Consider the following 57671-nt stretch of genomic DNA (forward strand, 5'->3'; position numbering starts at 1 on the left):
GCTTTTTATTGCGCTCTACCTTCCGCGCGTCCGGGCACCTGCTGGCGGCAGCCCGCAGCTTCCAACGGTAAGATCACGCTACGCCATGCGTATTTTTCTAGTGGTTGTGGCGGTGGATGCCGTATTCTTTTTTGCCCATAACCTCCTTTATACGTATGTCTCTCCGCTCCTGCTTCAGCATGGTCTGTCGGAAAGCATGTTGAGTGTAGCCTTGCTTCTGACAGGCGGGGTAAGTGTTCTGGGCCTATGGGGGGCAGGGCAAGTGGTGGATCGCTGGCCTGCGGCAGGCTTGTTTGGTGGCGGGCTGGCCATGCTTGTTGGCATGGGGCTGGTATATGGGCATCTGCTTTCTGCCTGGGCCGCCGTAGCGGCTGTGGGGATATGGTGTGCGGGGTATGCTGGCGTTATTCCCTTTGTGATGTCTGGGGCCATTCGTGCCCGTGCGACCAGTGCAGATGTGGCGGGTGCTGCCATTAACAGTGCCAGCAATTTTGGCATTTTACTCGGTTCTGCCGTGGGTGGGCATTTGCTGAGCACTTTGGGCTTTGCCGTTTTGTGTCCGGCGGCCGTTATCATCACTCTTGTGGGGATCATGCTGGCGGCGTTTAATCCCGGCGCTTTTCCCCGCACTCTTGATCATGTTGAAACAGAGCAAAGCAGTTAAAGAAAGCAGCCGCCAAGAGGATGGTACCCTCGTGGTATTGTCAGTCAGACTGAATGTCTGGAGAGAAGGGGGCGCACAAGCGTCCCCTTTTTTATTGCAAGCCGCGAAAGTTTAATGCCAACCGCCACCAAGAGCGTAAGACAACGTAACCGTAGCAATCTGCTGTTGGGCTACGGCCTGCGTGAGGGCATTTTCTACGGAGAGTGTATCCAGTTTGGCATCCAGAATATCACGCAAGGTGCGCTGCCCACCTTCGTACAGCCCGCGAGCGGCGGTTTCATTGGAGCGTGATTGGCTGAGGGCGGCTGAAAGGTCCCGAATACGCTGATCCTGGCTGGTTCGTGCCTCATAGGCGTTTTCTACATCTGCGAGAGCGGAAAGCAGGGTTTTGTCGTAAGTGGCAACGGCCTCATCAAGCTGCGCATCGGCAGCCGCAATACGGGCGTGAATACGGCCTGATGTGAAAATGGGTAAATAGCTGGTCAGCGCTACAAGGCCTCCTGTGCCGGAAAGGCCTGGAATGCCATCAAAACGCAGGCGGCCATCTCCTCCAAAAAATTGTAGCCCAAAGCGGGGGAGTAGATCAGTCTTGGTGCTTTTCAGATGATAGAGACGGGCCGAGACAAGGTCTTCCGCAGCAGCAACATCCGGGCGACGGCGCAGGACGGTATCGGGGAGTTCTCCTGCGGGGGCAGGGGGAGTTATAAGGAATGTGGTGGAGACCGGAACGGTCGCGCTTTCGGGCGGTTGCCCGGCCAGAATGGCCATGCGCCGCAAGGATGCATTGAGTGCGGTTTGCAGGAGAGGACGACGGGCCTGAAGCGTGTTGATCTTTTCGTCCACACTTTGAATATCGGATAAAACAGCCTGTCCGGCTGCAAAGCGTGCCTGTGCATACGTTTTCAGACGGTTGAGTGTGGCAAGGCTCTCCTCCAGAAGAGTGAGTTGCTTGCGGAGGGACTGAACCTGTACATAGTGTGTTGCCACATCTGCCGCTATGGCCATCTGGACGCCGTGTAGTTTTTCTTGTTCAGCCAGAACCACGGCATGCGCGGCCTTGGTTTCAGCATGACGCCCGCCAAATAGATCAGGTTCCCAAGTGGCGGCAAGCCCTGCAAGGTGGCCATCTGTTCCGGCATCCCGCGCAGGAATATCGTAGGGATTACGCCAGTCCATCCCGCCACCTGCAATATTGCCCGTAATGCCAAGCGTCGGTCCTAAGGTGGAACGTGCGACTGCTTGAGTAGCCTCTGCCTGCAGAATGCGATCACGGGCGATGCGAAGGTCCGGATTGGCTTTCAGCGCGTTTTCAATAGCCCATGTCAGGGCGGGATCATGCCATGCGCGCCACCATGCTGACAGGTCAGACGGTTCCCCAGCAGGATCCTGTGTGAAATGGGCAGGGACTGCCACACTGGAGGGTGGCGCGTGGGTGGAGAAGGGAGAACATCCAGCAAGCAGCAGAAGAAAGGTCAATAAAGGTTTGGGCCGGAGGAACCTGTGGGGCGTGAAAAGGTGTATTGGCATCAGGATTGGCTCGTCAGCATGGAACGGAAGCGCGCGAGGGCGAGGGCAAGAAAGACGATGCCTGCCGCTGTAATGGCGAGCAGAGGGATCATGATCGCATTGAGCCCGGCACCGCGATAAAGAATGGCCTGAGAAAGTGTGACAAACTGGGTTGTCGGGAAAAACCGGACAATATTCTGAATAAGCGTGGGCATGTTTTCAACCGGCGTTGCTGCCCCGGACAGCAGATATGCCACGGCGTAAACCGGAACCGCCAATAGGCCAAACTGCGGCATGGTGGGGGCAACTGTTGCCAGCATAACCCCCAGCGCCGTGGCGGAGAACAGATAAAGCAGGGTGCAGCAGGCAAACAATGGAATGGAGCCAGCCAGATGCACGCCTAACCAGACATGCACAACCAACCAGAGAGACAGCATGGCCGCGATGAAAATGGCCAGCCCGTTGGTGATGATCTTGGCGAGTGCAATTTCACTGGCGGTAACAGGGAGGACGAGCAAATGTTCGATCGTGCCATGTTCCCGCTCACGGATAATGGCGGCCCCAACGAGAATGATGGAGAGAATGGTGATGTTGGTGACAATCTGCATGACCGACATGAACGGGAAGGATTCACTGTTCAGGTTGTAATAAACCCTGCTTTTGATCTGAAAGGGCATGAAGTCAGTCAAAGCGGGGGCATGTGTTGCGGCCTGCACCTCGTTCATGAAAATCTGTGTCAGGTAGGACGTGCCAAGTCCGGCCTGTGTCATGGCTGTGGCATCTACCCGGATTTGCAGCGCAGGGGAGCGACCAGCCAGAACGTCCCGTTCAAAGGATGGCGGGATATCAACAACAAAAATGAAGTCCCCTTTGTCCATGCCGGTTTCTGCGGCCTCTGGCGTGGTGAGAACAGGCGGCTTGAAGTAGGGCGGTAAAACGGCATCACGCAGTTTAAGGGAAAGCGTGGAATGGTCATGGTCAATGAAGGCCACCGTTGCATTTGACACTTCGACCTTGACCCCATTGGCCACAGCCAGAACACCTGCGGTGAATGCAAACACAATCAGGGCTATCAGCACACGGTCCTGCACCAGGCTGCGTATTTCCTTGCCGCAGAGAAGGCCAATATTGGTAAGCCAGTTTTTCATGCCTCAGCGCTCCTGTTTACGGAGCAGCAGGCGGGCCAGAACCATGTAGCTCGCGGCAAAAGCCGCCAACGCCGCATACATGGGGAGAAACCCGGAAAAGCCCACCCCCTTGGTAAAGCTGCCCAGACTGATAAGCTGAAACCATGAGGCGGGGAACAACTTGCCCACCTGGTAGGAAATACCGGTAAGGGTGGAAACCGGGTAAAGAAGCCCTGAGAAATTGACGGCGGGGATCAGGCAAAGAATGGCTGTGCCAAATATGGCCGCAACCTGAGACTGCACAAAAACCGAGATCAGCAGCCCGAAACCGGTTGAGGCGAAAATATACAGGATGGCCCCGAGAGACAGCGCTAGAAAAGACCCTTTGAGTGGCACACCCATGACAACAACCGAGAGCACAACCAGCGCCAGATAGGAAAGTGTGGCGAGGGCAACGTAAGGGGTCTGTTTGCCAATCAGATATTCTCCAACCGAGGCAGGGGAAGCGTATAGATTGACAATGGAGCCGATTTCCTTCTCCCGCACAACGCCTAGGGCTGTCAGCATGGTGGGGATAAGAATGAGCGCCAGCATGATGGTACCCGGTGTCATGGCGTAAATACTGCGGAATTCCTGATTATAGACAAATCGGGGTTCTATGCTGATGGGGGATGCGGGCAGCATTCCGCGTGGCAGGGATTTTCCGGCAGAAGACGCATATTGAAGCAGGGCACCCGTTGCGTAGGCCCGTATATTGGCCCCCAGAAAAGGCATGGCGCCGCTGATGCCAATACCAACGGAGGGATGGCGCCCGGCATCAAGGTCACGGCCAAAATCAGGCGGGATATCCAGGGTCATCTGCACTGTTCCCTTCTGGAGCCGCTGTGCCATGTCGGCATCGCTGGCAGCGGGGGCGGTTTCAGTAAAATAACTTGAACCCTGGAAAACTTCGATCAATTCCCGACTGTGATGGGTGTGGTCATGATCGCGGACGGTGTAACTGATTTTGTTGACATCGAAGGAAATGCTGTAAGCTGACACTAGCAGCAGAACGACCGGCCCCATAATGGCGAAGGCCAGCCGCAGGCGGTCGCGCAGGAGTTCTATGGTTTCACGGCGCGCAAATGCCCACGTGCGCGCAAGCCATGTCACCAGTTTTGAAGACGATGCAGCATGCTGTGTCACACGTGCTGCCTGAGAAGTGGACGCAGCGGTGGGCGGCTGTGGGTCTGTGCGGGCTTCTTCATCGCGTAGATAGTCAATGAAGGCCGCTTCCAGAGATGTTTCTCCGCGTTTGCGTGTCAGGTCCGCCGGCGTGCCAACGGCCAGAACGCGGCCCCGATGCATAAGGGAAATACGGTCACAACAGGCGGCTTCGTTCATGAAGTGTGTAGAAACGAAGATGGTGACATGCTTGTTGCGGGAGAGGTCAATCAGATGCCGCCAGAACATGTCCCGCGCGGCAGGGTCCACGCCTGAGGTTGGTTCATCCAGAATAAGGATATCAGGCGTGTTGATGCACGCAGCGGCCAGTTGCAGGCGTTGGCGGATGCCAAGCGGGAGATCAGCAGGGCTGGCACTGGCGAAGGGGCGGAGTTCAAAGTCATCCAGCGCCTGTTCGACCCGTGTTTCTGCCTCTGCTGCGGGAACACGGTAGAGTCTGGCTTGTAGAACCAGATTTTGCCGGACAGTCAATTCTTCATAAAGAGAGAATGACTGCGACATATAGCCAATGCGCATGCGGGCATTGATGTCATTGGCGGAGACCGGTTTGCCAAACAGTTTGGCTGTGCCGCTGGTAGCATCCAGCAGGCCGGTCAGCATTTTCATGGTTGTGGATTTGCCACAGCCATTGGAGCCCAGAAAACCGAAAATTTCTCCCCGGCCTATTCTGAAGCTGACATGATCTACCGCGACAAAGGACCCAAACTGCCGTGTGAGTCCTGTAGCCTCAATCGCGGGTTCTCCGCCAGGGTCCTGATACGGGGGAATGGAAAAACCGCTGGCCTGTGAACGTTTTTCTTCTGGCAGAAGGGAGATATAGGCTTTTTCAACCGTAGACTGTCCGGTCTGCTTGAGAATATCGGCTGTAGGGGCGCTGACCAGAACTTTCCCATCGTCCATTGCCACCAGCCAGGAAAAGCGGGCGGCTTCTTCCATGTAAGCGGTGGAAACAAGAACAGTCATGGAAGGACGAGCAGCGCGGAGTGTATCCACCAGTGTCCAGAACTGCTGGCGTGACAGGGGATCAACGCCGGTGGTGGGTTCGTCCAGAATCAGCAGATCAGGGTCATGCACCAGGGCGCAACACAGGCTGACTTTCTGCTTCATGCCGCCAGACAGTTTCCCGGCTGGTCGATCAGGGAAAGGGGCAAGCCCTGTGGCTTCCAGCAGTTGTTTGATCCGCGCTTCGCGGTAGGCTGCGTCGAGCCCGAACAGGCGGGCGAAGAAATCGATATTTTCGCGCACGGAAAGCGTTGGATAAAGATTGTGACCCAACCCCTGCGGCATGAAGGCGACCCGCGGCAGGATGCCCTCACGCTGGCGGGTGTTCCGCATATCTGCCCCAAGGGTTGTCACCATGCCGCTTTGAATGCGGCGGACCCCGGCAATCAGACCCAGAAGGGTTGATTTGCCCACCCCATCAGGGCCGACGAGCCCAATGGTAGTGCCCGCAGGGAGCGACAGGGAAACATCCTGTAATGCTTCTATTTGGCCATAGCGATGCGTGAGGGACTGTATCAGGATGTCTGCGTGATCTGCATTGGCGAGCAGGGGGGCGGACGGAGACATCAGTCCTGTTCCTGTGCGGGGGAGGGCCAGAGGGCAGACGTGCTGGTGCGTACATAGCCTTCTCCTGTCATGCCCGCTTTAAGTGCGCCGGTCAGTTTTTGGGCCGTATCTGGCATGATCCGCAATTTGACACGGTAGACCAGTTTTTCCCGTTCGGTGGCGGTTTCCACATATTTGGGCGTAAACTGTGCTTCCGGAGAAACAAAAGAGATGCGGGCCGGGATCAAGTCCTTGCCGAGAGCGTCTAGCTGAATGCGGGCTTCATCTCCCACATGCAGCTTGCCAGCGGTTTCAGACGGAAAAAAGACGGTCAGATAGGTATCAGAAGGGTCAAGCAGGGACGCAATACGCCCTCCGCCTGCCAGCACGGCCCCCTGTTCAGCAATTTTGTATTCGATCAAGCCACTGACAGGAGCTTTGACCGTCATGTCGTTCAGAATGGTTTCAAGTCGGGCTATCTGCGATGCAGCGGCCTGTGTTGCAGCCTGGGCAGAGGCTGCTGCATGTTCTGCCGCCTGTGCCGAAAGGCTGCGAGTTGTATAAGCGGTCTGGCGTTCCTGCACTTCCATATCTGATACCAGATGTTGCGCCGCCATTTGTCTGGCATGGCGCAATTCCTGACTGGCAAGAATGGCTGCTGCCTGTGCAGCTGCCTGCTCCGCTTTGGCACGACTTACGGTTTCTTGTGCCTGTGCAAAATTTGCATGGGCACCATCAAGTTGTGTTTTGAGTTCAGCATTATCTTCGTAGGCTAGGGGCTGCCCAGCTTGAACGCTGTCTCCTTCATGGAATGTGATTTCCGTGATGCGACCGGGATATTTTACGGCAACATCCAGACGGGTCATTTCCAGCCGACCGTTACTAACGACAATATTCTGCGGCAGATCATTTTTATGCGCAAAGTAATACCATACGCCCGCACCACATAATCCTCCAATCAGAGCGATACAGCCAAAAACCACGCCCACTTGTTTGGGTGTGCGGGGTGCTGCAGGGGAGGGGGCTGGCTGAGAGGGGGTGGTTGGCTGAGGGCTCATGGTCCGCTGCTTTTTGGTCTGGTGCGTTGAGAACAGAAAGGCGTTTATCTCTTTTTCATCGGAATGAACGATCGGTCATTTGTGTCTTTTTTACGCCATAATGCTTATGGCGAAAGCTGGCAATGATATGTGTTGACGCTCCCAATGGAGGGAGGATGAGAAAATACCAGTTAAAGCGCCGCTTGGGGTTTTCCAAAAAACAGATTTTCAGCGGATTTTTATATTAAATATAATATTTTCAAATAGTTATATTGAATGCGTGGCGATGAAAATATTTTTCTCACGATCAGGGAGGCAAAGTTCCAGAAAAAATGGGCTTATGACGTGTAGGGCTTGTTTGTGGTTCTTCCAAGGTCGGGATTGCAATCTAAAACGTGCTGATCGGCTGTTTGTTTTGATCGATAAAAACGATTTATTGGGTGGAGTGAGGAAAGAAAGATGTCACTCCTGCGTGAAAGAGCCATAATTTTATAAAATGCTGTCGCAAGAGTTGCATTATCCCAGTAGCAGAAGCGAACATGCTGCATTCTGGATAAGAAGAAAAGAAGGATTGTTTTCAGTGGATGGTGGCGAGCAGAGTTACTGGGTACATGACGATAACCTTGCTGTCCGCGTTGTGGCGATGCGACGGGATACCAATGCTGCAGGAGATGTCTTTGGTGGATGGGTTGCTGCGCATATGGATCTGGCCGCCAGCACAACGGCTGAAGACAGGGCCGGGCGCAAATGTGCCACGGTTGCGATAGACGGGCTTGTGTTTCATCGCCCCATGGCGGTGGGGGATGAATTGAACGTTTATACCCGTATTCTCAAGGTTGGCCGCACATCCATGACAATTGAGGTTGAGGCAATTCGCAGAATACGGCGCACCGCCATCCGGCAGAAAGTCACGCAGGGAAAATTCATTTTTGTGGCGTTGGATGATGACGGCAAACCGTGCGCTGTTGACAAATAAAGCCCTACGTTTTGGCATTTTTTATAAGTCAGAGCGCTTAGGCAACGCCGGAGAGTATCCGATACCAGGAGCCCTGCGTGCTACGGGCAGGAAAGGCAGTAAGGTCTAGTGATATAAGCGTTTTGGCTTGTAATACAGGCAGGCTGGAGGCAGCATGGGGGCATGAACAAAATCATGCATCTTCTTTCTTCGGCTCTTTTTACCGGCTTTCTATGTGCCGGGAGTGCGTATGCAGAGACGGAGGGGGGAAGTAAAGAGGTCGCTCCTTCCGCTGCGGAAAAGCGCGTTATTCAAAACAGTATTGATGCTGTACGGAACGCTCAGGAGCGCGCGGCCATAGAAAGCCAAAGTGCTGTATGGAAAATGACAACCTTCCTGTGTCAGGATGCGGCGCGGGCTGTATTAAAAAAAAGAGGCTCAGGACGACGGTTTTTCCTACAGGATGACCAACCTGAGAGTCAGGTTTTTGTTGGTCCGGACCTTCTGACCGGACGTGGGCAGTTCAGTCTGAAAAAAGACCCCATGCAGTGGGTTCCATTTACGTGGGCCTGCCATCTTAACCCAAAAACAGCTAAGGTTGTGCGGTTTGATGTGACCCCGGTAAGTAAGGCTGCTGATGTTTCAGCAAGTCAGCCGGTTTGTAAGGCAAAAGAGTTATACCTTACTGTTGATGATCAGAATGGGGCTTTTAATGGAATGTCCCATTCCGGAACGATGGTCACGTTGAAGAATGCGGGGGGCACCCCTTGTTCTGTTCCGGCTTATCCGGTGGTGGAACTTCAGGACAATGCAGGGAACCGTTTGCCGGCTGTCCGTCAGAAAGACGGCGCTACCGCTTCGGATATAAAGAACGGCCAGCCGCAAGGTAAGGCAGCCATGACGCTCCCGGAGGGAGGCGAGGTGCATACTGCCCTGCGGTGGGTCTCCGGCGATGTGTATGATGACAGCCATAATTGTATGACGGCTACGGCTCTTCAGGTGAAATGGGATAATGGACGGCAGATCGCGCGTGTTCCTGTGCAGGCTCATTTGTGCGCCCCCGCCCATAAGAATGCGGAATTCGAACAGGCACCATTGAGCTCCGCGAAGGCTGCGCCGTAGAAGGGGGAGAGGATTCTCTGGTGAGGGTTTAATCGTGTTTCTTCGGCAACTGACCTATCTGCTCGCGCTTGACCGCTTTCATCATTTTTCCCGCGCGGCGGAAGCCTGTGGGGTTTCTCAACCTGCGCTTTCGGCGGGTATTCGGCAGTTGGAAGCAGAGTTGGGTATTACCATCATCCAGAGAAACCGCCGGTTTTTTGGTCTGACAGCGGAAGGGGAGCGGGTGCTGGCGTGGGCACGCCAGACGTTGGCCGCCCTAGACGGTTTACGGCAGGAAGCTGCCCTTGCGCAGGATATGGCTGGTGGATCGCTCGTCATTGGGGTTATTCCGGCAGCGAGTCAGGTTGTGCCGGTATTGCTGGAGCGTTTTCGGGCGGTGGTGCCCGCCCTGCATGTTGAAGTAAAAATCTGTTCCAGCAGAGACATTGTTCATCTGTTGCGTGAGCACACATTGCAGCTTGGGCTGATGTATCTGGATCAGGTTCCAGCAGATAGCCCTTTTGAGACGCATACATTGTATGTGGAAGAGCACGTGCTGGCGGCGGCAAAATCCATGCCTTTACCAGCGGCCAAGACAATAAAATGGAAAGATATTTCTACAGTGCCACTCTGCCTGTTTACCACGGAAATGCGGAGCCGGCAGTTGGTGGATGCTGGATTCAGAGAAGCTGGTGTAACCCCCATCATTCTATTGGAAACCAACGCATTGGAACTGCTCCATGCGGAGTTACTGTCAGGCCGTTTAGCCAGCATTTTGCCGGTTACAGCTTTGCCTGAACGGGTAGGGCCAGAAGGTTTGCAGATACGCCATATTGGCCCTTCTGTTTCTCCAGAGGTCGGGCTGGTGAAACTGGACCATTCAAATGGGAGCGCCGTTCTGGAACGGATATGGGGTGTTGTGCACTCCCTGAAGTTGGATGACGTTTACACATTCTGATCTGGTTAAGGGAGTATTATAACTTCTGCTTATGAACTGATTACAACAAACGCTTGGACGTTTATCCATGCGTTTTGCATGGTCCGCTTTTTTCAAATGAGGAAACGCCATGCGCAGCGCCAAAGAGCAGGGAAGGCTTGGGGGACGATCCTTTTCAGCCTCCGTCCTTGGCGCCAGAACGCTGCGGTTTTCTGCCCGGATGGAGGAGCAATGGCTGCGTAAGTTGCAGTGGTTGCTGGCCCCTTCCATTGGGGATATCACATTTGCCGTTCGGTCCTCACTGGCTGCAGGGCTGTCCCTGCTGATTGCCATGTGGATGGAACTGGATAGTCCGCAATGGGCCCCTCTGACTGTCTGGGTGGTGGCGCAGTCTTCTCGCGGGGAAAGCCTTTCCAAGGCACGCTGGCGTATTGCGGGCACGGTGCTGGGTGGCGTGGTGGCTATTGGGCTGATTGCCGCGTTTCCGCAGGCACCCGGCCTGTTCTTTTGCGTCTTGGCGTTCTGGATTGGTTTTTGCTGTGGTTGGGCAACTTTTCTGGAAAGTTATCGGGCCTATGGCCTTGTCCTAACCGGTTTTACATCTGCCATTGTGGCCACAGGCGCTATTGCCCGACCTGATGATGTATTTAACGTCGCGATTGCGCGTGGAACCTACATTGTTCTTGGGGTGGTGTGTGAGGCCGTGCTGGCCATGCTGTTTTTACCCTATATACAGGAGCAGGCGAGGAAAAATCTGGATACGCGGCTTGAGGGAGCATTAACGGCGGTTACCGGGTTGGTGCAGGACCTGATGGCCGGGAAAGCCGATGCTCAGGCGCATGCGCAGGTCCTGACAACACTGGTTTCTGCAAATAGCCGTATAGAGTTTGATGCGCTGGAAATAGGAGGGCGCACGCATATTGCCGACCATGCGCGGGCGGCGCTTTCATGCATGATGGTCATGTTGGCTCGGGCGCGCAGCCTTTCCCTGCTGGGAAGGATGGAGTGCTGTGAGGCTGATGAACCCGTGCCAGGAGCGCTGATGGCTGATTATGACAGGGCGCGGGCGCATATTCTGGCGGCTGAACATCCCATAAGGGGAGATCATTTCCGCTTTCATATGTCATCACGCAGGCATGCGCTTGAATCCGTGGAAAACGGCATACGGGCCTGCGCAGGTATTCTGGGAAGCTGGTTGGTCTGGGAGGTAACGGCCTGGCCGTCTGGCGCAGGTTTTGTGTCTTTTGTGGCGCTTGTTTACGGTCTTCTGGCAACGCGTGAAAATCCGATTGTGGCGTCTGCCTCTTTCCTCAAGGGGGCGTATTGGTGTGCTGGTGTGGCGGGGGTTTATACATTGCTGGTTCTGCCAAAAGTGACAACACCGGAAATGCTGTTGATGGTACTTATGGTCCCCATGACGGTAGGGGGACTGGCAGCGCGCCATGCCGCTACGGCGGGTTATGCGTTTTCTTTTAATATGTTTTTTCCGGTGCTGCTCGGTCCTCGTAATGATGGCCGTTATGATGAACAAACCTTTTTCAACGGAGCGCTGTGCTTTCTATTAGCTGTTCTGTTTGTTGGCTGGACATATAGGATAGTTTTGCCGTTTCGGGTTGATTCTCATATGCGGCGCACAGAGCAATGGCGGCAAAAGCGCCTGAGGGCGCTGGCGGGGCCGGGAAACAGAATGACCGTTCAGCAATGGCTGGCTGAAAGTTCAGACAGTCTTGTGCGCATTCTTAGAAATGCTCAGGCTGTTCCGGCATCTCTCCGTTTGACTTACATGCAAAATCAGTTGCGCCAGGCTAGTATGGGTATGGGTTTGATCGCCATAAGGAATGCCGCTCAGGATAAGAAACTTCCTCTTGCGGTCAGACGGCCCTTGCACCTGTTCCTGCGGAAATGGGCTCAGGGAGACCCACGAACTGATTTTTGGAACCACCAGATGCAGAACTGGGTGATCCGCCAGCAACGTAATGCTAGCGGGCCATATGTTCAGGATGAGCTGGAAAAGGTGCAGGTCATGTTGAAAATAATTGCTGTTGAAGGTGCTTCACTCTGAACAAAGTTCAGAGGCGTGGGGTGGCTGAAAGCTCAGTAGAAAAGAAGCCATGACCGAATTTGAAAGCCGAAAAAGAGTAACCTTGATAGAGGCTGTCTGAATGAGGAGGAGAACAGGCAGCATTTTCCGGAAGGAAAAGGTTTGATTGCTTTTCCTAATCCTCTTTCCTGGCCGAGTTACGGACGAATGGTGGGGTTATGCTCATCACCCATGCCACAGGCTGTTGGTTCATCAACCGTCAAAAGCAGGCGTAAGCGTTCTGGCATCGGCAGATGAGAGACGGGAGGGGACCGATGAACTACTCCTTGACCGTTGGTGCGCGGCCATCTGTTTCCCTGAAGCAGGGCTATGTGCCCGGTAGGAATGTGGTGGACTTCCGTTGGAGTATTATGGGCCAATTGCGAAAGATCAGTCTGCCTTGCTGCTGTTGGTAGCCATTGTGTTCCTCGTCCGTAATAAGTGCAAAGCAGCCGGAGCGCTACGTGATCGGTATGGAATTTTCGGCAGGAATCTGTGTTGATCTGCTCCAGCCTAAACCGCACAGCATTAAGGCCACTTGCTTTCTGGTAGATGTGGACAAGCTTCAAGGCATCTTCAAGCAAAGGCTGCGCGTTACGGGGAATGTAAGGAGATAGGAGGGAATGCAGGCTTTCTGGCGTGCCTTTGGCCAGTAGAAGCTGTGGTCCTTCCTCAATCATAACGTTAATGGCCCCTTCAAGTGATTCTGGAAGGGTGCGTGCAATAATCGATATGGGTTCATTGCCTGAGTGCGTGTCATCCAGAGCGTTTTGCAGCAGCGACAGTCTGGTTGGGCAAAGGAGAGAAGGCATGGAGAACCCTGAAATGTAATGTTATAAAGTTACATTATTGTGAGGTGAACGCGAGAAATGCAAGAGAGGAAGCTTAAGCCGCGATAGGAAGTGTTTTTGAAGGAGAAGAGAAAAGGGATAGAGTGAAAAAAAGTGAGCCGGAAAGAAGGGAAATTCTGATGCAAAAAGCCATATGGTCGTGGCACGCGGCGGTAGCGGGAAGTGTTCTATCTGTCATGGTTATGGCAATGGACGCCAAAGCGCAGGATCAGGTACCGCCGCCTCAGTCATCCCTCCATATTCCTTTGGCTCCTGCTGTCAGCGTGCAGGAACAGAAGACGTTTTACCGTTGTAAGGGGGCGCGTGACTTACGGCAGAAGCTGCCGAAAGGTGATTTTTTGGTAACATACCTCAATGCAGGTGCAACCAGTCTGGCGGTGCTGCCGGTTGAAGGTCAGACACTCGTTTTCACCAATGTTATTTCGGGCTCTGGAGCCAAATACGTTGCCGATCGGTTTGTGTGGTGGAGCAAAGGCACGGAGGCTTTTTTCTCTGAAGACCGAAAGGACGTAACGGCACAACTTCTCTGTAAAGAAGTGGCACCTCCCCATACTGGAACAGATGAACCTGTTCGATAAGTGGAGACTTCCTGTATAAAAAAGGAGGAAGAGCAGGGATGCTTCTGGAAAAAAGCGGTCGCACATTTTTGCAGGACCGCCAGCTTGGAAGTTCTTTGTCGGCTATTGCCGGGGCCATAAATGCCTTTGGTTTTCTGAGTGCTGGATATTATTGCGCCAATATGACCGGCAACGTGTCTGCTTTGGCGGCTAATTTTGTAAATGGAGACATCAAGGTTGCCTTCGTTTCGGGGGCTTTGGTGGTGTGTTTCCTGTTTGGAGCCATGCTTTCCGCCGTCATGGTAAACGTGGGCCATCGGCGTGGAGCTGCTGGCGTTTATGCTTATAGTATTCTGATAGAGGCGATTATTCTGGCAGCGCTGGCGCTGGCTAAAATGTTTTATGGGGTACCGTCAGGCCAGAGCATTGTATCACCTGCCATCCTGAGTTTCTTGATGGGGATGCAAAATGCGACCGTGACCCGTGTTTCTGGAGCTGTGGTGCGAACTACCCATGTAACAGGTATGCTCACAGACTTGGGGATAGAACTGGCAAACTGGCTGGAAACATTTGCGAAAAGTGAAGAGGCGGAAAAGCATGTCAGAATGCTCCAGCGTCTAAGACTTCACAGCCTGATTATTGCCTGTTTTATTTTTGGAAGTGGTATTGGCGCCTTAGGGTATTTGCACTGGCAGAAAGGCTTTTTGCTCACCATAGCCTGTATACTTGGATGTCTTGCGCTGCCCGGTATTTTTGTGACGTCTACCGCAGAGAAACCGAATGACTCCTAACCTAAACAGGAAGCCATTTTTCCAGATTTTGAAAGCGTATGATTGAGCTGAGATGATTTGAAGCTAATGACGATAAGCCAACATATTTTTATCTGCCTTCATGTGTAGACGTTTGCCTTTACCTCGACTGAGAGTGGGAGGGTGACTATTTTTTGAGAGAGGGCAAAACATCTAACGATGTTGTTTTGCCCTCTCTGTTTTTATTTTACAAAGCCGACTATTTTTTCAGCTTCGGAGACAATAGGTTCCGCAATGGCTTGGGCGCGTGATGCCCCTGAGCGCAGGACAGAGAGCAGATGGTCTTCATTTTGCATCAGGCGTTTGGTTTCCTGTGCGATGGGTGCAATAGCATTCACCACAACGTCTGTTAGAGCCTGCTTGAAGGGGCCAAAACCTTCGCCTGCATGTTTTGCCAGAACGTCCGTAATGCTGATGTCCGAAAGGGCAGCATAGATTGTGACCAGATTTTTGGCTTCCGGCCGGTTTTCAAGCTGTGCGGGATCTTCAGGCAGAACGTCCGCATCGGTTTTTGCGCGGCGGATCTTGAGTGCGATGGCATCTGCGTCATCCGTCATCTCAATCCGACTCTGGGCGGAAGGATCTGATTTGGACATTTTCTTGGTTCCATCCCGCAGGCTCATGACGCGTGCCGCAGCAGGAGGAATAAGGGCTTCTACTTCCGGGAAGAAGGAAACTCCGTAATCATGGTTGAATTTCTGAGCGATATCGTTGGTCAGTTCCAGATGCTGTTTCTGATCTTCACCAACAGGCACGCGGGTTGCCTTGTAAGCCAGAATGTCGGCAGCCATCAGACTGGGATAAACGTATAGACCGGCGGAATGATTTTCCCGGTCCTTGCCTGCTTTATCCTTGAACTGTGTCATGCGGTTGAGCCAGCCCAGGCGGGTGACACAGTTGAAAATCCACGCCAGCCGCGCATGAGCGGGCACAGCGGATTGATTGAACAGGATGTGTTTTTCCGCATCAATGCCGGACGCTAGAAGAATGGCGGCCTGCGTAAGGGTTTGGTGCCGCAGTTTTTCCGGTTCCTGCCACACAGTAATAGCGTGCATATCTACCAGACAGAACACGCACTCATGGTCGGCCTGTAGGTTAACCCAGTTCTGGATAGCGCCCAGATAGTTACCAAGCTGCGGAATGCCGGACGGCTGAATGCCAGAAAAGATGCGTTGCATATGCTTTACCACTGTGATCGTGAGCCAGGAGAAATTAGGGGATAGGAGAGAGCTTGTTCAGATTTTCCCGTTCTTCCGCCACCATTCCCGCAGATTTTCGGACCGCGCGCGCTGCCGCGATATCCTCTTTGGTCATGACGGGGGCAGGCTGCGTTGAGCCGCGGGCAGAAAGCCAGGAGAGGATCTGCGCAACCTCATCATCTTTAAGGTAACGGAAGGGGGGCATTTCTGCTTCATAAGGCATGCCATTGGCCATGATTGGTCCGCTAACACCATTCATGAGCACATCAGCAAGATATTTACGGCCTTCTGCCGTACTGGCAATGCGGTCTAAGCGTCCGACCAGCGGCGGAACGGATCCGGGCATGCCGTCACCGCTATGATGGCAAATACCGCAGTTGCTGCCGTAAAGATTTTTCGGGCTTTTGGGCGAACAGCCGCCAAGAAGAAGGGAAAGAGCACCAATCGCCAGAAAGGCGGACCGCGTGCTATGAAAAGACATCATGGTCTGAAACCTGTCCTACCGGTTCTGCGCACGACAGAACCGGTTCAGGCCGTTTCCGGATTAATGAGCGTGATCAACGCCCAGCAACTGGATACGGAAAATAAGCGGGCTGTCTGCCGGGATAATCCCCATGGCCTTGTGGCCATACCCGAGTTCGGGCGGTACGTAGAGCATCCAGGTGTCCCCCACATGCATCATGGGAAGGGCTTCCATCCAGCCTTTCACCAGCCCCTGCAAGGGCATCTGCATGTAAGCGCCATCGCCATGCTGTTCGGAACTGTCAAAAATGGACCCGTCTGGCAGGCGGCCTTCATAGATCAGCATCATCACGTCTCCCGGGCGCGGCTGTTCGCCGTCCTTGGGGCCGGATTTCAACACCTTGTAGGCCAAGCCGTCCTTCAGCACGGTCACACCGGGCTGAGAGCGGAGTTTGTCCATCTGCTGGGCTGGGGTCAGTTCAGGTTCCGCTTCCTTATGTGAACCGCACGCAGCAAGAGAGACGGCCATGCCGGCCGCAAGCAGGTAAGGAGTAAGTTTGAAACGACTGGTCATGACCCTCTCGACAATCTGAAAAGAATGGCGGTGACGTCGCGCCCTTAAAGCGCGCCGCCCTTACGTCCGATCTGAGCACCCAACCGCAGACGTAGCGCGTTCAGTTTGATGAAGCCCTGTGCGTCTGCCTGGTTGTAGGCACCTTCGTCATCTTCAAACGTGACAACGCGGGTATCATACAGGCTGTTCGGGCTTTCACGCCCTACGCAGATAACATTGCCCTTATACAGTTTCAGGCGGACACGGCCGGATACGGAATGCTGGGAGGCATCAATCAGAGCCTGCAGCATGCGGCGTTCCGGGGAGAACCACAGCCCGTTGTAAAGAATGGCAGCATAACGCGGCATCAGGCTGTCCTTGAGGTGCATGGCCTCGCGGTCCAGAGTGATGGATTCAATGCTGCGGTGGGCCGTCAGCAGGATGGTGCCGCCGGGGGTTTCATAAATCCCGCGGGACTTCATGCCCACAAAGCGGTTTTCCACCAGATCAAGGCGGCCAATGCCATTGGCTTTGCCCAGTTCGTTCAGCTTTGTCAGCAGCGTGGCTGGAGACATGGCTTCACCATTGATGGCAACCGGATCACCGCTGACGAAATCAATTGTGATTTCCGTAGCTTTGTCGGGCGCTGCTTCTGGAGAGATGGTGCGCTGGAACACAATTTCTTCTGGTCCAACTGCCGGATCTTCCAGCAGTTTTCCTTCAGAAGAAGAGTGCAGCAGATTGGCATCCACCGAGAACGGCGCTTCTCCACGCTTGTCCTTAGCTATGGGGATCTGGTTTTCTTCGGCAAAAGACAGCAGCCGGGTGCGGGAGGTCAGATCCCACTCACGCCACGGAGCGATTACCGTGATGTCGGGCTGCAGGGCGTAATAGGCCAGTTCAAAACGAACCTGATCGTTCCCTTTGCCTGTGGCACCGTGGGCGACAGCATCTGCACCGACCTGACGGGCGATTTCAATCTGGCGCTGGGCGATCAGAGGGCGGGCAATGGAGGTGCCCAGCAGATACTGGCCTTCATACAGGGTGTTGGCCCGGAACATCGGGAACACGAAATCCTTTACGAAGGTCTCACGCAGATCTTCGACAAAGATTTCCTTCACACCGAACATTTCGGCTTTTTTGCGAGCCGGTTCCAGTTCTTCTCCCTGACCCAGATCAGCGGTGAAGGTGACAACTTCACAACCATAGGTCTTCTGCAGCCAGCGCAGGATGACAGATGTGTCCAGCCCGCCTGAATAGGCCAGCACAACTTTTTTGACATCTTTTCTGGCGGCAGGTGCGCCCATGGGAGTGATCTCCTGAGTAAGTAAGACAAGAATGTTTCGCCCTGCTTCCTAGCATCAGCAGGGCAGGGGAACCAGAGGCCAAGCTCGTATCTGGGTAAGAAGAAGCAGAAAAATCAGCCCTGCGCTGCGCGCACGCGTTCGCTTTCAGTTTTCAACTGCCCACAGGCCGCCAGAATATCGCGCCCCCGAGGGGTGCGAATAGGAGACGCAAATCCGGCATCCATGATGATATCCGCAAACTTGTTCTGCTGTTCCCGCGTGGAGGGGCGGTAGTCACTGCCTGGCCAGGGATTGAACGGGATCAGGTTCACTTTAGCGGGAATACCTGAAATCAGCCGTACCAGTTCACGTGCATCGGCTTCACTGTCATTCACGCCACGCAGCATGATGTATTCAAATGTGATGCGGCGCGCATTGCTGGCTGCCGGATAGCGGCGGCAGGCGGCGAGAACCTCTTCAATCGGATATTTACGGTTGAGCGGTACAATCTGGTCTCGCAGGTCATTCCTGACGGCATGCAGGGAGACGGCCAGATTGATTCCCAGTTCGTCCCCGCAGCGATCCATCAGGGGCACAACGCCGGATGTGGAAAGGGTAATGCGGCGGCGTGACAGGCCAATGCCCTCTCCATCCATGATGATTTTCATGGCTTTGGCGATGTTCTCGTAATTATAGAGCGGCTCTCCCATGCCCATAAGAACAATGGTGGAAAGCAGGCGCGGCGTCTCGCCTTTGGGGCTGGGCCATTCACTGTAGGAATCCCGCGCAGCCATGAACTGCCCCACAATTTCCGCAGCGCCCAGGTTACGAACCAGTTTCTGGGTGCCAGTATGGCAGAACGTGCAGGAGAGGGTGCACCCTACCTGCGAGGAGATGCAGACAGCACCACGATCTTCCCTACGGTCAGGAATGTAAACAGTTTCCGCTTCCTGCCCATCCCGAAAGCGGAAGAGGAATTTTCGTGTTTCATCGGTGGACGTCTGGACCATGGCCGCGTCTGGCCGACCAATAATGAACTGCTCCGCCAGCTTTTGCTGCAAAGGCTTGGCGATGCTGCTCATCCGGGAAAAATCTGTCACTCCCTGATGATAGATCCAGTGCCAGAGCTGCTTGGTCCGGAACGGTTTTTCCCCGATTTCCAGAAGAATTTCTGTAATTTCGTCGCGGGAGAGGCCAACGAGGTCTCGGCGTCCGTCTGCCAGTCTGGCTTCTGGGGGGCTGAATAACGCAGCCTTGGCCAGAATGCGTGCCCGTTCCTCCGCATTCAGAGAAGCCGCGGCTTCGGCATCATGAGTTTTGGGGTGAGAACCTGAAGAAACGAGAGACATACATAACGCCGTAATGGGAGGGGGATGATGAACTTATAACAGAAAAAGGCCCGGCGGGCACCGGACCTTCTCCATATTATAGACTGTTTTTAACGGAAACAGCAAAGGCTTGCTGCTTTCTTATGGCAAAGGCCGGTCAGTTCTGCCCGCTGTTTGCTGCGTGAGGTTGGTCCTGCAGATCAGCGCGCAGCCAGGAAGCTACATGCGTTTTGGCAGGATCGATTTCATCCATGATCAGGCTGATGGTCTGCGCGGAGTACGCATCCGGCTTGCTATCCGGAGAAATTGGAAAAGTCGGGCGCGGAATATCAAAAGTCAGCGCAGGCTCTGGTGCGTCTCCTTCCGAACTGGCAGGCGCAAGGCTGTCTGACTGAATGTTGGCAACTACGGACAGTCTGTCGGCGTCCGGATGCTGGCCGAAGAAGAGATAAGCGTAGGAGGCCGCTGCCGAAAGCACATCTCGCATAGCGATCCGATACCGGTTGGTGCCATCAGATGGGAGCGCCCGCGCGTGCAGGGTGGCCGGGTCTGCCGTGATAACGAGGGTTTCTGCCTCAGGCTCATCCTGCAAGATTAAACCATCCTGCTCATAATCGCGCAGAAGGGGACTGCTTGTGGCCAGAATGCTGTCATTGTGCGCAACTGCTGCGTGATAGGGAACGGGCGCAGCCTGAACAACATCAGTGATGCCGAACAGGCTGGTTGTGACACCGAGCATCATGATGAATTTACGCATAAATAAAACAGATCCTTTTTTGCTGAGAAAGCTAAGCTCTCATAAAATTGTGGCAAAAAAGGAGAAGAATAGCCATGCAGAAAGAGCATGAGACGATATAAAATCGGTTTTATGTAAAATGAAATTTAAGATTTACGTGCGGCGATCAGAAACTCTTTATTTCCTTCCGGGCCAGTAATCGGACTGGGTTCTATTCCCATTACTGTCCAGCCGGGCAGATTGCTCCACCATTCCTGAATGGTGGCACAGACGCTTTCATGCACAGCAGGGTCGCGCACGACACCTTTTGCACCAATCTGGTCTCGCCCCGCTTCAAACTGCGGTTTGATCAACGCAACGGCCCATGCACCCTCTGCAGCAAGAGATAGCGCGGCGGGAAGCACCGTGCGGAGGCCGATAAAACTGGCATCGCACACAACAACAGATGGCGCGATGGGAATAATGGTGCTGTCCAGATACCGTGCGTTACATTTTTCGAGCACAGTTACGCGCGGATCTGAGCGGAGTTTCCAGGCAATCTGCCCATGTCCCACATCCACAGCGTAAACAGATTTTGCACCGTTCGTCAGCAGAACGTCCGTAAACCCGCCGGTTGACGCGCCAACATCAAGGCAGACGCAATCTTGCGGAGAAAGCCTGAAATGGTCCAAAGCATGCGCCAGCTTGCAGCCCCCGCGTGAGACCCAGGGGTGTTGTTGCCCGCGGACCTCAAGAGGTGCTTCTTCCTGTAGCTGGTCTCCGGCTTTGGCGACCCGCTTCTCACCAGTGAACACAAGCCCGGCCATAATAAGGGCCTGAGCTTTTGTTCTGCTTTCAACCAGCCCTCGGTCAACAAGCATCTGGTCAACGCGACGGCGTGCCATCTGTTTAGGCCGTTTGCTCCGTCAGAGAGACGCCCAATGCGCTGAGAGCGGTTTTTGTGATGTGTGGCGCTGTAAGTCCAGCCTGCTCGTATTGAGCGTCCTGCGAGTTATGGTCGATGAAGATGTCGGGCAGGGTGAGGGGACGGAAGCGGACGTTATCGAGCAGACCGGTGCGGGCCAGATGATGGCCGACCTGCGTGCCGAATCCGCCAATCGAACCTTCTTCCAGCGTGATCAGCACGGCATGGTTGCGGGCCAGGTTTTCCACCAGTTCCACATCAATCGGCTTGGCAAAGCGCGCATCGGCCACCGTGGGCGGCAGGCCATGGGCGGCCAGCATGTCCGCAGCCTTCAGGGCTTCAGCCAGACGCGGGCCCAGCGAGAGAATGGCAATGCCGCCTTTCTCGCCGCCGGCCTGACGGCCCATCTCCCGGATGATGCGGCCCTTGCCGATCTCCAGAACCTGCCCTTCGGCGGGTAGATCAAGGCCCAGACCGCCGCCACGCGGGTAGCGCAGACCAATCGGGCCTTCATCAAACGCGGTGGCGGTGGCCGTCATGTGCAGCAGTTCCACCTCATCCGAGGGGGCCATCAGCGTCATGCCCGGCAGGCAGCCCAGATAGGCGAGGTCAAACGCGCCAGCATGGGTGGCGCCATCCGCCCCCACCAGACCGGCACGGTCAATGGCGAAGCGCACAGGCAGCTTCTGCAGCACCACGTCATGCATCACCTGATCATAGGCGCGCTGCAGGAAGGTGGAGTAGATGGCGCAGAACGGCCGCAGCCCTTCCGTGGCCATGCCGGCGGCAAAGGTCACGGCATGCTGTTCGGCAATGCCTACGTCAAAAAAGCGGTCAGGGTAGGATTTGGCGAATGCATCCAGCCCCGTGCCAGACGGCATGGCGGCGGTGACAGCGGTGATCCGGTCATCCGTGGCGGCGCGGCGCACCAGTTCACGGGCGAAGACGGAGGTGTAGGAGGGCGGGCCGGACGGGCCTTTTTTCTGCTCGCCGGTGACCACGTTGAACTTGGCCACGGCGTGATACTTGTCTCCCGCTTTTTCAGCCGGGCGGTAGCCGTGGCCTTTTTCGGTGATGACATGCAGCAGGATGGGGCCGTTATCCGTATCGCGCAGGTTGCGCAGGATGGCCACCAGTTGCGGCAGATCATGCCCGTCTACGGGGCCGACGTAATAGAAGCCCAGTTCCTCGAACAGGGTGCCGCCGGTGATCATGCCGCGGGCATATTCATCGGCCTTGCGGGCCGTGCGTTCCACCGGGGCGGGCAGCTTCTTCACCACTTTTCCGGCCAGTTCGCGCAGGCCCATGAACTTGCGCGAGGACATCAGGCGGGAGAGGTAGTTGGACATCGCGCCCACAGGCGGGGCGATGGACATCTCGTTATCGTTGAGGATGACGATCAGCCGTTCCGCACCGGGGCCCGCTACGGCGGCGTTGTTCATGGCCTCGTAGGCCATGCCGGCGGAGATGGAACCATCGCCGATCACGGCGATCACGCTGCGTTCACGGTAGGACGGGTCTTCCTCGGCGCGCAGGTGATGGGCCACGGCCATACCCAGCCCGGCGGAGATGGACGTGGAGGAGTGGGCCGCGCCAAACGGGTCGTAGGTGCTTTCAGACCGGCGGGTGAAGCCGGAGAGGCCACCGGGCTGGCGCAGGGTGCGGATGCGGTCACGCCGGCCGGTGAGGATCTTGTGCGGGTAGGCCTGATGGCCCACATCCCAGATCACCTTGTCCTCAGGCGTGTCGAACACGGCATGCAGGGCCACGGTCAGTTCCACAACTCCCAGAGACGCCCCCAGATGCCCGCCGGTGGTGGAGACGGCATCAATCGTCTCGGCCCGCAGTTCATCAGCAACCTGCTTGAGCTGCTCAACCGAGAAGTTCCGCATGTCAGACGGATACGTCACACGGTCCAGCGCAGGAAAACGGCCCAGCGTCGGGATGGTCGCACCGCCAGTGGCAGTGGTGGGGGGTGTCTGATCTGCCATCGGCTTAGTTCCTGCGTTCAATCACGTAATAGGCCAGCGCCTTCAGGCGGTCGGCTTTTGCTCCAAACGGAGCAAGATCTTCAATGGCCAGCTTGGTCAGCCGTTCGGCTTCCGCGCGGGCACCATCAATGCCCAGAAGGGCAACAAATGTGGATTTGCCTGAGGCTTCATCTTTCCCGGCGGTCTTGCCCAGTTCTTCAGCCGTTGCTGTAGCGTCCAGAACATCATCCGCAATCTGGAAGGCAGCACCAATGTTGGTGCCGTAGGACCGCAGGCGACGCTGAAGATCAGCATCAGCCTGACCCAGAATGGCTCCAGATTCAGCGGAATAGCGGATAAGGCAGCCGGTTTTCAGGGCGTGCAGATGGCGTACTTCGTCCAGTGGCAGGGCGCGTCCTTCGCCCTCCATGTCAATCATCTGGCCACCGACCATGCCAGATGCGCCTGATGCAGCCGCGAAGGCAGCAATCAGGGCGATGCGGACGTTGGCACTTTCATGCGTCTGTGCATCGGCCAGAATTTCGAAGGCTTTGGTTTGAAGGGCGTCTCCTGCCAGAATGGCGGTGGCTTCATCAAACTTGCGATGGGTGGAGGGCTGGCCGCGGCGCAGATCATCATCGTCCATAGCGGGCAGGTCATCATGCACCAGGGAATAGGCATGCAGCATTTCGACTGATGCGCCTACGCGGGCAGACTGCGCTTCGGGCACGCCAAACAGGCTGGCGGTTTCAACAGCCAGATAGCCCCGCAGGCGCTTGCCACCGCCAAGGGTTGCATACCGCATGGCTTCAATCAGACGGGCATCGCCCCCGGTGGTGGGGGGGAGAAGCGCATCAATGGCGCTTTCCACCAGCTTGGCACGGGCAGACATGTCCTTGCGCAGCAGATCGGCATTGGCAGAAGGCTGCGTCTGGGAAGGGGAGATGGTTGTCGGGTCAGTCATCGACATCTCAATCCAAAGGTTTCATGTCCAGAGCCCCGTTGGCTTTCTGGACGATCGCCTGAACGCGGGCCTCGGCCTCGCTCAGCTTGGTTTCACAATGCTGGCGTAAAGCTGCCCCGCGCTCATAGGACGCAATGGCCTCTTCCAGCTTCATTTGTCCGCCTTCAAGGCCGCGCACGATCTTCTCCAGTTCGGAGAGCGCTTCCTCAAAGGACAAAGCCTCGATGTTATCCGCCATGGCGCAGGTCTTCCTATCCGTCATGAGGCGCAGGCATTACTCCGATAAGTGGTGGTCTGCCAAGTCTTGCTTGGGCAGATCGCCCCAGAAAACATATCGCCCTTACGCCTGAGGTATGTCTGTCCGACGTCTGATTGTGAAGGAAAGGGTGCCATTTTCATCCGTGAAGGCGACCAAAGCGTGGCCTGTTTCACGGCAAAAGACCTGAAAATCCACAATGGAGGCGCGATCCGTGGTCAAAACGCGCAATTTTTCGCCACTTTCCATGGAACGGAGACGTTTGTTGGCTTTTAGAACCGGAATAGGGCAACTCAGGCCCCGCGCATCGAGAAGAGCCTCATTCATGACACATAGCCTTGTATAGAGAGACAGAGATGTGTGATTGCATATTTTCCTGAATTATCACATGCCGCATGGTGTTTGAGTACTGCCGGAATAAAGACGTTAGGTTCTGTATGTCAGATTATCGCCTTGGAATCGATCTTGGAGGAACCAAGATCGAGATTGCTGCCCTCGACCCCGATGGGAAAATTCTTCTCCGTCGCAGGGAGGCGAACCCCGGTTCTTATGAACAGCTTCTGGCAAAAATTCGGCAGATGGTGGAAGCCGCTAAGGCGGAGACCAGTCCGGCTGCTACGGTGGGGATTGGTATCCCGGGCGCGATTGACGCCAGAACCCGGTGTGTCAAGAACGCCAATGCGACATGGCTGAATGGTCGTCCTTTTGGGGATGATCTGGAACTGGCGCTTGGTTGCCCTGTGCGTGTGGAGAATGATGCCAACTGCTTTGCCCTCTCTGAGGCCATTGATGGGGCGGCAGCAGGGCGCAAGGTGGTGTTCGGCGTTATTCTGGGGTCAGGCGTAGGCGGTGGTATCATTGTTAACGGTCACCCGCTGACAGGCCTGCACCATATTGCGGGCGAATGGGGGCATATTCCGTTGCCGTGGGTGCGGGAAGAAGAGTTTCCGATGCCTTCCTGCTTTTGTGGGAACAGTGGCTGTCTGGAGCGTTTCCTGTGTGGTTCCGCGCTGGCTGAGTCGTGGAAAGGTAAGGGAGAACGCAGTACTCAGGGGATTGAAGAGGCTGCCGCCGCTGGCGATGAGGCTGCCATCCGGGCGCTGGACCTGTATGTGGACCGTCTGGGGCGTGCCTGTGCGCTGGTGATCAACCTGATTGATCCAGATGCGATTGTGCTGGGAGGGGGCGTTTCTAACCTTCAGACGATTTATGAGCGTGTGCCCGACATCATGAAGAAATATGCCATTACGCCTACGTGTGACACCCAGTTGCTGAAAAACCACCATGGGGACAGTTCCGGCGTGCGTGGGGCTGCGTGGCTTTGGGGAGAATAGGGCTTTTCGTTCAGGCCATGAACTATGGTGGGATGGTTGAAGCTTGTCTGATCTGAACTGTCTGAGTACAGTTTTTCACGAGAGCCTGAGATAGAAAAGAGCGCCCTTTTGTTGGAAAGGGCGCTCTTTTTGTATCAGAACGGAGCGTCAATATCGACGACGTCGATCAGTTTGTGGTTAACAAATTCCTTGATGCCCAGACCAATCAGTTCGCGGCCATAACCGGAGCGGGCAACCCCGCCGAACGGCAGATCCGCTTTCACCATGGTTGGGTGGTTCACATACACCATGCCGGTGTAGATCTGTTCTGCCACCTTCACACCGCGTTTTGTGTCCTTTGTGAAGACGGAGCCACCAAGGCCGAACGGAGAATCGTTGGCAATGCGGATGGCGTCAGCTTCGTCCTTGGCGCGATAAAGCTGGGTGACGGGACCAAAGAACTCCCAATGGCGGGCTTCATTGTTCTCGTGCAGGTTGGTCATCAGCAGCGGCTGGAAGAAGGCTCCTTTTTCCGGAACTGGCGCGCCAATCACTTCAACAATGGCACCGTGCTTCTTGGCTTCTTCAACCTGAGCTTTCAGATCGTCAGCAGCTTTCTGTGAAGACAGGGGCGCAAGCGTGGTGGACGGATCCATCGGATCACCCGCCTTCAGTTTTGCGACTTCCGCTTTGTAGATTTCCAGGAACTGGTCATAAACAGCGTCAGCAACAATCAGGCGCTTGGAAGAAACACAGACCTGCCCGGCATTCCAATGACGACCAAAAGCGGCCCATTTGGCTGCCTTTTCAACGTCAGCATCTTCCAGAACAATAAAGGCGTCCGCACCACCAAGTTCCATGGTGGCCTTCTTCAGCGCTTTACCAGCAATGCTGGCAACAATGGCCCCAGCACCCTCAGAGCCGGTAAGGGCGACCCCACAAACGCGCGGGTCTTTCAGAATGACTTCGGTGTGGTGACGTGCTGCGTAGAGATTGCGGAAGGCACCTTTTGGCAGGCCTGCTTCAATCATCAGAGCATCAAAGATGGCAGCGCACTGCGGCACGTTGGAGGCGTGCTTCAGCAGCACCGTGTTCCCGGCGGAAAGCTGCGGCGCGATGATGCGTGCGATCTGGTAGTAGGGGAAGTTCCATGGCTCAATGGCGAAGACGATCCCCTGAGGCTGATGCACCAGAACGGCTTCCCCCTCCTTGGGGTCAGCAACCGGGAGCTTTTCAGGCTTCAGCAGGTTTTCTGCATTTGTAGCATAATATTCGAAAATTTCAGCCGAAAGAATGGTTTCCAGCTTCGCCTCTTCATAAAGCTTACCCATTTCGAGAGTGAGAAGCTTGGCGTATTTATCGATATCACGACGCAGAATGGTTGCGGCTGCTGTCATAACCTTGGCACGGTCGGCAAAGGACACGTTGCGCCAGGACTTGAAGGCCTCATAAGCATCATTCAGAGCGGTCTGAATTTCCTGATCCGTTGCATCCGGAAAAGTCTTGAGTGTTTCACCAGTATAAGGGTTGGTCGTCGCGTAAGCCATAATTCCGTAAATTCCGGGTTAAGGGTTTAACGATAAAGAAGAGGGGGAGGGATAGTATAGTGTCAAGTCCCTTCAGGTCTAGGGCGTGACACACAAAGAGACAAATTGGGGAAGATGTGAAAAACAGCGCCGCTATTGTCCTGCCAGCTATTCAATTGCGCTATAATTTCATACCTTTTTCGTCTGCATTGGGCCTCGGTGTCATTCTAAACATACAACCATGATCATGGTTGCTGGAGAGTAAGACCAATAGTGTAACCCATTGTTGCTGGGTCACAAAATGGAGCCTGATGCGTCAGTCTGAAATGCTTGCTCCATGAGAAGGTCAATATGGGGCGTGGGGCGGTTGGCATGTCGCCAATACGGAATGAAAGATCATTTTGGTCACGTGGAGGTTCTCTCAACGCAACGAGAGTGTGTCAAGAGTGGTTTGTTCGGTAATAAAATTTCGCCCGGCAGTGTGGAGGCCGGGTTAATAAAAATACAGAAACTCTTTTGTGTAGCCTTATACGAAGTCCCATTTTATTTCTGCATACATGCACACAGGAGAAATATTCATCTTGTTGAAGATGGGTGTGGATTTCAACTAAAAAATAAACGCATACAGGCTAAAATATTCATATGATAATTCTGAATTTAGAAATAAAATGGAATATTTACTATGTACCTTCTAAAATTTTTTTATTTTTATTTTGATTATAAATAGAATCTATCGGAAATGTAATAAAGTGAACGGATGCGTGCCTTGCACTCTAAAATTGAGAACGCGAAAGTGCAATTTTTATTGTTGCCGTTTTTCACGTGTTCGAGAGAATACAAGTCTATTGCAAAATCGAACCGAATAAGTCGGATTGGGATTGGAGGCAAACCAGCTCACGGGTTGGGGTGTGCAAGTTAGCAACGGTTATCACGAAAAGTTGTTAATTGTTACCGAGACGCTTTCCTTTCTGCGGCTTTTCCCTCAAGCAGCCACCAAAACGGTTTCTTACCAAGGGCAGCACACTATGGCTTCTATGAAAACACACCACGGTCGGTTCGTCGCTGCCATTCTGAGCAGTACTTTTATGCTCTGTGAGTATGGCTATGCGGCTCCCGCTCTTCATTCGGCGCCAAAGGGGCATACAACGGCTGCGCACCCTAAGGCAGGGCAGGCGCGGGCTGCACATTCTCCCCGCCGGGCATCGGGTCCGATAAAGAGTCAGGTTGGCGAAGAGGTCGATGTGGCTGTCAACCGTGCTGGTGGCGGTGGCATGATGCGGCGTGAAACGGCCCCACGTGCGGTCCAGACCGTGACCAAGCGCTTCATTGCCATGCAAAGCCCGACCAACACGGCGCTGGACCTTGTGAAGAACCTGCCGAGTGTGAGTGTCTCCACAAATGATTCATCCGGCATCTTGGGTGGTGCCATTAATATCCGCAGTCTGACCGATTCAGACATGGGCATTCTTCTGAATGGTGTGCCTGTGGCAACGGCGTATTATCTGAACCAGAATGTGGATTCAGAAAATCTGGACCATGTCAGCATTACTCCCGGATCTGCTGAAATCAATCTGCCCGTGACCTCTGCCGCTGCGGGTGTCATGGACGCCGGAACCATTACGCCGGACCACAAATTTGGCGGCATGATGGATTTCTCCTATGGCACCAATAATATGTCCCGCGAGTTTTTGCGCGTGAACAGTGGTGACATTGGAAAGAGTGGCGTGCGAGGCTATTTCTCTTTCTCGCATGAACATGCGCGGAACTGGATTGGGCCAGGTACGAACCAGAGACGCCATCTGGATTTTGGTGCCCGCAAAGATTTCGATAACGGGTCCTTTATTGATCTGTTCGCCAGTTGGAATCACCAGTTCACATCCATGCCGCTGTATCCGACATCACAGCAGTTCTTTGACAAGAAGAACGGACGTGGGACGTTTTCCTACTCTTCCGAATACAACCCGGCTAATCCGTCCCGCTATGTTGGGCTGGTGGGGAATATGTGGGATCAGTTCTTTATCACGGCTCCCGTGCATGTTGTCTTGCCCAAGAAGTTTACGTTCGATTTCAAGCCCTATTATGTCTATAATGGTGGTTATTCTTACAACGGTTCTCTCTTCAATGCGGAAAGAACGTCTGTAACGGCTGGGCCCGATGGTGCGGCGCTCAGTGGAAGTGTGCCGACAACATCAAACTACAGTGTTTATCGTCCCCATGCCGGTGCCGTGGCCGAGTTGAGCTACAAGATTGACCGACACAACACGTTCTCTCTGGGCTACTGGTTTGATTATCAGGATAATCAGGTCAACAACCTGTATTCAATTGCCACAGAAAACGGGAACAAGAATTTTCCTTATGCTGCAGGTACGGGGCTGTATCAGAACGGTTCCCGCTACATGCCGTATCAGGGAGATTCAGGCTGGTATAACCATTCTCTCTTTGTGCGTGATGTGGCCCGTTATCTGGATAACCGGCTGGAAGTGAACGCCGGGTTCAAGGTTTCCATGATCAACCGGTGGAGCCAGAACCACGCCAGTGCAGCCCCGCGCACAGCAGAAAATACAGTTGTGCCGCTGCCGCAGTTGGGGATTGGCTACAAAATTGATGATCACAACCAGATCTATATCAATGCGGAAGGGGATTACCGCATGCCGGATCCGGGCTCTCTGTCCTCCGTGTTTGATGCGCAGACAGGCAGTTATGTAGGCAACCCCTACAACGCGAAGCCGCAGTATCTGATCAAGGAAGAACTCGGCTGGCGGTTTAACAATAAATACCTGATGGCTGATCTGAGCTTCTTCAACTACTCCATTACAAACCGTCTGGTTGCAACCAGCGTGTATGTGAACAATCAGGCCATCAGCACAACCATCAATGCGGGCAACCAGACGGCGCGCGGGTTTGACGCCATGATTGCGGCGCACCCCATTCATCACTTTAGTCCGTATGCGTCCATTGAGTATCTGAATGCATCAATGGATTCCAACCTGCCCAGCACGGGGCTGTTGAATGGAAGCACTGTTGCAGACTATCTTCCTACAAAAGGGAAAAGAGCGGTTATGGCCCCGCATGTTCTGGCCAATATTGGCCTGACGTATGATGATGGAAAGTTCTTTGGTAACTTTGCGGTCCATTATACGTCCGCCCAGTATACCACCTTCATGAATGATGAGAAAATTCCGGGATATTTCACGGATTCCATTACTGTTGGATATCATTTTCCAAGCTTTGGGTTTGTTAAATCTCCAACGTTCCGGCTGAACTTCAACAATATTACGGGAAGCTTTGTGCGCACAGGTGCATACGGCTTGACCAATAATGCTCATGCGGCAACAGGGATTTACGGTAGTGCGATATCTGCAAGCGGTTCTCCGACATATTACCTGTATCCCCGGTTCAATATGACCGGCACTGTCTCTATGGCCTTCTGATAATCATAAGTACGGTGGTGTTTCCTGAGCGTGTGAAACACCACCGTACTATGAAGGGCAGGATTTATGAAAACCTCTTTCAAAAAAAGAGAAATATGTGGTTTTTCCAGATGTTTTTCTAATCTTATTGTTCCACCTATAAAATGAGTTATTGTTGGAAGCCTGAAAATGCGTGTCGATAGATTTTTAAGAACCCTTGCGGTTTGTAGCGCTCTGACCGCCACATCCATGCTGGCTGCACCACACTCAGCTTCCGCAGCCAAGCTTGAGCCAAAAGTGATTGTGGTGGCGGGTTGGGAAAATGGTGCTGATACCGGCGATATGCCGGGGGAGTACCAGTTCTGGGTGGAGCGGTTACATCTGGACAAGCGTGTGCCAGTGGCTGGCATCCCAACCCAGATCCTGCGTAGCAACAAGGATGGCGTTTATGGGATTGTGCTGAAGGATGGTGTAACAGATCTGGCCGCGTTGGCGCTTGATCCGCATTTTGACCTCCATCACACGTACTGGATTTTTACCGGGATTTCTGGTGTTAATCCAAACGTGGCTTCTGCCGGTAGCGTGGCCTGGGCGCGCTGGGTGGTGGATGGCGATGCTTTGCGTGAAATAGATGATCGCGCAATTCCTAAAGGGTGGCCATATGGCCTTTATGCTATTGGGGCGGATAAGCCCAATACGCTCCCCAATGACCCCAACCATTATGGCTCGGTTACGGATGTGGCGGAGTTGACGAAAGCGTATCCGCTCAACCGTGGGCTGGAGCATTGGGCCTACACCCTCAGCCGGAACGTGCCGTTGCGGGATGATCCTGTGCTGGCTGAGCGTCGGGCTCAGTGGAAAGGCTTTCCCAATGCCCAAAAGCCGCCGACCATTCTGGAGGGGGAGACATTGGGAGCGTTGCGTTACTGGCACGGTGAGCAACGGAACAAATGGGCGGAAGATTGGGTTCAGTTGTGGACCAGAAATCAGGGTCAGTTTGTCATGACCAATGAGGAAAGCCAGACCAATCAGGTAGAAATGCGGCTGTTGGCGCGGTTTGGTTACATCGACCCTGATCGTATCATGGTGTTGCGTTCCGGCAGCAATTTCAGCATGCCGCCGCCTCATACATCCATTACTCAGTCCATGGGGGATGAGGGGCCAGGTCAGACCACTGCTTTTGACAATAATGAACGCGCAGGAGCCCCTGTTATCGCTGAGTTGATAGCGCATTGGGATCAATATCGCGCGTATATTCCTTCTGTTTCGGAGAGCACACCATGAGACATTTACTTCGTTCTTCCGTTGCCCTTCTTGGGTTGGGTCTGCTTGCAGGGTGCGCAAACGTTTCCGGGCCCCAACAGGCATCGGGCAAACCGTGGGACATTCGGGCCGTTGTTCTGACAACATACGAAATTGGTCAGGATAGCGGAGATCGCGCAGGGGAGTTCCAGCCTTGGGTGGAAGGGGAAAAACTGACAGAGAAAGTGGCGTTCCCGGCCGGTGTGCATGATATTTACACAGATCCTGCGCACCACATTCTGTATGTGGTAACGGGTACAACCCTTTCTCCGGCGGCGTCTTCCGTCGCGGCTTTGGGTATGGATCCGCGTTTTGATCTCACGAAAGCCTATTGGATTGTCTCTGCCATCTCCGGCTTTGATCAGCAGGCTGCCTCGGTTGGGTCGGTTTCCTGGGCTGATTACGTTGTCAGTGACATCAGTAAATATATCGACCCGCGGGAGGCCCCGAAAAACTGGCCTTATGGGTACTACATGATCACGGCTGAAAAGCCGAACCAGTATGTCACGTCAGGAGGGGATGGCCCGGATGGCAGTATCGATCATGCCATGAGTTACAAGCTCAATCCGGCTTTGGTGAAATGGGCTTATGATCTCACAAAAAATCTGCCGCTTGAAGATTCTCCGGCGTTGGCCGCAGAGCGGAAGCGGCGCACGACAAAGGCCGCCAAGCAGTTGCCTCGTGTGGTTATTGGCGGTGATTTTGCATCAGATGCGTTCTGGCACGGCAGGATCATGACACAGTTTGCGCGGGACTGGGTGAAAATGGTGTCTCAGAACCAGAGCCAGTTTGTGGAAAGCAACATGGAAGATGCGGGTGTCATGGAGGCCATGAAGCGCCTGACACGCGCAGGCCGAGCAGACATCAACCGGGTTCTGATTTCGCGGAGTGCGTCCAATTATACGGAGCAGGCTCCTGGCCAGACGGCTGTTCAGTCAGCGAATGATTCATTCTCTGGCGAAGCACAGGCGCTGGAAAATGGGTATCGCGTTGCGGCGAAAGCCCTGCATGAGATTGTTGATAACTGGCCCCGTTTTGAAAACGGCGTTCACTAAATAGCAGCCCAAGCTGTTGCGCCTCCAGAGTTGTTAATGTCTGGAGGCAGAAAAGGAATGCCTCAGCATTTGTCTTGATTAAGGGGAAGGACAATACGCGCCTGTAGGCCCGTGGGCTGGATATTGCTTAATGATAAATGTCCATGATGGCGTGCGATAATGGCCTCTGCAATGGAGAGGCCAAGACCCAGTCCACCATCTGACGCACGGGCAGGGTCCAGCCTGTAAAAGGGCAGGAGGGCGGAGGGTTGCAACGTGTCGGGAATGCCTGGGCCGTTGTCTCGCACATCAATGAAGGCATGATTTTTTTCTTTATGCAGTAGCACGTCAACCTGCGTGCCGTATTTCAAGCCGTTTTCAATAAGATTACTTACAGCGCGTTCCAGCGCCGTTGTCTGGCAGAGGCAGCTCAGATGAGAAGGGCCAGTGTAAGTCACATGATGACCGACTGCACTGAATTCCAGGCAGAGGCTTTCCACCAGAGAGCTTAGATCTGCATTTTCCGCACGTTCAGATTCCGTCTGTTCTTTCAGAAAATATAATGCTCCATTCAGCATTTTTTTCATGAGTGTCAGGTCATGGTGCATGGCCTCCGCGGAGGCTTCTTCCCCTCCCAGTTCCAGGCGCATGAAAAGACGAGTGAGCGGAGTGCGCAGATCATGCCCTATGGCCATGAGCATGCGGGTCCGTTCTTCTACAGAAGCAGCAATACGCGCTTGCATCCGGTTAAAGGCATGCGTCAGGCGGCGGACTTCGGTTGGGCCTTGAACCGGGATGGGAGCGGGGGCGATATCGTACCCAAACGCGTTTGCGCTGGCGGCAATATTCCGCAGGGGACGGCTAATATGCCAGATGCTCCAGAAGGTAAGGGGCAGAATGATAGCGAGCAGCAGGAGTAAGGAAATGGCAAGCGGCATGGTCAGCCGCATGATGTGATGAAAATGAAGGGGCGGATGATCATAAGCCCGAATGCTGATGTTGTCTTGAGGAAGGAAAATATAAGTAAAAGGACTCTGCTTATTACCGGGAGCGCAGCTTTTGGTCTCAACATCACTTTTATACAGATTGAGGCGCAGGATGAGGATCCGTTCCAGCGCATCTGTCATCGGGTTGGGATGAAAATCTTGGCAGGAGAAGGGTTGGCCAATAACGAACGTGACATCCGTGTTCGATATACTTTCCGCTATCTTGGCTCTGGCCTCAGGCGGGGCAGCTTTTAAGGCTTGAATCCCCGTTTCTATGGCCAGAGCGTTTGCCCATGGATTGTGCGGGAGGGGCGGGAGTTTTGGCCGGAACTGGAAGAGCAGAAACGAGGTTATGCTCAGCGTGACAACCATGCTGAGGGACACCAGCATGACCATCTGGCCATAAATGGTACGCGGATAAAGCGTCAGCCGTCCTTTCATGATCTGAGGGTGTCGGGATCAAAAATATATCCATCGCCGCGGATTGTGCGAATGAGTTCAAGTTGGCGCCCTTGACGGGACAATTTGCGGCGAAGTCGGCTTATCAGAAGGTCTATGGCGCGGGAGTCCACGTTTTTTTCCTCTCCATGCATGCGAGCGAGGAGTTCTTCCCGAGGGAAGACGCGCTGTGCGTTCTGGCAGAAGATAAGCAGAAGATCGGTTTCTGAGCCGGTCAGGGCAATGCGAATTCCTGTTTGGCCGTAGAGGGCCCGTTTAGTGGGCTCAAACAGCCAGTTATCAAAGCGATACTGGAGTGTCTGATCTGCCAGAGGGAGCGGTAGGGGGGATGTCGTGCGCCGCAGAACTGCGCGTATGCGCGCCGCAAGTTCTTCCAGATCAAAGGGTTTGGAAATGTAATCATCAGCACCCAGATCAAGGCCGGAAATACGGTCTCGTAAATCATTGAGGGCGCTGAGCATGATGATGCGGGTATCTGAGAACTGCCGGAGGTGCCGGCAGATGGTCTGTCCATCTTCCTGAGGCAACATGAGATCCAGAAGCGTGAGATCCACGGGTGTTGTCTGTTGGGCAGCCATAACTTCCGGTAACGTGACGGCTGTAGAAACCTGATAGCCCAACCGCTTGAGGTAACGCTGCAGGAGGCCGCAGATTTCTGGATCATCCTCCACGATAAGGATGTGCGCAATATGTGATTCGGGCGAAGCGGGAGGCTCAACAGGCGGGACGGACGGTTGTGGTGGAGATGTGTGTAAAGACAAGGTGCTCTCCCTATCATCTGGCGCTGATGACTGGGGCTCAGGAATGGTCTGATGAAAACGCGCAGAAGACATCATTCCAAGGGGCTTCCGTGGGCTGACTGCCTCATTATGGTGCGTGAGGCGTTCAAGACACCAGATGTATTACAAGAGCCTGTCTGATAGCCGCAACTATGAGAGAGAAATGTCCCAGTGAGAAGGGGAAGGGGACTTTTGTGTCAGAGCTGAAAAAAACAGAAATACCAAAGAGAGGCAATGATGGAGGCTACGCCCTGAGTCGTAACGATGTTATTCTGCAACGTTAAGACTGTTTTGATATGCCAGAGGCCATAGTTGTAGCTATAACATAATATTTATTGTTTTATGGAGCGATTGGCTGGGAGACCTGGATTCGAACCAGGGCTGACCGGGTCAGAGCCGGTAGTTCTACCGCTAAACTATCTCCCAGCAAGGAGATTTCTGGAAACCGTTAGCGTCGGCTTCCGCGTCGGTGAGGCTCTCCTACCACTCGCAAATGGGCAGTGCAAGGGGGGATGCAAAAAGAATTCTGATTTTGATGCATATTTGTCTTGCTCCTTGGGCGTCGCTCCCCAAAAATAGAACTTAACAGAGTAACAACCTTTTAACTGATAGGACCGGACAGATGGATCACATCCCCCCCTGGGCCGGCCGCCCGGGCAGACCTGTCTTTGCTTCTTCTTATCCTCGGCATCATGAGGATGAACTTTTTGCGGCTCTTGATCTGGGAACCAACAATTGTCGCCTGATGGTGGCAGCCCAGACATCGGGTGGTTTCCGTGTGGTGGACAGCTACAGCCGTATGGTGAAGCTGGGTGAAGGATTGCATCACACAGGGCGGCTGGCCGACACTGCCATGGAACGAACGCTGGACGCGCTGCGCACGTGCGCGGACCGTGTCGGGCGGCGGCAACTCAAGGATATTCGGGCGGTTGCAACCGAAGCCTGCCGTCGGGCGGAGAACGGCTCGACTTTTCTGGATCGGGTGAAGGCTGAAACGGGGTTTGACATCCGCATCATTTCCGGGCGGGAAGAAGCCTGCCTTGCGGTGGAGAGCTGTGCCAATCTTATCCACAATCCGCGATTTGGCCCTCCCCGTAATCGTGCGCTCCTGTTTGATATTGGCGGCGGTTCAACTGAAATTGCATGGGTGAGGGTTGACCCTTTCCGGCAGGTGCAGGAACTGATTGGTTACCTGAGTCTGCCCATAGGCGTTATTACCCTCTCTGAGCAGTTTGGACCGGGTAGCAGCCATGATCCCGGCTGTTACAAGGAGATGGTGGCCTATATTCGGCAGTCCTTGCAGCATTTTGAGAGTGTGCACCGTATTGGGCCGGAAATCCGGCGGCGGCAGACGCGCTTTATCGGCACAAGCGGGACAGTAACCACACTGGCCAGCCTTGTGCTCAATCTGCCACGTTATGCGCGTGCTGCGGTTGATGGCTCTCTTCTGCCGTCTGCCAGTGCTCGTCGGGCTGTGCGTATGCTGCAAAGAATGGGCGTGCACGGCATTGAAAAACATCCGTGTATCGGGCCTGATCGGGCATCCTTCGTGCTGCCGGGGTGTGCCATTTTTGAGGCTATTCACGATACATGGCCCATTGAAGATATCATTGTGGCCGATCGTGGGTTAAGGGATGGCATGGTTCTGCGTATGATCCGGAAGGCTGGGCTGCCACCACGGCGTTACCAGCGTTCTCCCATGCTTGGCCCCATACCCTTTCAGCACTCTATCCAAGCGACAGGATCATGAGCGAGCATAAAACCGGTGCTGGCCGGAAGAACCAGCCTTTGCGCGTGCCTGGCCGTGCGCGCAAAAGCAGCACTACGCCAGGCGTTGGCATAAGTCAGGACGATTCAGATGCACCGCGTACCCTGCGCACAAAGGCTGTTTCTCTTCGTACAGCCCGTGGGCGGACAACAGCGCAACAGCGTTGGCTGGCGCGGCAATTGAATGATCCTTATGTGCAGGCGGCACATAAGCAGGGATGGCGTTCACGCGCAGCATTTAAACTGATTGAACTGGATGACCGCTTCCATCTGATCAAACCCGGCATGAGGGTTGTTGATCTGGGCGCGGCACCCGGTGGATGGACACAGGTGATTGTCAAACGCGGAGCGGAGCGGGTGGTTGGGGTGGATCTTCTGCCAGTTGATCCTGTGGCTGGGGCTGAGATCATTGAAGGGGATTTTACAGACCCTACCATGGCAGACCGCCTGACAACTCTTCTGGATGGTAAGGCCGATCTGGTGTTGTCTGATATGGCTCCCAACACCACGGGCCACGGGCCGACTGATCATATGCGGATTATCGGGCTTGCGCAGGAAGCCTTGTATTTCGCTTTTGAAATTCTGGCAGAAGGCGGCGGTTTTGTTGCCAAGGTTTTTCAGGGCGGTTCAGAGAAAGACATGCTTGATATACTCAAGCAGGCTTTTACTCAGGTGCGCCATGCTAAGCCGCCTGCCAGCCGTAAAGATTCAAGCGAACTGTATGTCGTTGCAACGGGCTTTAGACCGGAACGTCTGAAGGCTGCGCTGGAAAGATAGTTTATCAAAGTCAAAAGCTGATCTGCTTGGTCTTCGTTTTATGTGAGGATAAGCAGATCAACAGTATTAAGATTTATGCTAGAGAATTTTTGAATACATTTTAATATAAAGAACCGTATTGAAAAAGACGTTCGAATATAATTTTCCGTTGGAATTAATTTCTCTTTTTCGTTGCTAATAAATTCCCAGAGTATTCTGCGTTTTAATGCTGGGAAAGACATTTTATGGTGAACTGCTATGACCAAAACTTGAGCGTGCTCAAAAATAAATATATCTAACCAGATAGTGCGATTGGCGTTTGTTTTGAGATGTCAGGTTTGTCTAACCCTGTTCGCCGCATCTAAAATACGTGTGCCATTTTGCGTTTTCTGATGTGAGCATCATTTAAGTTTTAAGCAGAGGGTGAGGAGCCCGGAACGTCTTCAAAAAACAATAACTTCTGCAAAGGAAGAAAGAATTATGAAGCCTCATGAAAAACGTGCCTTTGGCCGTAGTGGTCTGGATGTGACGACCTTTGCTTTTGGGACGGCTCCTCTTGGCAATTTTGCCAGGGAAGTGGAGGAGGAAAATGCCCAGGCAATGATAGAGCGGGCATGGGATGCAGGAATAAGGTTTTATGATACGTCCCCCATGTATGGGCACGGGCTTGCGGAACTAAGGCTGGGGCAGGCGTTACGTTGGAAAAAACGGGATGATTTTGTGCTCTCTTCCAAAGTTGGGCGGCGTCTTTCAGCGGCAAAACGCTCGGAAATAGATTTTGCCCCTTGGAAGAACGCCGCCCCCAACAAGATGACGTTTGATTATAGCTACGATGGCGCCATGCGTTCTATTGAGGACTCTTTGCAGCGTCTGGCGCTGGAACGAATTGAGGTTGTTTTTATTCACGATATTGATCGTTTTACTCAGGGGGAGGCCCAGCCGGAAGTTTTTAAAACCGCAATGGAGGGAAGCTGGAAGGCTCTGGAGCGCTTACGCTCGGAAGGAGTGATCAAGGCAATTGGGGTTGGGGTGAATGAATGGGAAGTCTGTAACGAGGCCCTGAAACAAAGGGACTTTGACTGTTTTCTTCTGGCGGGACGCTACACATTGCTGGAGCAGGAGGCGCTGGAGGAATTTCTCCCCCGGTGTGAAGAACAGGGTGTTGCAGTGCTGGTAGGAGGAGGCTTCAATTCCGGTATTTTGGCAAAAGGTGCTGTAGCAGGCGCTAAATATAATTATGCGCCTGCTCCTAAACATATTCTGGAGCAGGTTATGAAAATTCAGGCTGTTTGCCAGAATCATGATGTTCCGCTTCCGGCGGCTGCTCTGCAATTTGTTGTCGCGCACCCGGCTATTCCGGCGTTCTGTGCCGGTACTAGCACCTTGGAGCAACTGGAACAAAATCTTGAATGGTTCAGCGTTCCTATTCCACCCGCTTTCTGGGCGGATTTGAAACAACAAGGGCTTCTGCGTGAAGATGCGCCCGTTCCTGTATAAGATATGCCGTCAGACAGCCATAAATCTGTTCTGCCATGTCATGCAGTTTCTCCCGTAGCTTTATGATATGGCAAGACGGTTGGTATCCTGAGGTACCAAACAGAACACGTTAAGGGGCAGACTGTGGACGCACTTTTCTGGCAGAAAAAATGGGAGCAGAACCAGATAGGGTTTCATGAGCCAAAACCTCATTCTTTTCTGGTTCGGCATTTTGCCTCTCTCGGGTTGACGGAGGGGGCGTGCGTTTTTGTCCCTTTATGTGGGAAAAGCCTGGATATTCATTGGTTGCTTGAGCAGGGCTTTGCCGTGGTGGGCGTTGAGTTGAGCCGCATTGCTGTGGAAAGCCTGTTTCAGGACTTAGGCTATGCTCCCTGTATGACAGAACAGAACGAAGCCCTGTTGTTTGAGGCGGGCAACCTCAAAGTATATGTTGGAAATATTTTTGGCCTCACAGAAAAGGCGCTGGGGAACATCAGTGCTGTGTATGATCGGGCTGCGTTGATCGCTTTGCCTGAGGCAATGCGGCATGCTTATGCAGACCATGTTATTTCTATCACGCAAAATGCACCGCAACTGCTGATTACTCTGGAGTATGAGCAGGCGTTGCGGAAAGGGCCTCCTTTCTCCGTGGATGCGGAGGAAGTGAGGCAGCTTTACGGCGCATTTTATACGTTTGAGATTTTGGACCGGGAAGTAATTGAAGGGGGCCTGAAGGGTGTTTGCCCTGCTGAGGAGCTTGTCTGGCATCTCACACCCCTTTCAAAATAACCTAGAAAGGGGCGAAGAAAAGCGGAGGATGAAGCCATTCCGCTTTCTCAAGAGGCACGTGGCTTTAAGGAAGGCGGGAGAGACTTTCCAGTATCAAGGTCCATAAGCCGTTATCATCCACCGAGCGGAGGAAGGTCGCGTTAGGAGGGCGGCCAGTAACCTGCCACCAGTCCACAACGGTTGCGCCAAGGGTAAGTGGGCTTGAGACTTCCACCTCAACATTGATTGTTTTGCCTGCAAAAAGGTGGGGGCAGAGGACATACCCGATGGTGCAGGGGTCATGCAGCGGGGCACCGGGCCAGCCATATTTGTTCAGATCAAACCGGGCGGAGAAAGTCAGCATGGCATGAGCCGCTTTGGCACAGTGGCCAGGGAGTTTCGCTAATGCTTCCAGCCGATCTGGGGTGATCAGAAAACGATGGGTGATGTCTAGCGGCACAAGGGTGACGGGCAGGCCGCTATTTAGAACAATGGCCATGGCATCCGGGTCTGCAAAGGCATTGAACTCAGCCGCCGGCGTGATGTTTCCGGTCTCTGACCATGCGCCGCCCATGGCTACAACCTGCTTTAGGCGCGCCACTGTTTCAGGTGCCTGCACAAGGGCTGCGGCCAGATTGGTCATGGGGCCAATGGTAACCAGTGTAATGGTGTGGGCCGGATGCGCGGCGAGTGTTTCCAGAAGGAATGTCACCCCGTGCTGTTGTTCGGGTGTATGGAGTGGAGTGGGAAGGTCGGGGCCATCCATGCCGGTCTGGCCGTGCACGTGTTGGGCGGTAATCGGGGGGCGACGGATAGGGCGCGGGCACCCTTTGTAAACCTTGATATCCTGCCGTTTTGCAAGTTCCAGAATTTTGCAGGCGTTCTCGGCTGTCTGCTCTACAGACACGTTTCCAGCGGCTGCAATAATGCCTAGCAGGTCAATGTGAGGGGATGCCAGCGCCAGCATGATGGCAATGGCGTCATCCTGTCCGGGGTCTGTATCAATAATAAGTTTCTGCCGGTCCAAAACTGTCTCCGTATCTGGTGCTGATATGTAGGGTTTTACAGGAGAATAACGCCCGCAATAGCGGCGCTCATGAAATTGGACAACATGCCAGCCAGTACGGCGCGGGCACTGATACGCGCCAGTTCCGCACGCCTTTCCGGACACTGGCTGCCAAAAGCAGCCACAAGAATGCCTATGGAACTGAGATTGGCAAAGCCGCAAAGGGCAAAGGCCGCAATGGCCCCGCTACGTGCGGAAAGAGCGCCATTCTGGAGAGACGGGCCGAGGTGCAGATAGGCCACGAATTCATTGATAACCAGCTTGAGGCCGAGCACGGAGCCGACAATGCTGCACTCGCCTGCCGGAACACCCAGCAGCCAGGCAATGGGAGAAAACAGCAGTCCGAACAGATATTCCAGAGAAAGAAAAGGCATGTGAACAAGCTGCCCTAATGCCTGAAAACCACTGTTGATCAGGGCAATCAGCCCGATGAAGGCAACCAATGTAGCCGCTACGGCCACGGCTGTTTTGGTCCCTTTTAGCGCTCCTTCAGTAATGGTTTCAAAGATGGCCTGATTGTAGGAGGAGCGCCCGGCGGCAAGAGTATCAACAGGGCTGCCAGCAGGGCGGGGGGCCAAAATTTTTGCGAACATCATGCCGCCGGGAATGGCCATGAAGGAGGCGGCAACCAGATAATGTGCGGGCACGCCGAGCCCTATATACCCCACCAACGTAGCCCCGGAAACGGAGGCGGCTCCGCTGCACAGTACACTGAAGAGTTCGGTTGGGGCCATGGTACGCAGATAAGGACCCAGAGCTACAGGCAGTTCACTTTGGCCAATAAAGATTGTGATAACAGCTCCGAAAGATTCCACGGGCGAGGTGCCAAGGGCCTTTTGCAGCATTTTCCCTGTTGTACGTGCAAAGAACTGCATGGCCCCCACATGAAACAGGATGGCAATAAGGGCGCTGACATACACAAGCGAGGGCAGAACCCTGAAGGCGAACACAAAGCCGTCATTCGGGAACACTGTGCCCATTTTGTCACTGGCGAGGGCGCCAAAGAGAAAACGTGCCCCTTCATCCCCACAGGAAAGGATGCTGGTGACAACGCGGGAGAGAGACCACAAGATCTGCTGCCCCACAGGCACCCGTAAGACCAGCAGGCCAATGGCCACCTGTGCTACAAGGCAGCTCAGAACCGTGCGGAGACTGATATTTTTACGCTCTGTTGAAAAAAAGACGGCAATGCCAAGAAGCAGAAGAATACCAAGACATCCACGACTATGCATTGAATGGTCCTTATATCAACAAATGTGGTCACACACATCCTGACCAGATGGCTACAGACAGAGTAGACTGTTTTGAGTGAAGGCTATCGCTGGTTACAGAGTGGCTCTGTCAGCGGTTCCATTGAGGGACGAGGAAAGAGGCTGGGCAGTTGTCCTGCACTTGGGGGCTGCTCATGAACGCATCTGCTTTAGGGAAGCGGGAAAGAGCGTCGGGTTTAAGTGTGAACCAGATCTGGGCTAGAACGGATTGCCCTTGGGGGGGGGTGTTGCATTGAAACTGCACGCCCCGATCCGGCAGTGGTCCTGTGTCAGCTTCAATTTCTCTGGTCAGATCAGCTTTTGCAATAACTGTTCCGGGTTCGGATGTCAGATGCTGAGCGGAGGGAAGGGCCGCAAATCGATCCCGGAGTTGGGTGGCCACCGAGAAAAACTGTTCTTCCTGCATACCGAAGCAATGTACATGTTTGGCGTATTCGTGTGCAACAAGATCAGAGTGTGTATGGGCAACCACGTCTGACAAGCGATGAGAGAGCGTTGGAGAGAAGCGGGGTACTGGTGACGATGCATCGCCTTCATACAGGCTGCATCCTTTTCGCCACCATGTGGTTACTGGAACCTGTGCCTTTATCAGGTCAGAAGGGCGAGAGGCCCAAAGCCCATGAAGGCCGATAAGGGGGGTCTTGGGTTGATCTGCCTGACAGGAGTTTCCTTCTGGTCCGGTGCAGAAGCCGGGTTGCCATGTAAGGGCAAGGGTATAGTGCCCAAAATCCCCATGGAGAGGTGCCGTAAGGGAGATGCTGGCCGGTACAGGGGGAGCAGAAGCATGATGGGCGCAACCAGACAACAGGACCGAGGCGGCCATCATGCCTGAAAAAAGAAACTGAATTGCCCGCATGCCCTGTTTGTTCCTCGCTCTGACGGCTTAAAGAAAAGGTTCCACCCTACTGCAGGGCAAGATATCGTTCTTGCTTACATCTTGTGTGGTGTCTATGGGGTTCTATAACGAATTCGTATTGTTCATAACAGAGTTCACCACACGATACGGCGTCTGGAATGAGTAGACTACGCCGTATGAAACATGGAAGACCTTATGACCGAGAGTGCGGCTTACCCCAAGGTTTACCTTGGTGGAGACCTTGTTTTCAGAAAAGACGCCCAGCAGCTTTTCCGGGCCTTTAAGGAAGCCTGTCTGGCAGTACGCCTGCACGGGGTATCGCCTTTTGATGGGCAGGATGAGGTAGAAGCTCTGCCGCCGGGAAAGGAAACGAGCCTGCTGATTGCGCGGCTGGATCGTGGCCTGATGGATGAATGTGCCGCAGCATTGTTCTGCATTGATCCTTTTCGGCGGGCTGCGGATATGGACCCCGGTACGGCAGTGGAAATTGGCTATATGGCCGCCCAGAACAAGCCGATGGCAGGCTACACGGTGGATGGTCGTACTTACCATGAGAAGGTGCAGAGTTATTTTGAACAGGCATGGCATACGCCTCTGACGGAAGAGAAACCCCCAAATGGTAGCCGGGTCCGCTGGCTGGATGCAGACGCCATGATCGTGCATTCAGAAGGATTGTTGCAGAATGCCATGGTGGAGGGGTTTATCCGGCAGGCTGGCGGAGATATTGCCGTTGCGGATGATATCCTGAGTGCGTTTCGTGCTGCGGCCAAGGATCTGGCTGGCCTGATTTATGGGAAAACTGCTGTGGAAGGTTCCTCCCATGGATGAAAGCATGACGGCTACATTGACGCAGCGCGCCCTTGCTGCACGTAGCAATGCCTATGCGCCATACTCTCGTTTTCATGTAGGCGCCGCTTTGATTACGGAAGATGGACAGGTGTTTTCCGGCTGCAATGTGGAGAATGCCGCGTATCCGGAAGGAGTGTGTGCGGAAGCTGGTGCTATTTCTGCTATGGTCGCTGCGGGCGGGGATCGCAAGATTGCAACCATCATGGTGGCAGGCAAAGGACCAGCGCCTTGCCTGCCCTGTGGAGGGTGCCGCCAGAAAATTCGGGAGTTTGCAACACCCCGGACATGTGTTCTGGTAGTGGATGAAGACGGCGCGCTATTATTCAAGGATAATCTGCACGCGCTTTTGCCATCGTCTTTTGGCCCGGAAAATCTTGAAACTGCCCCAGAAGGAAAGCAGGCGTGATAAAAAAGAGTGGTTTTGCCCGTTTTGCGCGGCGCTGCGTTCTGGCCGTAGGGCTATTGGGCGCATCTGTTCCGGTAGTGGCGCATGCCGAAGCAGGCCGGATGGTCATTTTTGACGATGACGGATTTGCACTGGCCCAGTGGATGGTGCTGAAGGCCCCGCATGTAAAAGTTCTGGGTTTTGGTACTGTCAGCGGAGATTTCTGGCAGAAAGAGGCGACAGCTTACGCATTGCGGGGGCTGGAAATTGCGGGCCGTACAGATGTGCCGGTTGTGCAGGGTGCCACCTATCCGCTCATGAATTCTGAAAAGCTGACTGACCGGTGGGAAGCCCTGTACGGCAAGCTGGTGTGGAAAGGCGCGTGGATGAAGAAATGGGTGGAGAAAACCACTCAGGCCCTTCCGCCATACCATCCGGCCGATGTGGTGCCGGATCTGCCGTGGGGGAACCCCAAGACCAAGCCTTCGGCTGAAAATGCGGCCATGTTCATGATCCGCATGGTGCATCAATATCCAGGCCAGATCAGTATTATTGAATGTGGCCCCATGACCAACCTAGCTCTGGCACAGAAGCTGGACCCGGAATTTGCCAGCCTTGCCAAGGAACTGGTGTACATGGGGGGGAGCCTGAACCCGCGCCAAAAGTTGACGAGTGCAGCCTCTGCCCAGTTTGCACGGGAGTTCGGCAATTCTCCTCGTCGGGAATTCAACATCCGGTTTGATCCTGAAGCTGCCTCCATTACGATGCACGCCCCATGGAAGCGGATTGTCATGGTGCCGGTGGACCCTTCTACCGAGACAGAAATGTCCGCGGAATTTGTGAAGGATATTGCCTCGGCGGACACGCCCATTGCCCGGATTGTAAAGCGTGGGGCCAACAACTTTCCCTTGTGGGATGAAATTGCTGCGGCGGTCTGGCTGGACCCCACTCTCATCCGTTCCAGCACAGACCTGTATGTGGACGTGAACACCATGTTCAGCGCGCAATACGGAGACATTCTGTCCTGGACAGAGGGATATCAGCCTGATGTTGGCGAACAGAAGGAAAAAGTGGTGCTCACTGTGGATGTGCCCCGCATGAAGGCTCTGATCAAGGATCTGATTTCTAAACCCTGAAGAGAGGGTTTTCACGGTAAGGGGAAGGCCTTGGGCTTGGCGGGCGGGCGTTACTCTCAAGTAAGGAGATTTTTTCCTGATGGAGTGCTATTCTTTCTGGCGTGATGAACCGTTTCTTCCTTTCCTGTCAGGCGTGTCTTGTTGTCTGTCTATTGATATGGCCTCCTTCTTCCACACAGGCTGAAGAAGGAGCAAGTCGTAGCGAAGTCTATAAAAACGTCGCCCGATTGGCCGCCGTCGGGGACAAACTGTTTCACGATCCGCGCCTGTCAGCTTCCGGTGTGTTATCCTGCGCAAGTTGCCATAGCGAGAAAGCCGCTTTTGCGCCGGATAATGCGCTTTCTGTGCAGTATGGCGGGGTGGATATGGCACAGCGAGGGCACCGGGCCGTGCCCTCTCTGAAATATTTGCAAAATGTTCCGCAATTTACAGAGCATTTTTTTGATTCTGAAGATGAAGCGGACGAAAGCATTGATAACGGTCCAACTGGTGGCCTGACATGGGATGGTCGTGCCAATACGCAGGCTGAACAGGCGGTTATTCCGTTACTGGCTTTTTTTGAAATGGGGCAGCAGGCACCGCAGGATGTTGTCCGCCGAGCTCTCAGCGCGGGCTATGGTGAGGCATTGAAAGCGCTCGGGCCTTATCTGCAAACAACAGATCTGTTTCAAGTCATTACCAAAGCGCTTGAAGCCTATCAGCAGGATTGGCGGCGGTTTTACCCTTATTCCAGTAAATATGATGCCTATCTGGCGGGCAAAACCGTGCTGACGCCACGGGAGCACAAAGGGCTGGAATTGTTTGAAGACCCTGAAAAGGGAAACTGCGCTTCCTGCCATAAAAGCCAGCCGGGCAACGATGGGACACCGCCGCAATTTACGGATTACGGTATGATTGCCGTTGGTGTGCCACGAAACAGGGCGTTACCATTCAACCAGAACCCAAAAGTGTTTGATCTTGGTCTTTGCGGGCCTGACCGCACGGATCTGAAACAGTATGCTGAATATTGTGGACTGTTCCGCACGCCCTCTTTACGGAATGTGGCAACACGGCAGACGTTTTTCCATAACGGATTTTATCATTCCCTACGGGATGCCGTAGCTTTTTATGTGTTGAGAGACACTCACCCCGAACGCATTTATCCGGTCGGGAAAGATGGAAGAATCCTGAAATATGATGATCTTCCAAAGCAGTATCAGGAGAACATCAATATGGACCCTCCATTTGGGCCGCAACCAGGTAACCGGCCTGTCCTGTCAGATGATGAGATTGACGCCATTGTCGCGTTTCTCAAAACGCTGACTGACGGATATTCTGATACCCAGAAAAGGTCTGATGCCACGCCGTAGACATGGCACCAGAGAGAGAAAGAAGTCTAATGGGTCTGATTGGGCAGCAATAGAGCTCCTGTCAGATCACCCAGCGGTTTACCTGTGCTGGCCTGAATGGACTTGTCTCGATTGAGAAGGCCATCCAGCGGGCGGAGATTATAACGCTCGGTCAGAAACTTAATGATGGACGTGGTGTCCTGAACAGTTTTGTCCACGTAATGCTGGCGGGAAAACGGGGAGATGATAATAGCGGGAATGCGGGAGCCTGGGCCCCAGCGATCCCCTTTGGGAGGGGCGACGTGATCCCAGAGACCACCGTTTTCATCATACGTCACAATTACCAGCATATGGGGCCACTGGGGGCTTTTTTCCAAATGGCTGACAAGATCTGCGATATGGCTGTCGCCGGATTCAATGTCCGCATAGCCTGAATGCTCGTTCAGATTGCCCTGCGGTTTATAGAATGAGACCTGCGGCAGTTTGCCGCTATCAATAATTTCTTTGAAGCGGATGCCGTTCAGGCCGCCATCCTGAATATGCTGAGCACGGGCAGCGGTGCCCGGGGCATAGTTTGCGTAATAGTTGTAGGGCTGATGATGGTATTGGAAATCAGGCATCGGGTAGGCGTTACCGTGATCCTGTACATGCTGCCATGCTCCGGAAAACCATGCCCAGCTAATGTTTTTTTCACTTAGCCTGTCACCAATGGTCGGTGTGGTCTGGGGGGGGAGTGTGGTGGGGCGTGCGGGGTCGGCAAAGCGTGGGTCTTGGCCTTCTGCGGGCTTGTTGCCACTTGGTTGATAGGGCGGCTGCATGGTGTTGACCGCATGGAAGTCCGGCGTGAGGTTTCCATCACGCACAAATTTTGGAACACCATCCAAAGCGGAATGGGGGGAGTTGGGGGCGATAAGCAGTGCTGTGCCCGTTTTGTCTGCCACTACAATGGAGGGGTGAGCAAGGCTTGTATCTGCTGCAGGGTAATAAGGGGCGCAGGCACAGGCCAGCCATTGATGATTGAGGAAGGAACTGCCAAAGGCTCCCATAAAAAAATGGTCTGCCATTGTGTATTTTTCGGCAATTTTCCACATTTTCATGTGGCTGCCGTTCCAGTAGCCCATTGGCATGGCTCCTGTATCCGCCCACGCTACAAACATGTCGTTCTTGCCGTGATTGATCTGCATCTGGTTCTGATAAAACCGATGCCATAGGTCATGCGTAAGTGTATTGAGGGGCACGTTGAAGCCCTTTGGGTCATCTACAGCAAACGGTTTGTTGGGAAGATGTTCCGTCATGGCTTGCGTGATCGGATTGGGAATACCCCGTCCTGTCAGTCCGCCCCAGACAGGGGGAAGTTCTTTCAGAACACTTCCGTCCCGGTCTTTTTGCTGAAAAGTTTCAGGAGGAAGATTGGCGGATGTATCCGCGCCTGGAAAGCCTCTGTAAAGATTATCAAAAGACCGGTTTTCCGCAAAAATCACCACAACGGTCTGAATGGCGGAGAGATCCGGTTTTTGGGGCGCTGTTTGTGCCTGCACGGGCAGAGCGACATACGCTGAAAAGCTGATCCCAGCCATCAAGAGAAAAGAGGCCGTTTTACGGGGGCGATAGGTACAAAAGCGGGATGAAAAGGAAAAACGCATGCCTATCTCTTGCTGTAGGGAGTGACGGATATACATTCTTTCATATCTGTCGGAAGAGTTCAATTTCCAACCAAAACGATCCTGTTCCGGCAGGTGAGAGCCAAAGCATGGATGTTTACGCCAGAAGCGCCTGCACTTCATTCCGTGTGGGAGCCGCATCTGCCGCACCTTTACGGGTGGTTGCCAGCGCTCCGCATGCGGAAGCAAAACGGACAGCCTCCGGAAGAGGCTTACCCTCACTGAGTGCGACAGCGAGACCTGCATTGAAGCAGTCTCCCGCCGCAACAGTATCAATGGGAACCACTTTAAAGGGGCTGATGAACCCGCCTTCAATGCCATCATGCCAATACGTTCCGCGTCCTCCCATTTTGATCACCACGGCCTGGGTTCCTTTATGCAGGAGGATTTGCGCAGCCTGTGCTGCCTGTTCAGCGGTTTCTGGCTGGATGCCGGTCAGGAGAAAGGTTTCTGTTTCGTTAGGGGTCAGAACATCAATGTTCTGCCACAAAAGCGCGGGAAGTGCCTCAGTCGGTACCGGTGCGGGATCAAGAATGACTACCCCTCCTGCTTCTCTGGTGCGTGCGGCTGCGGCAGCAACGCTTGCAAGGGGACATTCAAGTTGAAGAAGCAGGACGCGAGCCCGGTCTAGCCAGGGGGAATTTTGTTCAAGATCAGCCGTCCCCACGGCCATATTTGCGGCGCCGACAACTGTAATGCAATTTTCACCATCTTGATCGACAGAAATCAGCGCTATGCCGGTGGGGTGTTCCGGATCACTATAAAGAGGTGCTGTTTCAACCCCAAAAGACAGTAGAGCGTCCCGTGCGAACGCGCCAAAATGATCTGTCCCTATCCGTCCGGCCAGCGCAACCTGAGCGGGCGTTTGGCGGCACAGGCGAGCCGCCGCCGCCGCCTGATTGGCTCCTTTGCCCCCCAGACCAATCGTATAATTGGACGCATGCAGTGTTTCTCCGGCCTTGGGTAAAGCTTTCACACGCACCGTCAGATCAATATTAACACTGCCAAAGGATAAAATGAGAGGGGTGGTGTCAGACATACAAAGCAGGTTCCGTAAAAATGAAAGCAGAATAGCAGATTCTGCTGAAAGAAAGAGAGAAAGAAATCCTTATAGATCAGGGTCGATTCATATAGAAGGCTGATGAGTTTTAAGGCCGAGAGACTGCGCATTATCAAAGTGAAATTAAAATTTAAGAATGATACCCTCTTTTTGAGGACGTAAGTGAAGACATATTAATAAAAATTTTACGATACAATAACTCACGCAGGCAAATGATTGCTCTAAAGTTTTCAACGCTATAGTCGTATAGACCAATAAAGAGTGCCAAAATGGAAAGAAAATTCTTTAATAAAATTATTATCTAAGAAAATATCATGTATTTTATGCAGAAAAAGTAAATTTAATTTTTTTAACTTAAATCCACCTTCTGTATATGACCGGGAAATTAACAATAGTTAGGTCTTTTTTTAACAGCGCCTAAATTACAATTTCAAAAGTTTCATTGCTTGGCCTTGTCAAAATTAATTTTGTAATACATTTGATTGCACACTTTCTGTTGGTGGGAGAGGGGCATCTTTGGTTTTGTTTTCTGGGGGTGTTTTCTCCCTGAATCGGCGGTGCGCATCTTCTTATGGCAAAAAGCAAACATATTACATTGTAACACGCGCGCCCTTGGTCGTTCATTGTGTTATGGAAAGGATAAATGGCTTTTCTTCCTACACGCCCAGAAGAAGGTGATTGTTTGAAAGGCGCATTCAAGCAGGAACCCAATATAAATCCTGGAGGCAGCGGGCAGGGCGGTGATCGCCTGTCTGTGCCTGAAGCAAGTCTCCTGGAAGGGACATGCCTCCATACGCCCGTAGGCAAAACCAAGGTAGAAACTCTTAGCCCGGGCCATGCCGTGCTGGGCTATACAGATGGCCAGGAATTACCTCATCTGGTCTCACATATCCGCGTCGCCTATGGTATGACATTGCCCGGTCTGCCGGATGATGAAGCAGGTTATCCTATTCGCATTCTAAAGGATGCCATTGCGGATGGCGTGCCGGCCCATGACGTTGTTCTCACCCCTGATCACTGCCTGTTTTTTGAAGACAAGTTTGTGCCTCTGTGTTTGCTGGTGAACAGACTTTCAATTTTTTATGATCGGACTTTTACAGCCTATAAAGCCTATCCGGTGCAGACCGACCCTCATGCTGTGCTGATTGCGGAAAACCTGCTTATTGCCAGCGCGTTGCCGCCTTGCCCTGAAGACAGCCATTGGCATACCCGCACCCATATGCCTGTTGTAACGGATAGAACCGTTGTGGAAGGCTTATATCATCGCCTGAAATCCCGCGCTGAAGTTGGCGGGTTGGAAAGTCCGTTCTATCTACCAGAAGTAACGGACGATCATGATTTGCAACTGGTGACAGAAAGCGGTCAGTTTATCCGAAAAGCGATGGAAAAAGAGAACGTTGCTGTTTTCATGCTGCCGCCTGATGTTCATGAGGTGCATCTTTCGTCCCGCGCCAGTCGGCCTGTCGATGTGATTGGTCCGTATGTGCAGGACAAGCGGTATCTTGGGGTCCATGTAGGCGATATCACCCTCGTTGATTCCCGGAAACGGAAGAAGGTGACAACGCATATCAAAGGCGATCTTCTCGGCTGGCATCCTCCTGAAGAGGATGGGGGCGTTGGACCAATGGGCATGCACACCTGCCAATACGGCGTGATGCAAAGCGGGGGCCAGGGATGCTGGGTGTGCAGATACTGACAACCATTCCTTATCTGGTGACTGATTATCACGGGCCGCGCCGGCATAGGCATAGATAAACGATTTTCTGAGTGTTTCACGCATAGTAAATGGCGTAGGGCGCGGCAGATATTCAATTTTGTTGAACAAATACGGTTTATGATCTCCTTATGTCTTTGCATGGTGTGCTCAGGATCTAGTTTTTAGAGGCCTTTTCAGAGATCAGGTGTTGTCTCTGATATGAGATTTCTGAAATGGTCTTTAAAAAGAAGATTGAGAACCACCAAAGTGGGGGGCTTTTATGTATAAGCTGTTTGTCTATGATCACTGTCCATTCTGCATTAAAGCCAGAATGATATTTGGGCTGCGCCACATTCCATTTGATCTGATTATTCTTCAAAACAACGATGAAGCAACGCCCAAACAGATGATCGGCCAGAAGATGGTGCCAATTCTTGAAGAGAATGGCCATTTCATGGGCGAAAGCATGGATATTGTGGCACATATTGACGCGCAGGGAACGCCTCTTTTAACGGGTCCAACCAATCCGGCGCTAGCAGAGTGGATCAGACGATCCAATGGACCATTGTATAAGCAGTTTCTGCCTCGTGCAGCATGTGCTCCGTTCCCGGAGTTTTCTACAACAGCCGGACGCGCCTATTTTGTGCGCACCAAGGAGCGTTCCACGGGAGCCTTCACGGATATTCTGAGTGAAGGGGCCGCCGCATTGGAGCCGTTGGCTGCACTATTGGAAGATCTTGCGCCAATGGTGCAATCTCCAGAGGCAGTGAATGGTGCTCTTTCCACAGATGATATTCACCTCTTTGCCCAGTTACACAGCTTTTCCTTAATCGGTGGTCTGACTTACCCTGCCGCAGTAGAAGCCTATCGGCAGACTATGTCAAAACAGTGCGGTATCAGGCTTTTGGATGACCTTGCGATCTGATTGTTTTTGACTCCTGCGGATGTGGCGCTTGGCTTTGGCGCAGAAAGGATTAGAATTTGATCTGGAGCATTGAGAGTACGGCCTGAAACGTCTCTGTGGCATGTTCTTCCCGAACGGTACCGTTCTCATATTGAAGGCTGACCCGCAAAATATCGACCGGCCACCAGTTCAGATTGGCAGACCATGTCTGTTGGTGGCCGCCATCTACGGAAGCAGACCTCAGATTGGCATCCGAAAAGCGGAACGCCGCTTCCAGCACGCCGCTTCCGTTGCACAGGGTGGTCTGGTTTTTCTGGCAGGTGGGGGCCGCAAAGGCGGCCGTGCGTGATTTCCAACTACGGGGCTTACCCATCAGGGTATAGCTGGCCTGAGCGTACCAGCCTGAAAAATGCAGATGTTGTGTGCCAACATTTTCTCGGCGGTTGGCCTCAATTTCGTAAGCCTCTCCTGATACAAGCAAACGTTTCCACGCGGCTGCGGCTTCAAGCCCGAATGCGCCTGCGCTGCGCAACGGAATGCGGCCTGTATTCAGAAATTTTCCTGTCAAACCAACATTCAGTTCCGGGAAATCCGAAAAATTGGCGGCTGGTGGCTGGCCGGGACTTTGTGCGGCTTTGAACACCCATTCTCCAGAAAAGCCAACGTGAAAGAGAATATCCCGTGTGCGGATGGGCAGGCCTACCAAACGGAACACAATGGCCCTTTGATTGCCATCGTGATCAGGCCCTGCTGTGCCGGCTGTGCCGGCTACTGCAACATGATAGCGCTTGCCGTGAGCTTCAATTTGGACAGCCTGCCGTGCAATGCCTGCGGCAAGATTACGGGTGATTGTCGCAATGCTGGCGCGTTCTATAAAAACGGTATCTCCTTGGGCTTGCATGGACTCAAGCCCGAAACTGGGTTTGAAAATACCCGCCGTAAAGACAAAATGCTTCAGGCCCAGATAGCTGAGTTGTCCTTCAAACAGGCGCATCGGACCATGAGGAACGGGGCCGAAATCCCATATCGCCCCAATTTCAAACTGTTTGTGAATGGTTATACGCGCGCCGTTTCTCAGCCTGCCAGCGCGAACGCCCACGCCGGATGCAGGGACGCTTGTTTGCGGGAGGCCGCCAATATCAAGCTGGTCCGTGGCATAGGGTTTGATGACAACATCCCCCAAGGTGATGGACGGCACGGTACCTGCATGGGCAATGGTCACGAAAGCCGGTGAACTGATGCTGAGAACCAGGCAAACAGGCAGCAGGGAAAATGGCGTGCTGGCGTTCCTGAGCATTTTAAAGCTGTGATCCTTCCCATTCTGCTTGCTGCGCAATCTTGACGCGCACCGTCACGATGGGAAGGTGTAAGGAGAAGTGCTGGAGATGAAAAGCCTAAGCTGAAGGATTTCAGTCAGGCCCGCATGGGGCCGGTTTCTTCTTCCCCCGTCTGAACAGCGGATGGATGTGAACTGGGGGAGGGGCTGCGGAGCATATGCAAACGGGGACAGTGTCCGAGGTCAAATAAATGACATCAGACGGATGGTGGCGTGTTTTGCAGAAAGTGACGACGCATAGGGCGCAGCACAGCAAGAGCCAGAAACGCAGTGAGAATATCTCCCCCGATGGCACAGGCAAAAACAGGATACCAGCTAGTGCTGGCCTGGTGCAGCCACGCTGCCAGTGGGCCACCAAAAATGGCTCCTACACCTTGGGCCATATAGAGCATGCCATAATTACGGGATGCATCGCGCACACCAAAAGTATCGGTTAATGTGGCGGGAAAGAGAGAGAAAATTTCTCCCCATCCGAGAAACACAAGGCCAGAAAGCAGGACAAAGGCGACAGGATGATGAGCCATCCCCAGCCAGCATAGAAGGGCGATCGCTTCCAGCGCGAAGGCGAACGCCATGGTCTGCTCGCGTCCATATCTGTCAGAAATCCAGCCGAAGAGCGGACGGGTTAGGCCATTGGCGATACGATCAAGTGTCATGGCCAGAGGGAGGGCGCTCAGACCCAGTATGGTTAGGTGTGAGACGCCAAAATCATGGGCAATCTGAGCGAGTTGGGATGTAACCATCAGCCCCGACGTGGCCATTGTGGCCATCATGAAGAACATCAACCAGAACAGGGGTGCTCTGAGCACGAAAGGGGTTAGATAACCTGGTTGATTACAGTTTGTTTGTTCTTGATGGCGGGCAGGCGTTTTTAAAAAGTACGCTGCGCCAAGCCCCACTGCGGCCATAAGAATACCAAACATGGACAGGGTTGGACGCCATCCCCACAGAGCCAGAAAGTGGGAGATTGGGAAGGTGGTCACCATGGCTCCCATGCCATAGCCTGCGGCAGCCGCTCCTGCTGCCATCCCCCTGTTTTGAGGGAACCACTGCATCAATAAGGCGACAACCCCAACATACACAATGCCGGTGCCAATGCCCCCAAGGCCACCATAAAACAGATAGAGTTGCGTGAGAGAAGAAGCTGATGCCGCACTCACCCAACTCAGCCCCGTCAAGCCAATTCCGATCATGATGAGAGTGCGCGGATGAATATGGTGCGCAATCCATCCCTGAATAGGGGAAAAGACCGTTTGCAGGACAATCAGAAGAGAAAACGTGACCTGTAAGGCGGCTGCGCTGACACCGAATTCGCCCTTCAAGGTGGGCGTGAACAGGGTCCAGACATATTGGGGGGAAGAAATGGCAGCCATACAGATCAGGCCCGCCACAAGCTGCCGCCATTTTGCGTCCTGCATCAGACCCTGTCTCCCATATCTCTAACGCTATAGGGCACAATTTTTTGTTGCGCTTTCTGAAGAGGGGCAATGAGGAAGAAAAAAGTGCGTGAAGATCTGATTTTGAGAAGCATGATGTCAGTCTGGCAGGTGTGATGGGCCGAGAAATTCAGAACCGACAGACTTTCAGCTTTATTCAAAACAGGGAAGTAATATTCCACATGAGATATGATATTTTAAAGGTCAGGGTCAGGGTTTTTCTGCCCGTCTTTTCTGTAGGCGTTTATGGAATTGAGGTGCTTCTTGTGGCTGCTGGGTGGCCATGGCTGTTACTCTGGCCCCTGCTTGCGCAAGCATTTGCGGGATAAGGCGGGTTTCAGGCAGGTTTTTCCAGTATTTGCGGGGCATTTCCGACCGCATAGCTTTGGTTTTGATTCGCGCCGGATTGAAAATGGAGGCATAATAGGTCTGCCACAATTGCTCCAATGTGTCTGAAAGATCCGGTTTAGGGCAGGGGGCGCGGGTGATGAGACACTCTGTTCCATTCCAGGTGATGGAGCCTTTTGGAGTCAGAATTGCCCAGTCCATATCTGTAAAACGGCGGGTAAAAAACGGCGCAACAGTGGGCAGAATGTAATGGTCTGGCTCAAACCACGAGAGAAACAGCCGTCGCCCGTTTTCGCTCTCCCCTATTTCTCGAAAGCGGAGAAAAGCTTCCATCTTGTGGGCGTCCCGCCGGATCTGGTGAGACATACGGAGGGCGCGGGCAATATCCGGATCAAGTGGAATGGCCGCAAGGGACGGTTCAGTCTGTGCCCGCCACAAAATACGGTAAGCCAGATCAAAGCGTGTTTGATCGGCATGGCGCAGAATGGATTTGAGCAATGCAAGGCAATTGCTGCGTAATATCGGATTTTGGGCGTCTGGCCGGGGTGTTGGGAGAGACAGAGGCGTATCAAACAGGGAAGCCTCTGCTGTAGAGCATCGCCATTCCATAGCCTCGGGCGGCACTCCGGCTAGAAAGCAACGCCGCGCCAAAGGCCGCCATTCTGAAAAAGACGTATCTCTTTCAAGGGTAACTCCGTAGGTCATGGCTCAGAACAGGGTCAGTTGTTGAGGGCGGGGCAGGAAAGCCTGCCTGAGATTAGCTTGATCAACCAAGCGGGCAGGAGACCAGCCGGTGGTATGCACAAACGGTTTGACCTTGCGAAGCGATACATTGAGACGGGCAAGGTCTTCCAGCCGCAGATGTTTGTGCCGTCTGGTGGCGATAAGAGCGTTGACGGAACGCACACCCAGCCCAGGCACCCGGAGGAGCATTTCCCGGCTGGCTCGATTAAGATCGACCGGAAAAAGTGCCCGGTTTGCGAGAGCCCATGCCAGTTTGGGATCAAGTGTCAGATCCAGCATGCCATCCGGGCGGCCTGCTGTAATCTCGGAAAACTGGAACCCGTAGAAACGATACAGCCAGTCTGCCTGATAAAGACGATGTTCACGTAGCAACGGTGGTGGCCGGACAGGCAGAATGGCCGAGGCATCGGGAATGGGACTAAAAGCGGAATAATAGACCCGCCGCAGCCTGTAGCCGGAATAAAGAGAAGAACTGCTGGCAAGGATATCATGATCAGTGGCGGTGTCGGCCCCGATAATCATTTGCGTGCTTTGGCCACCGGGCGCAAAGCGTGGCGGCCGACGACCAGACAGAGTTCGTTCCTTTCCGGCCTCAATCCGCGTTTGCATTTCTTCCATGGAGTGACGGATGATCCCGGCTTTTTTTTCGGGCGCGTAGGCGGCCAATCCCTGCTCTGTGGGCATTTCCACGTTAATTGAGAGGCGATCGGCATAGAGGCCAGCCTCAGCAAGCTGCTCGGCGGACGCATTGGGGATGGTTTTCAGGTGGATGTATCCCCGAAAGTTATGGGTCTGGCGGAGTTCACGCGCCACATGCACCATCTGAGCCATGGTATCTTCAGGGGAGCGGATAATGCCAGAAGACAGGAATAATCCTTCAATATAATTGCGGCGATAGAATTCCATGGTCAGCCAGACCACCTCATCCGGGGTAAAACGGGTGCGCTGAACGTTTGAGGAGGAACGGTTGATGCAATAGGCGCAATCATAGATGCAGAAATTGGTCAGTAGAATTTTGAGCAGGGAAATGCACCGCCCGTCTGGCGTGTAGGCATGGCAGATGCCGTTGCCGGTGGAACCCAGCCCTTTGGTGCCAGCAGAATCACGTTTGCCAGCCCCGCTGGAGGAACAGGACGCATCATACTTGGCCGCATCGGAAAGGATGGCCAAACGTTCGGAGAGGCTCTGCTTCATAATTTGTTCATGTTATGTTCTTATTTTGGAGAGGGCAAGCCTCAAATCATAGGTTGCCCACTTACGTCTTGGCGCGTGTATCAGGAGTGGGCGATGGGGCCTTTTCCTGATCGACAAGGAGGACTGTTTTTTTGGGGGGTAAAGCGCGCAAACGGCTGTATAAAGCCCCTCCCCAATTCAGGGGAGGGGAGGAACGGTCAGCCCTTGAACACCGGGCCGATAGGAAGAAGTTTACCGGGGTTGAGGATATTGCGCGGATCAAGCGTGGCTTTCAGCGCCCGCATGACACTGAGGGCGCCTTCTCCGTGCTCGGCGGCCAGGAATTCCAATTTGCCGAGGCCCACGCCGTGCTCTCCGCTGCTGGAGCCTCCCAGGGAAAGGGCACGGGCAACAATTTTACGGTCAAGCGCCAAGGCCTGCTGGCGTCCGGCTTCTGTCTCTTCCGTGACAATAAGAGTGTGAAAGTTGCCGTCTCCCACATGCCCGAGAATGGCGGCATATAGACCAGAGGCCAGAATATCCTCCTTCACTCCTGAAATCAGGGTCGTCAGTTGCGAAATAGGCACAATACAGTCCGTGCTGATCAAGCGTTGGCCGGGGTGCTGCGCTTTTACGGCCCAGTATGCGTTGTGCCTTGCTTTCCATAATCTGGCCCGTTCATCTGCCGTATCCGCCCATGTAAAGGCAAGCCCGTTATTGTCACGTGCCAGGCTTTCCGTGACACTGATCTGTTCTTTGACGGCTTCAGGAGAGCCCGCAAATTCAAAGAAG

Annotated in this window: 50 protein-coding genes and 1 tRNA gene (2 of these 51 cut by a window edge); 21 read left to right on the plus strand and 30 right to left on the minus strand. The window is 53.6% G+C overall.

The window, feature by feature from the left end:
• Positions 1-664, plus strand: the 3' portion of a protein-coding gene (locus tag QWU00_RS15070; RefSeq protein ID WP_035382174.1) for an MFS transporter. Its footprint begins 539 nt before the window's first position; 664 of the gene's 1203 nt are visible here — the last part of the coding sequence; its start codon lies beyond the left edge, outside the window; its stop codon occupies positions 662-664.
• A gap of 111 nt (positions 665-775) precedes the next feature.
• On the opposite strand, the gene QWU00_RS15075 is transcribed toward QWU00_RS15070, so the two are convergent.
• From QWU00_RS15075 to QWU00_RS15090, 4 genes are read right to left on the minus strand one after another with little or no spacing between them, the layout of a single operon-like run.
• Positions 776-2140: a TolC family protein gene (locus QWU00_RS15075; protein WP_052051533.1), complete on the minus strand. Its 1365-nt coding sequence runs from the start codon at positions 2138-2140 to the stop codon at positions 776-778.
• A 50-nt stretch (positions 2141-2190) separates the two neighbouring features.
• Positions 2191-3318, minus strand: coding sequence for an ABC transporter permease (locus QWU00_RS15080; RefSeq protein WP_035382172.1), 1128 nt, complete (start codon positions 3316-3318; stop codon positions 2191-2193).
• Between the two features lie 3 nt (positions 3319-3321).
• Entirely contained in the window at positions 3322-6090 is a 2769-nt protein-coding gene (gene rbbA / locus QWU00_RS15085; protein WP_052051532.1) for a ribosome-associated ATPase/putative transporter RbbA, read from the minus strand.
• Complete coding sequence (locus QWU00_RS15090) at positions 6090-7127, minus strand: HlyD family secretion protein (protein ID WP_035382171.1); 1038 nt, start codon at positions 7125-7127, stop codon at positions 6090-6092. Before QWU00_RS15090 ends, rbbA begins: the two co-directional genes overlap by 1 nt.
• A gap of 622 nt (positions 7128-7749) precedes the next feature.
• Here QWU00_RS15090 and QWU00_RS15095 point away from each other — a divergent pair.
• The 4 genes from QWU00_RS15095 (at position 7750) to QWU00_RS15110 (ending at position 12161) form a co-directional block, all read left to right on the plus strand.
• Entirely contained in the window at positions 7750-8082 is a 333-nt protein-coding gene (locus QWU00_RS15095) for an acyl-CoA thioesterase (RefSeq protein ID WP_045543692.1), read from the plus strand.
• Between the two features lie 174 nt (positions 8083-8256).
• Positions 8257-9183, plus strand: coding sequence for a DUF4232 domain-containing protein (locus tag QWU00_RS15100; RefSeq protein ID WP_166443815.1), 927 nt, complete (start codon positions 8257-8259; stop codon positions 9181-9183).
• A 34-nt stretch (positions 9184-9217) separates the two neighbouring features.
• Entirely contained in the window at positions 9218-10120 is a 903-nt protein-coding gene (locus tag QWU00_RS15105; protein WP_035378633.1) for a LysR family transcriptional regulator, read from the plus strand.
• Between the two features lie 109 nt (positions 10121-10229).
• Complete coding sequence (locus tag QWU00_RS15110) at positions 10230-12161, plus strand: FUSC family protein (RefSeq protein WP_052051218.1); 1932 nt, start codon at positions 10230-10232, stop codon at positions 12159-12161.
• Between the two features lie 176 nt (positions 12162-12337).
• Here QWU00_RS15110 and QWU00_RS15115 read toward each other — a convergent pair whose 3' ends face one another.
• Positions 12338-12991, minus strand: a complete 654-nt coding sequence (locus tag QWU00_RS15115) for a DUF1826 domain-containing protein (protein ID WP_052051219.1) — start codon at positions 12989-12991, stop codon at positions 12338-12340.
• A gap of 158 nt (positions 12992-13149) precedes the next feature.
• Here QWU00_RS15115 and QWU00_RS15120 point away from each other — a divergent pair, with 158 nt between their 5' ends.
• The gene (locus tag QWU00_RS15120) at positions 13150-13608 is read left to right on the plus strand and encodes an MliC family protein (protein WP_231551620.1); all 459 of its coding nucleotides are present in this window, start codon (positions 13150-13152) and stop codon (positions 13606-13608) included.
• A gap of 38 nt (positions 13609-13646) precedes the next feature.
• Positions 13647-14378 carry a YoaK family protein gene (locus QWU00_RS15125; RefSeq protein ID WP_035378634.1) on the plus strand — a complete coding sequence of 244 codons (732 nt, stop codon included), beginning with the start codon at positions 13647-13649 and terminating at the stop codon, positions 14376-14378.
• Between the two features lie 200 nt (positions 14379-14578).
• Here the strand turns inward: QWU00_RS15125 and trpS are convergent, their stop codons facing one another.
• The 11 genes from trpS to QWU00_RS15180 all read right to left on the minus strand — a co-directional run bounded on the left by trpS (position 14579) and on the right by QWU00_RS15180 (position 24381).
• A complete protein-coding gene (trpS, locus tag QWU00_RS15130) occupies positions 14579-15574 on the minus strand; it encodes a tryptophan--tRNA ligase (protein WP_035378637.1) in 996 nt (331 codons plus the stop codon).
• 34 nt (positions 15575-15608) lie between these two features.
• Entirely contained in the window at positions 15609-16079 is a 471-nt protein-coding gene (locus QWU00_RS15135) for a c-type cytochrome (protein ID WP_035378639.1), read from the minus strand.
• 60 nt (positions 16080-16139) lie between these two features.
• The gene (locus tag QWU00_RS15140; protein ID WP_035378641.1) at positions 16140-16631 is read right to left on the minus strand and encodes an FKBP-type peptidyl-prolyl cis-trans isomerase; all 492 of its coding nucleotides are present in this window, start codon (positions 16629-16631) and stop codon (positions 16140-16142) included.
• Between the two features lie 44 nt (positions 16632-16675).
• Positions 16676-17917, minus strand: a complete 1242-nt coding sequence (locus QWU00_RS15145; RefSeq protein WP_006560073.1) for an argininosuccinate synthase — start codon at positions 17915-17917, stop codon at positions 16676-16678.
• Positions 17918-18030: 113 nt separating this feature from the next.
• Positions 18031-19245, minus strand: a complete 1215-nt coding sequence (rlmN, locus tag QWU00_RS15150; RefSeq protein WP_006560074.1) for a 23S rRNA (adenine(2503)-C(2))-methyltransferase RlmN — start codon at positions 19243-19245, stop codon at positions 18031-18033.
• A gap of 136 nt (positions 19246-19381) precedes the next feature.
• Positions 19382-19981 (minus strand): hypothetical protein, encoded by a 600-nt coding sequence (locus tag QWU00_RS15155; RefSeq protein WP_035378642.1) that lies wholly within the window; start codon positions 19979-19981, stop codon positions 19382-19384.
• A 125-nt stretch (positions 19982-20106) separates the two neighbouring features.
• On the minus strand, positions 20107-20844 hold the full coding sequence (locus QWU00_RS15160) for a TlyA family RNA methyltransferase (protein ID WP_035378644.1): 738 nt from the start codon (positions 20842-20844) through the stop codon (positions 20107-20109).
• A gap of 4 nt (positions 20845-20848) precedes the next feature.
• The gene (gene dxs / locus QWU00_RS15165; protein ID WP_304651048.1) at positions 20849-22855 is read right to left on the minus strand and encodes a 1-deoxy-D-xylulose-5-phosphate synthase; all 2007 of its coding nucleotides are present in this window, start codon (positions 22853-22855) and stop codon (positions 20849-20851) included.
• Between the two features lie 4 nt (positions 22856-22859).
• Positions 22860-23804 carry a polyprenyl synthetase family protein gene (locus tag QWU00_RS15170; protein WP_035377248.1) on the minus strand — a complete coding sequence of 315 codons (945 nt, stop codon included), beginning with the start codon at positions 23802-23804 and terminating at the stop codon, positions 22860-22862.
• Position 23805: 1 nt separating this feature from the next.
• Complete coding sequence (locus QWU00_RS15175) at positions 23806-24060, minus strand: exodeoxyribonuclease VII small subunit (RefSeq protein ID WP_006558654.1); 255 nt, start codon at positions 24058-24060, stop codon at positions 23806-23808.
• A gap of 78 nt (positions 24061-24138) precedes the next feature.
• Entirely contained in the window at positions 24139-24381 is a 243-nt protein-coding gene (locus tag QWU00_RS15180) for a sulfurtransferase TusA family protein (protein ID WP_006558655.1), read from the minus strand.
• A 110-nt stretch (positions 24382-24491) separates the two neighbouring features.
• Here QWU00_RS15180 and QWU00_RS15185 point away from each other — a divergent pair, with 110 nt between their 5' ends.
• Positions 24492-25388 carry an ROK family protein gene (locus QWU00_RS15185; RefSeq protein WP_035377243.1) on the plus strand — a complete coding sequence of 299 codons (897 nt, stop codon included), beginning with the start codon at positions 24492-24494 and terminating at the stop codon, positions 25386-25388.
• 134 nt (positions 25389-25522) lie between these two features.
• On the opposite strand, the gene QWU00_RS15190 is transcribed toward QWU00_RS15185, so the two are convergent.
• A complete protein-coding gene (locus tag QWU00_RS15190) occupies positions 25523-26914 on the minus strand; it encodes an NAD-dependent succinate-semialdehyde dehydrogenase (RefSeq protein ID WP_035377241.1) in 1392 nt (463 codons plus the stop codon).
• A 1004-nt stretch (positions 26915-27918) separates the two neighbouring features.
• On the opposite strand from QWU00_RS15190, the gene QWU00_RS15195 reads away from it, so the two are divergent.
• The 3 genes from QWU00_RS15195 to QWU00_RS15205 all read left to right on the plus strand — a co-directional run bounded on the left by QWU00_RS15195 (position 27919) and on the right by QWU00_RS15205 (position 32660).
• Positions 27919-30324 (plus strand): TonB-dependent receptor, encoded by a 2406-nt coding sequence (locus QWU00_RS15195; protein ID WP_231551528.1) that lies wholly within the window; start codon positions 27919-27921, stop codon positions 30322-30324.
• 168 nt (positions 30325-30492) lie between these two features.
• Positions 30493-31587 carry a purine-nucleoside phosphorylase gene (locus tag QWU00_RS15200; protein ID WP_035377239.1) on the plus strand — a complete coding sequence of 365 codons (1095 nt, stop codon included), beginning with the start codon at positions 30493-30495 and terminating at the stop codon, positions 31585-31587.
• Positions 31584-32660, plus strand: a complete 1077-nt coding sequence (locus QWU00_RS15205) for a purine-nucleoside phosphorylase (RefSeq protein ID WP_035377237.1) — start codon at positions 31584-31586, stop codon at positions 32658-32660. The genes QWU00_RS15200 and QWU00_RS15205 overlap by 4 nt, the downstream gene beginning before the upstream one ends.
• A 62-nt stretch (positions 32661-32722) precedes the next feature.
• Here QWU00_RS15205 and QWU00_RS15210 read toward each other — a convergent pair whose 3' ends face one another.
• The 3 genes from QWU00_RS15210 to QWU00_RS15220 form a co-directional block, all read right to left on the minus strand.
• Positions 32723-34066, minus strand: coding sequence for an ATP-binding protein (locus QWU00_RS15210; protein ID WP_035377235.1), 1344 nt, complete (start codon positions 34064-34066; stop codon positions 32723-32725).
• Positions 34063-34845: a response regulator transcription factor gene (locus QWU00_RS15215; RefSeq protein WP_052051114.1), complete on the minus strand. Its 783-nt coding sequence runs from the start codon at positions 34843-34845 to the stop codon at positions 34063-34065. The genes QWU00_RS15210 and QWU00_RS15215 overlap by 4 nt, the downstream gene beginning before the upstream one ends.
• 370 nt (positions 34846-35215) lie before the next feature.
• Positions 35216-35289, minus strand: a tRNA-Gln gene (locus QWU00_RS15220).
• Positions 35290-35485: 196 nt separating this feature from the next.
• On the opposite strand from QWU00_RS15220, the gene QWU00_RS15225 reads away from it, so the two are divergent.
• The 4 genes from QWU00_RS15225 (at position 35486) to tmpT (ending at position 39651) form a co-directional block, all read left to right on the plus strand.
• Entirely contained in the window at positions 35486-36613 is a 1128-nt protein-coding gene (locus QWU00_RS15225) for a Ppx/GppA phosphatase family protein (protein ID WP_035377233.1), read from the plus strand.
• Positions 36610-37407: an RlmE family RNA methyltransferase gene (locus tag QWU00_RS15230; RefSeq protein ID WP_035377231.1), complete on the plus strand. Its 798-nt coding sequence runs from the start codon at positions 36610-36612 to the stop codon at positions 37405-37407. Before QWU00_RS15225 ends, QWU00_RS15230 begins: the two co-directional genes overlap by 4 nt.
• A 459-nt stretch (positions 37408-37866) precedes the next feature.
• Positions 37867-38883 carry an aldo/keto reductase gene (locus QWU00_RS15235; protein ID WP_035377229.1) on the plus strand — a complete coding sequence of 339 codons (1017 nt, stop codon included), beginning with the start codon at positions 37867-37869 and terminating at the stop codon, positions 38881-38883.
• Positions 38884-39006: 123 nt separating this feature from the next.
• Positions 39007-39651 carry a thiopurine S-methyltransferase gene (gene tmpT / locus QWU00_RS15240; RefSeq protein WP_035377227.1) on the plus strand — a complete coding sequence of 215 codons (645 nt, stop codon included), beginning with the start codon at positions 39007-39009 and terminating at the stop codon, positions 39649-39651.
• A 64-nt stretch (positions 39652-39715) separates the two neighbouring features.
• Here tmpT and QWU00_RS15245 read toward each other — a convergent pair whose 3' ends face one another.
• From QWU00_RS15245 to QWU00_RS15255, 3 genes are all read right to left on the minus strand, one after another.
• Positions 39716-40657, minus strand: coding sequence for a nucleoside hydrolase (locus QWU00_RS15245; protein WP_035377226.1), 942 nt, complete (start codon positions 40655-40657; stop codon positions 39716-39718).
• A gap of 35 nt (positions 40658-40692) precedes the next feature.
• Positions 40693-41928 carry a NupC/NupG family nucleoside CNT transporter gene (locus QWU00_RS15250; RefSeq protein WP_035377224.1) on the minus strand — a complete coding sequence of 412 codons (1236 nt, stop codon included), beginning with the start codon at positions 41926-41928 and terminating at the stop codon, positions 40693-40695.
• Positions 41929-42037: 109 nt separating this feature from the next.
• On the minus strand, positions 42038-42823 hold the full coding sequence (locus tag QWU00_RS15255) for a ribonuclease T2 family protein (RefSeq protein ID WP_052051110.1): 786 nt from the start codon (positions 42821-42823) through the stop codon (positions 42038-42040).
• Between the two features lie 195 nt (positions 42824-43018).
• Between QWU00_RS15255 and QWU00_RS15260 the strand changes: the two genes are divergently transcribed.
• The 4 genes from QWU00_RS15260 to QWU00_RS15275 all read left to right on the plus strand — a co-directional run bounded on the left by QWU00_RS15260 (position 43019) and on the right by QWU00_RS15275 (position 46542).
• Positions 43019-43651 (plus strand): nucleoside 2-deoxyribosyltransferase, encoded by a 633-nt coding sequence (locus QWU00_RS15260; protein WP_035377270.1) that lies wholly within the window; start codon positions 43019-43021, stop codon positions 43649-43651.
• 4 nt (positions 43652-43655) lie between these two features.
• Positions 43656-44078: a cytidine deaminase gene (cdd, locus tag QWU00_RS15265; protein WP_035377268.1), complete on the plus strand. Its 423-nt coding sequence runs from the start codon at positions 43656-43658 to the stop codon at positions 44076-44078.
• Positions 44075-45193 (plus strand): nucleoside hydrolase, encoded by a 1119-nt coding sequence (locus QWU00_RS15270; protein WP_035377222.1) that lies wholly within the window; start codon positions 44075-44077, stop codon positions 45191-45193. Before cdd ends, QWU00_RS15270 begins: the two co-directional genes overlap by 4 nt.
• Positions 45194-45297: 104 nt before the next feature.
• Positions 45298-46542, plus strand: coding sequence for a cytochrome-c peroxidase (locus tag QWU00_RS15275; protein WP_035377266.1), 1245 nt, complete (start codon positions 45298-45300; stop codon positions 46540-46542).
• A gap of 26 nt (positions 46543-46568) precedes the next feature.
• On the opposite strand, the gene acpA is transcribed toward QWU00_RS15275, so the two are convergent.
• A complete protein-coding gene (gene acpA / locus QWU00_RS15280) occupies positions 46569-48098 on the minus strand; it encodes an acid phosphatase (RefSeq protein ID WP_150395553.1) in 1530 nt (509 codons plus the stop codon).
• A 181-nt stretch (positions 48099-48279) separates the two neighbouring features.
• The gene (gene rbsK / locus QWU00_RS15285) at positions 48280-49221 is read right to left on the minus strand and encodes a ribokinase (protein ID WP_035377218.1); all 942 of its coding nucleotides are present in this window, start codon (positions 49219-49221) and stop codon (positions 48280-48282) included.
• A gap of 664 nt (positions 49222-49885) precedes the next feature.
• Between rbsK and QWU00_RS15290 the strand changes: the two genes are divergently transcribed.
• Both QWU00_RS15290 and grxB read left to right on the plus strand, forming a co-directional pair.
• Entirely contained in the window at positions 49886-50938 is a 1053-nt protein-coding gene (locus QWU00_RS15290) for a Hint domain-containing protein (RefSeq protein WP_052051109.1), read from the plus strand.
• Positions 50939-51218: 280 nt separating this feature from the next.
• The gene (grxB, locus tag QWU00_RS15295) at positions 51219-51863 is read left to right on the plus strand and encodes a glutaredoxin 2 (protein WP_035377216.1); all 645 of its coding nucleotides are present in this window, start codon (positions 51219-51221) and stop codon (positions 51861-51863) included.
• Positions 51864-51912: 49 nt separating this feature from the next.
• On the opposite strand, the gene QWU00_RS15300 is transcribed toward grxB, so the two are convergent.
• From QWU00_RS15300 to QWU00_RS15320, 5 genes are all read right to left on the minus strand, one after another.
• Positions 51913-53139: an OprO/OprP family phosphate-selective porin gene (locus tag QWU00_RS15300; protein WP_081938913.1), complete on the minus strand. Its 1227-nt coding sequence runs from the start codon at positions 53137-53139 to the stop codon at positions 51913-51915.
• Between the two features lie 236 nt (positions 53140-53375).
• Positions 53376-54596 carry an oxalate/formate MFS antiporter gene (gene oxlT / locus QWU00_RS15305; RefSeq protein ID WP_035377214.1) on the minus strand — a complete coding sequence of 407 codons (1221 nt, stop codon included), beginning with the start codon at positions 54594-54596 and terminating at the stop codon, positions 53376-53378.
• Positions 54597-54824: 228 nt separating this feature from the next.
• The gene (locus QWU00_RS15310; protein WP_035377212.1) at positions 54825-55667 is read right to left on the minus strand and encodes a TIGR03915 family putative DNA repair protein; all 843 of its coding nucleotides are present in this window, start codon (positions 55665-55667) and stop codon (positions 54825-54827) included.
• Between the two features lie 3 nt (positions 55668-55670).
• Positions 55671-56900, minus strand: coding sequence for a putative DNA modification/repair radical SAM protein (locus QWU00_RS15315; protein WP_035377209.1), 1230 nt, complete (start codon positions 56898-56900; stop codon positions 55671-55673).
• 197 nt (positions 56901-57097) lie between these two features.
• Positions 57098-57671, minus strand: partial view of an FAD-binding oxidoreductase gene (locus tag QWU00_RS15320; protein WP_035377208.1) — the 3' end only. It continues 854 nt past the right edge of the window; the window shows 574 of its 1428 coding nt (coding positions 855-1428); the start codon falls outside the window, past its right edge; it ends in the stop codon at positions 57098-57100.

It is taken from the genome of Acetobacter tropicalis, from assembly GCF_030644465.1.
GTDB classification, from domain to species: Bacteria; Pseudomonadota; Alphaproteobacteria; order Acetobacterales; family Acetobacteraceae; genus Acetobacter; species Acetobacter tropicalis.

Bases quoted from the DNA above. Each gene is read 5' to 3' on its own strand.
- QWU00_RS15255 (WP_052051110.1), bottom strand. From the start codon at position 42,823: ATGCGGGCAATTCAGTTTCTTTTTTCAGGCATGATGGCCGCCTCGGTC.
- QWU00_RS15300 (WP_081938913.1), bottom strand. From the start codon at position 53,139: ATGCTCAGGAACGCCAGCACGCCATTTTCCCTGCTGCCTGTTTGCCTG.
- QWU00_RS15185 (WP_035377243.1), top strand. From the start codon at position 24,492: ATGTCAGATTATCGCCTTGGAATCGATCTTGGAGGAACCAAGATCGAG.
- QWU00_RS15225 (WP_035377233.1), top strand. From the start codon at position 35,486: ATGGATCACATCCCCCCCTGGGCCGGCCGCCCGGGCAGACCTGTCTTT.
- QWU00_RS15175 (WP_006558654.1), bottom strand. From the start codon at position 24,060: ATGACGGATAGGAAGACCTGCGCCATGGCGGATAACATCGAGGCTTTG.
- QWU00_RS15110 (WP_052051218.1), top strand. From the start codon at position 10,230: ATGCGCAGCGCCAAAGAGCAGGGAAGGCTTGGGGGACGATCCTTTTCA.
- QWU00_RS15120 (WP_231551620.1), top strand. From the start codon at position 13,150: ATGCAAAAAGCCATATGGTCGTGGCACGCGGCGGTAGCGGGAAGTGTT.
- QWU00_RS15180 (WP_006558655.1), bottom strand. From the start codon at position 24,381: ATGAATGAGGCTCTTCTCGATGCGCGGGGCCTGAGTTGCCCTATTCCG.
- QWU00_RS15310 (WP_035377212.1), bottom strand. From the start codon at position 55,667: ATGACCTACGGAGTTACCCTTGAAAGAGATACGTCTTTTTCAGAATGG.
- QWU00_RS15155 (WP_035378642.1), bottom strand. From the start codon at position 19,981: ATGCGTAAATTCATCATGATGCTCGGTGTCACAACCAGCCTGTTCGGC.
- rbsK (WP_035377218.1), bottom strand. From the start codon at position 49,221: ATGTCTGACACCACCCCTCTCATTTTATCCTTTGGCAGTGTTAATATT.
- QWU00_RS15190 (WP_035377241.1), bottom strand. From the start codon at position 26,914: ATGGCTTACGCGACGACCAACCCTTATACTGGTGAAACACTCAAGACT.
- QWU00_RS15125 (WP_035378634.1), top strand. From the start codon at position 13,647: ATGCTTCTGGAAAAAAGCGGTCGCACATTTTTGCAGGACCGCCAGCTT.
- QWU00_RS15195 (WP_231551528.1), top strand. From the start codon at position 27,919: ATGGCTTCTATGAAAACACACCACGGTCGGTTCGTCGCTGCCATTCTG.
- QWU00_RS15250 (WP_035377224.1), bottom strand. From the start codon at position 41,928: ATGCATAGTCGTGGATGTCTTGGTATTCTTCTGCTTCTTGGCATTGCC.
- QWU00_RS15260 (WP_035377270.1), top strand. From the start codon at position 43,019: ATGACCGAGAGTGCGGCTTACCCCAAGGTTTACCTTGGTGGAGACCTT.
- QWU00_RS15275 (WP_035377266.1), top strand. From the start codon at position 45,298: ATGAACCGTTTCTTCCTTTCCTGTCAGGCGTGTCTTGTTGTCTGTCTA.
- QWU00_RS15210 (WP_035377235.1), bottom strand. From the start codon at position 34,066: ATGAAAGGACGGCTGACGCTTTATCCGCGTACCATTTATGGCCAGATG.
- QWU00_RS15090 (WP_035382171.1), bottom strand. From the start codon at position 7,127: ATGAGCCCTCAGCCAACCACCCCCTCTCAGCCAGCCCCCTCCCCTGCA.
- rbbA (WP_052051532.1), bottom strand. From the start codon at position 6,090: ATGTCTCCGTCCGCCCCCCTGCTCGCCAATGCAGATCACGCAGACATC.
- QWU00_RS15135 (WP_035378639.1), bottom strand. From the start codon at position 16,079: ATGATGTCTTTTCATAGCACGCGGTCCGCCTTTCTGGCGATTGGTGCT.
- QWU00_RS15315 (WP_035377209.1), bottom strand. From the start codon at position 56,900: ATGAAGCAGAGCCTCTCCGAACGTTTGGCCATCCTTTCCGATGCGGCC.
- QWU00_RS15235 (WP_035377229.1), top strand. From the start codon at position 37,867: ATGAAGCCTCATGAAAAACGTGCCTTTGGCCGTAGTGGTCTGGATGTG.
- grxB (WP_035377216.1), top strand. From the start codon at position 51,219: ATGTATAAGCTGTTTGTCTATGATCACTGTCCATTCTGCATTAAAGCC.
- dxs (WP_304651048.1), bottom strand. From the start codon at position 22,855: ATGGCAGATCAGACACCCCCCACCACTGCCACTGGCGGTGCGACCATC.
- rlmN (WP_006560074.1), bottom strand. From the start codon at position 19,245: ATGTCTCTCGTTTCTTCAGGTTCTCACCCCAAAACTCATGATGCCGAA.
- QWU00_RS15115 (WP_052051219.1), bottom strand. From the start codon at position 12,991: ATGCCTTCTCTCCTTTGCCCAACCAGACTGTCGCTGCTGCAAAACGCT.
- QWU00_RS15140 (WP_035378641.1), bottom strand. From the start codon at position 16,631: ATGACCAGTCGTTTCAAACTTACTCCTTACCTGCTTGCGGCCGGCATG.
- cdd (WP_035377268.1), top strand. From the start codon at position 43,656: ATGACGGCTACATTGACGCAGCGCGCCCTTGCTGCACGTAGCAATGCC.
- QWU00_RS15205 (WP_035377237.1), top strand. From the start codon at position 31,584: ATGAGACATTTACTTCGTTCTTCCGTTGCCCTTCTTGGGTTGGGTCTG.
- QWU00_RS15145 (WP_006560073.1), bottom strand. From the start codon at position 17,917: ATGGGCGCACCTGCCGCCAGAAAAGATGTCAAAAAAGTTGTGCTGGCC.
- QWU00_RS15080 (WP_035382172.1), bottom strand. From the start codon at position 3,318: ATGAAAAACTGGCTTACCAATATTGGCCTTCTCTGCGGCAAGGAAATA.
- QWU00_RS15095 (WP_045543692.1), top strand. From the start codon at position 7,750: ATGCGACGGGATACCAATGCTGCAGGAGATGTCTTTGGTGGATGGGTT.
- oxlT (WP_035377214.1), bottom strand. From the start codon at position 54,596: ATGCAGGACGCAAAATGGCGGCAGCTTGTGGCGGGCCTGATCTGTATG.
- QWU00_RS15290 (WP_052051109.1), top strand. From the start codon at position 49,886: ATGGCTTTTCTTCCTACACGCCCAGAAGAAGGTGATTGTTTGAAAGGC.
- QWU00_RS15160 (WP_035378644.1), bottom strand. From the start codon at position 20,844: ATGGCACGCCGTCGCGTTGACCAGATGCTTGTTGACCGAGGGCTGGTT.
- QWU00_RS15100 (WP_166443815.1), top strand. From the start codon at position 8,257: ATGCATCTTCTTTCTTCGGCTCTTTTTACCGGCTTTCTATGTGCCGGG.
- trpS (WP_035378637.1), bottom strand. From the start codon at position 15,574: ATGCAACGCATCTTTTCTGGCATTCAGCCGTCCGGCATTCCGCAGCTT.
- QWU00_RS15200 (WP_035377239.1), top strand. From the start codon at position 30,493: ATGCGTGTCGATAGATTTTTAAGAACCCTTGCGGTTTGTAGCGCTCTG.
- acpA (WP_150395553.1), bottom strand. From the start codon at position 48,098: ATGGCTGGGATCAGCTTTTCAGCGTATGTCGCTCTGCCCGTGCAGGCA.
- QWU00_RS15230 (WP_035377231.1), top strand. From the start codon at position 36,610: ATGAGCGAGCATAAAACCGGTGCTGGCCGGAAGAACCAGCCTTTGCGC.
- QWU00_RS15170 (WP_035377248.1), bottom strand. From the start codon at position 23,804: ATGTCGATGACTGACCCGACAACCATCTCCCCTTCCCAGACGCAGCCT.